Annotated in this window: 31 protein-coding genes (1 of these 31 only partly in view); all 31 read right to left on the reverse strand. The window is 36.5% G+C overall.

Annotation, left to right across the window (positions count from 1 at the left end):
* Positions 1-35: 35 nt before the first annotated feature.
* Positions 36-1,532 carry a right-handed parallel beta-helix repeat-containing protein gene (locus tag ACFFU9_RS11335; RefSeq protein ID WP_379861555.1) on the reverse strand — a complete coding sequence of 499 codons (1,497 nt, stop codon included), beginning with the start codon at positions 1,530-1,532 and terminating at the stop codon, positions 36-38.
* Positions 1,533-1,567: 35 nt separating this feature from the next.
* Positions 1,568-2,773, reverse strand: coding sequence for a glycoside hydrolase family 88 protein (locus ACFFU9_RS11340; protein ID WP_379861556.1), 1,206 nt, complete (start codon positions 2,771-2,773; stop codon positions 1,568-1,570).
* Between the two features lie 49 nt (positions 2,774-2,822).
* Positions 2,823-3,947 carry an IPT/TIG domain-containing protein gene (locus ACFFU9_RS11345; RefSeq protein WP_379861557.1) on the reverse strand — a complete coding sequence of 375 codons (1,125 nt, stop codon included), beginning with the start codon at positions 3,945-3,947 and terminating at the stop codon, positions 2,823-2,825.
* Positions 3,948-3,976: 29 nt separating this feature from the next.
* On the reverse strand, positions 3,977-5,746 hold the full coding sequence (locus ACFFU9_RS11350) for a RagB/SusD family nutrient uptake outer membrane protein (protein WP_379861558.1): 1,770 nt from the start codon (positions 5,744-5,746) through the stop codon (positions 3,977-3,979).
* Between the two features lie 39 nt (positions 5,747-5,785).
* Positions 5,786-8,992 (reverse strand): SusC/RagA family TonB-linked outer membrane protein, encoded by a 3,207-nt coding sequence (locus ACFFU9_RS11355; protein ID WP_379861559.1) that lies wholly within the window; start codon positions 8,990-8,992, stop codon positions 5,786-5,788.
* A 291-nt stretch (positions 8,993-9,283) separates the two neighbouring features.
* Positions 9,284-13,444 carry a hybrid sensor histidine kinase/response regulator transcription factor gene (locus ACFFU9_RS11360; protein WP_379861560.1) on the reverse strand — a complete coding sequence of 1,387 codons (4,161 nt, stop codon included), beginning with the start codon at positions 13,442-13,444 and terminating at the stop codon, positions 9,284-9,286.
* Between the two features lie 279 nt (positions 13,445-13,723).
* Positions 13,724-14,548 (reverse strand): 3-keto-disaccharide hydrolase, encoded by an 825-nt coding sequence (locus ACFFU9_RS11365; RefSeq protein ID WP_379861561.1) that lies wholly within the window; start codon positions 14,546-14,548, stop codon positions 13,724-13,726.
* A 7-nt stretch (positions 14,549-14,555) separates the two neighbouring features.
* Positions 14,556-16,508, reverse strand: coding sequence for a hypothetical protein (locus tag ACFFU9_RS11370; protein WP_379861562.1), 1,953 nt, complete (start codon positions 16,506-16,508; stop codon positions 14,556-14,558).
* 159 nt (positions 16,509-16,667) lie between these two features.
* Positions 16,668-19,400, reverse strand: a complete 2,733-nt coding sequence (locus ACFFU9_RS11375) for an endo-acting ulvan lysase-like protein (protein WP_379861563.1) — start codon at positions 19,398-19,400, stop codon at positions 16,668-16,670.
* A gap of 73 nt (positions 19,401-19,473) precedes the next feature.
* Entirely contained in the window at positions 19,474-21,348 is a 1,875-nt protein-coding gene (locus tag ACFFU9_RS11380) for a heparinase II/III domain-containing protein (RefSeq protein ID WP_379861564.1), read from the reverse strand.
* 528 nt (positions 21,349-21,876) lie between these two features.
* On the reverse strand, positions 21,877-23,709 hold the full coding sequence (locus ACFFU9_RS11385; RefSeq protein WP_379861565.1) for a sulfatase-like hydrolase/transferase: 1,833 nt from the start codon (positions 23,707-23,709) through the stop codon (positions 21,877-21,879).
* Positions 23,710-23,891: 182 nt separating this feature from the next.
* Positions 23,892-25,277 carry a hypothetical protein gene (locus ACFFU9_RS11390; RefSeq protein ID WP_379861566.1) on the reverse strand — a complete coding sequence of 462 codons (1,386 nt, stop codon included), beginning with the start codon at positions 25,275-25,277 and terminating at the stop codon, positions 23,892-23,894.
* A 17-nt stretch (positions 25,278-25,294) separates the two neighbouring features.
* Complete coding sequence (locus tag ACFFU9_RS11395) at positions 25,295-27,808, reverse strand: glycoside hydrolase family 95 protein (protein ID WP_379861567.1); 2,514 nt, start codon at positions 27,806-27,808, stop codon at positions 25,295-25,297.
* A 174-nt stretch (positions 27,809-27,982) separates the two neighbouring features.
* On the reverse strand, positions 27,983-28,933 hold the full coding sequence (locus ACFFU9_RS11400) for an SGNH/GDSL hydrolase family protein (RefSeq protein ID WP_379861568.1): 951 nt from the start codon (positions 28,931-28,933) through the stop codon (positions 27,983-27,985).
* Positions 28,934-29,109: 176 nt separating this feature from the next.
* A complete protein-coding gene (locus ACFFU9_RS11405) occupies positions 29,110-30,480 on the reverse strand; it encodes an alpha-L-fucosidase (protein WP_379861569.1) in 1,371 nt (456 codons plus the stop codon).
* Positions 30,481-30,486: 6 nt separating this feature from the next.
* Positions 30,487-32,847, reverse strand: coding sequence for a PDZ domain-containing protein (locus ACFFU9_RS11410; RefSeq protein ID WP_379861570.1), 2,361 nt, complete (start codon positions 32,845-32,847; stop codon positions 30,487-30,489).
* Between the two features lie 18 nt (positions 32,848-32,865).
* Positions 32,866-33,729, reverse strand: coding sequence for an alpha/beta hydrolase (locus ACFFU9_RS11415; RefSeq protein WP_379861571.1), 864 nt, complete (start codon positions 33,727-33,729; stop codon positions 32,866-32,868).
* Between the two features lie 11 nt (positions 33,730-33,740).
* Entirely contained in the window at positions 33,741-36,545 is a 2,805-nt protein-coding gene (locus ACFFU9_RS11420; RefSeq protein WP_379861572.1) for a heparinase II/III domain-containing protein, read from the reverse strand.
* Between the two features lies 1 nt (position 36,546).
* Positions 36,547-39,219, reverse strand: coding sequence for an endo-acting ulvan lysase-like protein (locus tag ACFFU9_RS11425; protein WP_379861573.1), 2,673 nt, complete (start codon positions 39,217-39,219; stop codon positions 36,547-36,549).
* Positions 39,220-39,260: 41 nt separating this feature from the next.
* On the reverse strand, positions 39,261-40,799 hold the full coding sequence (locus ACFFU9_RS11430) for a sulfatase family protein (RefSeq protein ID WP_379861574.1): 1,539 nt from the start codon (positions 40,797-40,799) through the stop codon (positions 39,261-39,263).
* Positions 40,796-42,211, reverse strand: coding sequence for a glycoside hydrolase family 30 protein (locus ACFFU9_RS11435; protein WP_379861575.1), 1,416 nt, complete (start codon positions 42,209-42,211; stop codon positions 40,796-40,798). The genes ACFFU9_RS11430 and ACFFU9_RS11435 overlap by 4 nt, the downstream gene beginning before the upstream one ends.
* A 2-nt stretch (positions 42,212-42,213) precedes the next feature.
* Positions 42,214-44,163, reverse strand: a complete 1,950-nt coding sequence (locus ACFFU9_RS11440; protein ID WP_379861576.1) for a glycoside hydrolase family 97 protein — start codon at positions 44,161-44,163, stop codon at positions 42,214-42,216.
* A gap of 77 nt (positions 44,164-44,240) precedes the next feature.
* Positions 44,241-45,722, reverse strand: coding sequence for a sulfatase-like hydrolase/transferase (locus ACFFU9_RS11445; protein WP_379861577.1), 1,482 nt, complete (start codon positions 45,720-45,722; stop codon positions 44,241-44,243).
* A gap of 6 nt (positions 45,723-45,728) precedes the next feature.
* Positions 45,729-46,550 (reverse strand): alpha/beta hydrolase, encoded by an 822-nt coding sequence (locus ACFFU9_RS11450; RefSeq protein WP_379861578.1) that lies wholly within the window; start codon positions 46,548-46,550, stop codon positions 45,729-45,731.
* 20 nt (positions 46,551-46,570) lie between these two features.
* The gene (locus ACFFU9_RS11455) at positions 46,571-47,896 is read right to left on the reverse strand and encodes a sugar porter family MFS transporter (RefSeq protein ID WP_379861579.1); all 1,326 of its coding nucleotides are present in this window, start codon (positions 47,894-47,896) and stop codon (positions 46,571-46,573) included.
* Positions 47,897-47,932: 36 nt separating this feature from the next.
* Positions 47,933-49,018, reverse strand: coding sequence for a glycoside hydrolase family protein (locus tag ACFFU9_RS11460; RefSeq protein WP_379861580.1), 1,086 nt, complete (start codon positions 49,016-49,018; stop codon positions 47,933-47,935).
* 17 nt (positions 49,019-49,035) lie between these two features.
* Positions 49,036-50,796 carry an alpha-L-fucosidase gene (locus tag ACFFU9_RS11465; RefSeq protein WP_379861581.1) on the reverse strand — a complete coding sequence of 587 codons (1,761 nt, stop codon included), beginning with the start codon at positions 50,794-50,796 and terminating at the stop codon, positions 49,036-49,038.
* A gap of 305 nt (positions 50,797-51,101) precedes the next feature.
* Positions 51,102-53,807 (reverse strand): glycoside hydrolase family 2 TIM barrel-domain containing protein, encoded by a 2,706-nt coding sequence (locus ACFFU9_RS11470; protein WP_379861582.1) that lies wholly within the window; start codon positions 53,805-53,807, stop codon positions 51,102-51,104.
* 21 nt (positions 53,808-53,828) lie between these two features.
* Complete coding sequence (locus ACFFU9_RS11475) at positions 53,829-55,466, reverse strand: right-handed parallel beta-helix repeat-containing protein (RefSeq protein ID WP_379861583.1); 1,638 nt, start codon at positions 55,464-55,466, stop codon at positions 53,829-53,831.
* Between the two features lie 6 nt (positions 55,467-55,472).
* Positions 55,473-56,156: a sialate O-acetylesterase gene (locus ACFFU9_RS11480; RefSeq protein WP_379861584.1), complete on the reverse strand. Its 684-nt coding sequence runs from the start codon at positions 56,154-56,156 to the stop codon at positions 55,473-55,475.
* Positions 56,157-56,303: 147 nt separating this feature from the next.
* Positions 56,304-57,671 carry the 3' portion of a hypothetical protein gene (locus ACFFU9_RS11485; RefSeq protein WP_379861585.1) on the reverse strand. 882 nt of this gene lie beyond the right edge of the window, so 1,368 of the gene's 2,250 nt are visible here — the last part of the coding sequence; its start codon lies beyond the right edge, outside the window — the gene reads right to left on this strand; it ends in the stop codon at positions 56,304-56,306.

Here is a 57,671-nt window from a genome sequence, read left to right on the forward strand (position 1 = left end):
GATAAAATAGTTGAAAATTTACAGTGCTTTCGTTTTTAATTAACGATGTTGCTTTGGCCGTTATCGGTTACCGTACCGTTAGTTGTTACAGAATTAGAATCTGCTAGATCAGTAAAAACAATAGGCATTTGGGTTTTATTATTTAGAAAATTAGTACTAGCACCAGCGTATTCACTATAAGAAAAACCTCTAAAAAACTTATCATCTGCATACGTCGATTCTCCAAAAACAATAGGCAACGGTGTTGCTCTTACCTTATTCTCATGATTTTTAATAGTAATGTTATGGCCATTTCCAATTATTTCGACCAAACGCTGAGGCGGGAAGTCGCTTTCAGTATTAATCAATTCCAAATCGACAACACAATTTCTACTATTCTTATAAGGGAAAGTTAATAGAGGACCATACTGGGCATCCCCTTTACTTTTAGAAATTTCAATACCCGTTCCTCCTGAAAAAGCACTTTCACAACCTATCGCTGTACTGTTTGAAATAGTCATTTCACCACTTCCATGGACTAAAACAAAACCACTACGCATATTTTTTACGGTGGTATTCACTACGGTTACCTTTTTAGTTCTAGAATATGAAAATGGCCCATCTAAATACGTTCTTACCCCATCTTCATTCATAGAAATCATATGGCCTTTTTCAAAATAACCAGGCGCATAATACGATTTAGGAACTTGTTTTCCATCTACAGTTACATATTGAGTGATATCAGAAAGATCCCCTTCTAAGATGTCGTCTGTACTTCGCATTTCACCTTCCACATAACAGTCTTCTATAAGCGTATTTACAGCACCCTGCAACACAATACCATGCCCAAAAGCTCTGGTGATAACATTACATCTTAATAGTTTTGTACCTGTTCCTGTAACTAACAAAGAAGAGTGTTTATGCAAACTCACTAATGCATCAGAACTTTTACCTAACAACTGCCCGTAACCATAAGGCCAAGAACCCGTTATATATAATGAAACATCTTCTAAAGTGTTATCAACTCCAGAAACAGTAAGCATAATGGCAGAGGTTCCATCTGTATAAGGTGCGGTATAACCATCGCCTAAATTATTAAAACTTAATCCTTTTATAATATTATTAGTACCATCGATAAACACTTCATTAATCTTTCCATTATTATCAATACTAGGATAAATAGCGGTATCAACATTAATCACTACACCCTCTAAATCGAAAATATTATTATTGCCCGAGAAATGAAATAGAGTTGAAATGGCATAAGTTCCATCTGGAATTTGATCATTAGTATCGTCATATCTATCAATGTTTAGCTCTTTAAAATAAGATGCATCGTTAATCAAATACGTTCCTGCAGCCATTTTAACATGCACATCATCTTTAGCAGCATATTCTCTTAACTCCTCTAAACTACTAATGCTGATGATATCGATTTCCTCAGGAACCTCTTCATCAGGTTTTTCAATACTTTCTTTTTTTGGAGCTCCAACTTCTGGAAGGCTACAATTAAAAAGAAATAAACTTAATAAAAGGATTACTATATATTTCATAATTGTTTTTTTAAATTAAATTATTGTTTCTAACATTAAGATGAAGCCATATTTTCTTCTATTTTTTTTAATTTTAATAAAGCTTCCATAAAATAATAATCGGCATAAATAATTGGCACATCAATTTCAGAATTTGTGGGGTGATGTCCAGTAGAATGCAATAGTAATGCTTGATTTGTGTCTTTACTTAAATACGGCTCAGAGGACAAGAGCTCAATGAAGCCTTTAGCAGCATTAAAATACTTAGCCTTAAGATTGGCGTCTTTAACTAAGCCAGACAATTCCAATAACCCACAAGCAGCGACTGCTGCTGCTGATGCATCTTTTGGTGCATTTGGTATTTTAGGGTCGTCAAAATCCCAATACGGCATGCCATCTTCTGGTAAGCGCTCTAAAAACTTATCGGAAAGTTTTATAGCCGTTTGCAAGAAATCTTCTCGACCTGTTTCTCTATACGAAAAGGCAAAACCGTAAATACCCCAGGTTTGTCCCCTAGCCCACATAGAATCATCGGCATACCCTTGATGGGCGACCCCCCTAATAAAGGCGCCCGTTTTATCATCAAAAGAGCCTAAGTGATATGTGGAGTAATCAGGCCGTACCAAGTATTTCATGGAGACTTCTGCGTGGCTTACAGCAATATCATACAACTTTTTAGAGCCTCCGTTTTTCGAAGCCCAAAACAGCAGTTCCAAATTAATCATATTATCTATAATGGTGTTGTGGGGATACTGAGGTTTAGATGGCCATGAATGTATAGTGCCCACTATAGGGTTATACAAGGTCGCTAAAGTATCGGCCGCCGCCAACATGATTTTTTTATACTCTGGATTACCTGTTAACCTATAGCCATTGCCATAACTACAATACACCTGAAAACCTATATCGTGATCCATAGCGGGCGAATACGCTATGGTTTCTAGAGGTGCGGTAAACTTTTCGGCAGCCTCTTTTAAAGCCTCATCTTCTGAGTATTCGTAAGCATACCAAAGCACTCCTGGCCAAAACCCACTACACCAATCTCTAACACCTACCAATTCCCATTTTGTATGGTCTTGAGAAATCGTGCGCGGGAAACTATCGGCGGTTTTTAAGCTGTTTAAAGCGTCTCTTACTTTTGCCGTACTTGAGTTTAAAACCTTATCGACTGTTGGTGCTTCTGTTTCTTTTTTTGTGCTGTTACAACCTAACAATACAACCGCCAAACTTAAGGATGCTAATCCTATTTTAAAAATTCCCATATTTATTATTTAAAAGCTTTATTTCTAAAGACACGTTTTACAAAATGTTTTATTCGATAAAGTTTTTTAAATCCTCTACCGATTTAAATGAAATAATCCAATCTACACTAAGGGAGGTGTTGCCTGCATCTCCTAATAGAAAAATAAGCCGCTTTGTATCGGTATATGTTGTGGCACCGTTTGCAAAAGGCTGTACTGCACTGGAACCAAATCCCGAACCGCTTGTGCTTAAATCGAAATAATAAACACCTTGATCGTTTATTTCTGGATTTGGCACATGCTCGAAACCGGTTTTGTTATTGGCATACCAACCTCCTGCAAAATAAAAACCAAATCTAGAAGCTGGCAGATGATCTAGTTTTATTGCCAATAAAGGGAACTCACTAGATACCGTTAATTCTTTTCCTGTAGGTGTTTGAAATCCAAAATACCCATCTAAACTATCAAATGTTCCCGTTAGAGAACCTCCTGAAACCGACATACCAGTAGATCCAGGGTTATTAAACGACTCAATAGTTTCAAAATCATTATCGGTATCAAACAAAAATTTAAGACGTCCTATAGGGTATGAAAACTCTGGCCCCACTAAAACTTGCACACCTTTTGTTAAGGTAATTGGCCCTGTTCGTCCTGCAAACGGAACAGACACGACTATTTCGGTGTTAGTTATTGAAATGATTTCAGCATGAGCACCTCCGTTAAAACTTATCGTTATGGCATTAGAATCTGTACCAAAATTATCCCCTACTATGGTTATATTTTCTCCCGCCGAGGCTATGCTAGGAAGATAATAATCCACTTTGGCACCTGGAATAAATGTAAAGGTATCTGTCGTTTCTTTTACGTCGCCCCATACATCTACTTGAATTTTACCTGTGGTAGCCTTTGCCGGTACTGCAACTGTAATTTGAGTATTGGAATAACTTACAATGTGCTCTGCAAAGATGCCATTAAAATAAATTTTAGCAGCTTCTTTGAAGTCTCCAAAATGATTACCCTCTATAGTTATATATTCTCCAGAAAGCGCTGCTTGAGGAGAAAAAGATGTGACTGTTATTTCTGGATACGTTACCAATTCTGTTTGAAAGTCTTTTTCTGTATCATAACATGAGCTTAAACTCAGTGTTACTAGCGTTATCATGGCTAAAAATATTCTGTTTTTTATGTTTTTCATGACTGTTTGTTTTTATTAATATCAGAATGTTAATACCCTGGGTTTTGCAACAAATTATTATTTAACCCTATTTGCCCAGTTGGCAGCGGAAATAAATAATGCTTTATCGAAAAATTACGATTTGAAGCGGGGTCTAACAACAAGGCTCTTAAATTACCTGCTCCAGTAGGTGTACTTACTTCACCATAAGGGTATAAACCAGGGTTATACAAGGACGCGTTGTTTTCAAAAGCAGTCCCTTCTATAACAGCTCCATATATATCTTGATTTAATTCTTGCTCGGCTATGCCCCAACGTTTTAAATCATTATATCTAGAATTTTCGCCATAAAGCTCGATGGTACGCTCTCTTCTAATCTCTTCTAATAAATCCATATTATTAGCTATTAAACTAGCATTAGAAACACCTGGAAGCCCTGCTCTAGACTTAACCAAATTAATTGACTCGTCTAACTCTGTATCGGTTAATGTGCCGTTAAGTTCGTATAAAGCTTCTGCATACATTAAATAGACTTCGGCCAGTCGGATGTATGGATAATCTGCAGATTCTTGATTATCCTCACGATAGCTACCATACTCATAAGCAGAAAATTTTTGATTAACGTAGCCTGTACTTGTTATGGCTTTTAGCTCCACAGAACCGTCTACAGGAGCTTCATAAGTGTTGTAATCGGCAAAATAGGCTTCCATGCGATAATCTCTATTCTGGTATTCATCCGATACGTTTACATAACCTTGAAACAATGGAGAATTTTGTATGGTTTTTCCATCTGTACATAGGAACATATCCATCATTTTTCGGCTTGGCTGCAAACGGCCTCTAACAGAGTGACTTAGTTTTGATTTTCCTTGACGCAGGGCAAAATCATACTTTCCATAAAGAATAAATTCATTATTGGTAGATTTATCTAAGCCTGCAGGGTTGGAACCGCTATCTTCTAAATTAAATAAATAAAAAGAACTTTTGTTATCCAAAACATTATTATAGTTCCACAATTCAAAACCGCCTTGATCTATTACTGTTCTTGTTAAAGTAATGGCTTCTTGTAGATACAATTCTATATTTGCAGGCTGATATCCTACACTGCCAGCCCCAGAGGCAACCCCGTCGCCATCGGTAGCGGTACCTACATATTTCATCCATGTAGCCTCATGCAAAAGCACTTTGGCCTTAAACGCCATAACCGCCCATTTACTTATTTTTCCTTTGTCTGCCGTTCCTATATTTTGCTCCAATGGTAAATCGGGCATAGCATCTTCTAAATCCTTTAATACTTGGGCCACCACTTCATACCGACTATTTCGAGGAGCATAAATTTCTGGATAATTTAAATCTAATGTTCTCGTAACAATGGGTACCCCACCAAAACGTTGTACTAAAAAGTAATGGTGCCAAGCTCTAAAAAATTTGGCTGTAGCTACGTATAAAGCAATGTCATCAGGGTTTCCTCCGTAATTAGTTGCTCTTTCCAATAATAGATTAGCTGTTCTAATTTTGGAGTACGTATCGTCCCAATACGCATCCTCTTCTGGAGCATTAATAGTACCTCTTGCATAATCTTGTTGCGGACCAGTTATGAATGATGTTAAATCTGTACCATAGTCCATGAAATCTGCTCCTGACGACCAGCCTAACAACCCTGGATACAGGCTATTTGCACTGGCCTCAAAATGTTCTGGTTTATTAAAATAATCAGACTCTGTTATAGAGGCAGGTGGGTTTAAATCTATAAACTCATCTGAACATGAAAACAAAGCAATCGCCATTAATGGCATTAGTATATATATTATTTTTCTCATTTGTCTATCTTTTAAATTTTATTGAATGGCGCTATTCTTCTAAATGGATAATTTTACACCTAAAGCCCATGTTCGCATAAAAGGATAAGAACTTGAATTTGAATTGGCACTAGCTTCTGGGTCGTAGCCATCATCTAAACTTGTAAACTCAAATAAATCATTTCCAGAAAAGTAAATTCTTAAATTATCTATTTCTGTATTTGCAATTTTTAATGCTTTGATGTTATACCCTAACACTAACGTTTTTAAGCGCAAGTATCTGTTATTTTGCAACATAAAATCTTTGTTAGCAAAGTTCCACGCCGTACGCGTGGCATTGGTACTGGTTCTAGGGTATTGAGAATTGGGTTGAGATTCAGACCAGGTTTTTCCCATAAACGCTGTAGATTGATTTTGATATACAGCACCAAAAGGATAAGCAAAATAACCTGTTCTTAGTATGTTTTGATCTAACACACCTTGAAAAAATGCTGATATGTCGAAATTTTTATATTGGGCATTTAAGTTTAGCCCGTAAACATAATGAGGAGATGCATCTCCCTTATACACAAGATCTTCAGAGTTTATAACCTTATCACCATTGGTATCAACAATACGGGAATCTCCAGGCCTTAAACTAACGGTTGAAGATAATTGAGAAGGCACCAAACCGTTTGAGCCTCCACCAGTGTACGTTGCGTAATAAGAATCTACAGCTGCTTGATTTTCAAAAAAACCATTGGTCTCATACATAAAGTACGAATTAATAGGGTAATGTTGTAGAATTTCACCATTACCGGCATCATTAAGTCCTGCAACAATGGTTTGTCCGCCTTCATACTTTGTGATTATATTTTTTGTATCACTCATGTTTGCAGAAATACTATAACTAAAATCTCCCACGGTATCTTTCCAACCAAGCACGGCCTCCCATCCAGCAGTTTCTAAATTACCAATATTTGTGTAAGGCGCAGAGGCTCCAACAACCGATGGATAAACGCCACGGATTAGCATTCCTATATTATCTTTTTTGTAAAAATCTACAGAACCAAACATTTTGTTATTAAACAACTTAAAATCTACACCAAACTCTGAGGTAACGATACGCTCCCACGTTGTTGTTGTACTAGTTAGCCCATCTGCTTTTGCTGTATTTTGCAGACCCGCGGTAGATCCAAAAACGGTGTCTCCAAAACTCACACCCGACAAATAGGAGAATGTGTTAATGCCAGAAGTACTTCCTAATTCACCATACCCCCCTCTTACTTTTAGAAACGATATAATATTACTATCTCTCAAGAATTTTTCGTTGGAAACAACCCAACCACCAGATATAGAACCATAATTAGACCATTTATAACCATCGGCAAATCGAGAAGCTCCATCGCGTCGTCCTTGTAATTCTAATAAATAGGTTCCTTTATAATCGTAATTTAAGCGCCCTATATACCCGAAAAAGCCCCATGTTCCAGCACCGCCGTTATTGGTTACTATCAAATCTGTACTTCCCAGATTTAAATCGTAAACACCATAATCCTCAAAACCATTCCGTCTTCCATCTAAATGCTTACTTGTTTTAAGTTCCCCTTCAGCTGCAAGTAGCCCAGAGACATTGTGGTCTCTTAAACTTTTACTATAATTAAAGGCCCCTTTAAAATTTTTGTAAGTGCCCATATTCATTTCTTCAAATATATAAGGCGTAGGGTTTATAGAACTGTTGGCTGGCGTTCCAAACCAACCGTAAGTTTTTACATTTAACACATACTTTTGATAATTTTGATAGTCTCTAGCATAGGCAAAACTTCCAGAAAAACTTAAATCGTCTGTAATTTTATAATCCGCAGACAATGCAATTTTAAGTTGTTCCCTTTCATCATTAACGCGACCACCTTCTGCAGAGTTTGCAATGGCATTTTTGCCGCCCCCTACTACACCAAAATTACCATACCACTGGCCGTAAGGGTTTTGTGCGGCAAACAAAGGTGCATCATAAGTAATCGAGTTGGCATTTAATCCGCCCGACGGGCCAGAAAAATCTTTAAAGAAATAAGATATGTTCGTGTTAAAACTTAATTTTTCACTAATATCATACCCATAATTTACTAGAAAATTATACTTTTCAGTGCCGTCATAAGCTGTTTTTAGTCCTCCAACATTTTGATCATAGCTTAACCCCACGCGATAATTACTTTTATCTGTTCCTCCAGAAACACTTAAGTTGTGTTGGTTTGAATAAGCATCTCCATACATTTGATCGAAAATATTAGCATTGCTTAAATGGATGTTTCCTAAACGCCCTCCTAACTCATAAATCCCCTCATATCCAGAAGCCATTTTCTCGAGTGCAGATTTATTCCAGAAAAAATAATCCGGATTGGAATCTTGAGAGGAGGCTTCTAAAAATATATTAGCATACTGCTGCATGGTTGGTGTTGGTGGCCTAATACCTACTGTACCCAATCTAAACACGGTACTTGCTACAACTTTTGTTTTTCCTTTTCCTTTTTTTGTAGTTACCAAAATAACCCCACCAGCAGCTCGAGAACCATAAATAGATGCCGAACCTCCTTTAAGGATGCTTATAGCTTCAATATCATCTGGATTCATATCGTAAAAGGAATTATTACTCAAAACAGGCACACCATCAATAACAATTAAAGGCGCAATTCCATTTACAGAACTTGTTCCTCTAATTTGCATACCCAATCCTTCGCTTCCTGGTCTTGAGGAGTTTCGTGTTACTACCAAACCAGGCGACGCTCCTTGAAGCGATAGTGCAGGATTGGTTACAGCCAAATCTTCGAATTTATCTGATTTTATTTGCTCTATCGAGCCTGTTAAAGTCTCTTTTTTTGCTGTACCATACCCAATTACAACAACCTCGTCTAACTGACTAACATCGGCCTTTAAGGCTACGTTAATTGTGGATTGTCCTCCTACAACAACTTGTGTTTTTACAAATCCTAAAGAACTAAAAATCAATACCGATTTACCAGAAGGCACCTTAATGCTATAATGACCATCAAAATCTGTAATGGCGCCGGTATTGGAGTCTTTTAATATCACATTAACTCCCACTATTGGCATCCCGTCCTCTTCTGAAGTTACAACTCCTGTAACAACAAGTTCTTGAACTTCCTCTTCAACATTATTATTAGCGTATCCGTTTACTGAAATTAAGCATAATAATAAAGGCGTTAAAAAAATTGGTTTTAATTGTTTTACTCTATCTAAAAAACAGAGACTCCAACATTTCTTTTTTCTCATAAAAGTTAAGTTTTAGTTAGTTCGCTTTAATGTTATTTGCAGACTAAAAATTGACCATCTGTTTTTAACATTATTTAACAGTAGCAATATTAAAAAGAGTCTTGTTTATAAAATCAAACTTATAGCTCCTTTAATAGACCTTATAGCCCATTTAAGAACAATCACAGTAAATACAAGGCCTAGAGCATGGTTAGCTCTTTAGCAATTACAAGAATAAAAACTATTTTTATGTGTAAAATATAATGCAGATGGGCAAGTGCCAGGTTAACAAAACACAGAAACTAATTTGTATTAATCTGGTTGCTGCACTTTCAAGTGTTCGGCAATAAACGCCTTAGGGGTCTGGTTAAATTGCTTTTTAAACGATTTACTAAAATATGTGGGCGAGTTAAATCCAGACATATAAGCAATTTCTTTTATGGCATATTCGTTTTTTAACAATAACTGAGAAGCATATTTTAAACGAATAGTTCTAATAAAACTAGTAGGGTTATCTCCTGTAAGGGATTGTATTTTTCTAAAAAATTGTGAGCGCCCTATACCCATTTTCTCATACATGTCTTCTAGCGAAAAATCTAAATCTTCGATATTTTCCAATACAATTTTTGTAGCTTTCTCCAAAAACACCTCATCTAAAGTATTTGTGGTAAGGGCATCCGAAGGCATTAAAGCCGTAAGTTTAGAAAACTTTTCTTGTAATGTTTTTTTAGCTTGCAGTAAGTTTTTAATTCGTACCGTTAGTATGTTTAAACTAAATGGTTTTGACAAATATTCATCGGCACCAATTTGAAATCCTTCAATTTTGTCTTCATCTAAAGTTCGAGCCGTTAAGAGGATTATAGGAATGTGCGAGGTATCTAAATCGGATTTTAAAAGTCTACATAATTCAAAACCATCCATTTTAGGCATCATAATATCACTAACAACGATATCTGGAAAGTGCTTTTTCACCATTTTTAAGCCCTCTTTTCCATTAGCAGCTTCTTTTACTTTATACAGCGGACTTAAATGAGTCTTTAAATGGGTTCGCAGCTCTTTATTGTCTTCAACCAACAATACGGTTTTCAATCCTGTTTTTTCCGTAGGGCTACTTTCTGTTGTTGCATCACTTGTTGTAAGCATATCATACTCTAAAGATTTTATCGTATTAATTAAAAACTCATCTTTAACATGTGACACCTCTGTAAGTTCTCCTTTTTGTATTAAAGGTAGTTTTACAACAAATTCGCTTCCCTTTTTATACACACTTTCAGCATAAATTTCTCCCCCATGCATTTCCACTAGGGCTTTTGTAAAATCTAGACCAATTCCTGTTCCTGTTTTATTGACATCTACATTATAAAAGCGCGTAAATATTTTTTTTATTTGCTGCTTCTTCATTCCTATGCCCGTATCTTTTACAATTATTTGCACATAGTCTATAGACTCCTCTTTTTTATTGAAGAAAAAACGAGATTGCCTTTTATATTCTGACACTTTATTTACAGACACTTTAATCTTACCTCCAGGTTCTGTAAATTTTAGGGCATTGCTAATTAGATTTGTTACTATTTTTTCAATTTTATCATAATCAAAAAAACCTATCAATTGTTCGGAATTGGTTTTGAAGGTATAGGTTATATTCTTTTGTGTACTCAATTCGCTAAATAATAAAAAGATGTCTTTCGTATACGTTATAATGTCATGTTTTTTAAGTTGTAAAGGCGACATGCCTACATCCATTTTTCTATAATCCAGTAATTGGTTTATTAAATACAATAAGCGTCTAGAACTGCGTTGAATGGATAAAGCCGACGACTTAACCGCATCGGTATCTGCTAAGTTGGACAATATTTTATCCACAGGATTTAATATAAGTGTTAATGGTGTTCTAAACTCATGCGATACATTTATAAAAAATTGTAGTTTCAGTTGGTCTAACTCATGCTCTTGATCTTCCTTTACCTGTTTGGTGTATACATATACTATTACCCAAAGCAACAGTATCCCTATAAGCACATAAGCTGTGTAAGCCCACCATGTTTTCCAGAAGGGCGGATTTATCTTTATGTTTATTTTAGCAATTTGCGAACCGTCCCAATTGGCTTGCGTGGTAGATTTAACCATGAAGGTGTAATGGCCTGGCGATAAGTTTGAATAATTTACATTTCTATCATTTTCTGCTATTATAAAATCCTCTTCAAGACCATCTAGTTTATAAGCGTATTTTGTTTGTTCTGGATTTTGATAGTTTAATGCTACAAATTCAAAAGTTAAAAACCCTTCGTTATGCTTTAATTCTAGTGTTTTTACCTCTGAAATATTTGTTTCAAATAAAACCCTATTATTAATGGTATCACCAGCCTTAACCGTTTTATTAAATATTTTTAAAGTGGTAATTTCTGGCTGAGCCACATGTTGGGCTGCAAAAATATGTTTTGGATTAAAAAGATTAAACCCATTAATCCCGCCCATAATAAGCCTGCCATCCTGTGTTTTTTCAATAGCTTTACTTTGAAACTCCTCTCCCTGTAAACCATCGTTAGTGTTGTAATTTATAAAACTGTTATGAACGGGGTTTAACACAGACACTCCACTTTTTGTAGTAATCCAAAGCCTTCCATTATCGCCTTCGGCAATTCCAATTACAATATTGTTGGGCAATCCGTTTTCAGTAGAATATATTTTAAGCAATTTAAAGTTTGCATTTAATTGATACAGCCCCAAATCGGTACCTACCCAGAAATCACCTTGAGAATCTTCCGTTATATAGTTGATGCGAATATTGGCAATACTCGTTTCTAATATTTTATTAAACTGAAGATTATGCGGCACCTCGTCTTTTAAATCGGATAAATTCACATACGCAAGCCCTAAAGCAGTTCCTACCAACAACCTGTTTTTAGAATCTATAAAAAGGGAGAAAATGAAGTTACTGGGAATGGAGTTAATAAAACCTGTCCTGTTTTTAAAGTTAGAAAACCTATCCGAATGAGGTTGATATACGTTCAAACCTGCTGTTGTGCCAATCCAAAGTCTTTTTTCAGAATCTTCGACAGTGGCCCAAACCGTATTCTGACTTAGAGAAAAAGAGTCGTCCTCGTCATGTAAGTATCTTTTAAACGTTTCGGTTTCAGGGTTAAATTTGTTTAATCCACCATCCCAAGTGCCCACCCAAATACTTCCATCATAACTTTCAGATAGGCTCAATATCTTATCCGAACTAAGCGTGTTTATGCGGTTAGGGCTTGAACGATAATGAGTAAACTTGTTTTCTTGCTCATTAAAAAGGTTTAAACCTCCTGTACCAGTACCTATCCAAATTCGTTTTTTACGATCTTCAAGTACGGCTTGGGCAATTTTAGCACTAAGGCCATCTGTTTTTCCAGGTTGATAAAAATAATGTCCAAACGCCGATTTCGATAAAACCAATTTACTAACACCTTTATTATACGACCCAACCCAAAACAAACCTTTGTTGTCTTCAAGTATTTTTGAAGGCTGATTGTTTGGTAATGAAAACGGATTTAAGGGGTTATGCTCAATATGAGTTGCTTTTTTAGTGTCTTTATTAATAAGATAAAGCCCCGACCCATCGGTTGCTATCCAGATGATACCGTTACTGTCCTGATAAATATCAAAAATAGTAATATCTTTTTTTACTGGTGAAATAGACTCGAAAGTATTGGTTTTTCTATCCCAAAAAATTAAATAAGACAAGTTGTTCCCCATCCAAAAATCGCCATCTTTATCTATGATGACTGATTTTGAGATATGATCGAATTTCTTGGGAGAAGGAATATTAATCAGTACCCGTTCAAACTGATTAGTTTTACTATCATACCTATTTAAATGATCATCATTGGTTACAAACCAAATCTGGTGTTTAGCATCCTGAATGATTTTAGTAATATTATTATTAGAAATTGAATTCTCATTACCATAGATATTAAGGTAGTGTTGCATCTCTAAATTTGAATACGTTTCTACCGCTTTAGTATCCTCCAGAAATATCTTAACCAGACCGTTATTTGTGGCCACCCACAAACTGTTCGTGTGATCATCAAACAATAGCGCATTGATAACATCCTTACTGTTTTCCTTTTTAAATATAGGCACTCGAAAAAACACTTCCCTACTGCTATCAAAAACATTCAACCCATCATCTGTACCAATCCACAAATTATGTTGCCTATCTTCTTGGATCGTATTGATCCGGCTGTTACTAATAGAATTTGGATTATTTAAAAACGGACGGTAAATTTTAAATTGATACCCATCATATCTATTTAAGCCATCATTGGTGCCAAACCATAAAAACCCTTTGCTGTCCTGAAATATTTCGACACAGGAATTATTGGACAAGCCTTCTGAGGCATCTAAATGTTCGAACTTTAAATTTGAATATTGGCTATTAACGATATTAATGAATAGCCCGAAAAAAAATAAAAAAAGCGTTTTTCGTATTTTCATGAAAATATGAACCTGGAATTTAAAATAACACTTTTGAACTTTTCAAATGTTACTTTCTCAAATATGGGATTTCAAAAATAAGCTTTTTTTTCAAAAAAACAGAAGCGCTCATGCCAGAGTAAGTTTATATTTTTAAAGGCTCCACAAACTCATTTACCATAAATCTGCTAAAAACAGTTGTGTGTTTTTTGGATTGTTTATCTAAATGTTAGGTTGGCTTAAGGCGCTTCACTAAAAACGACTTTTAACTCCAACCCACTTGAACATTTATTTCTTATATTATTTAATAAATTTTTCTATTGGAATGACTTTGTCAAATTCCTTGATTTCTATATTTTTATAATAAATCTCTGCCGTTTCAGATTGAAACCCAATGATACCTTCTGCAACAGAAAGGTCTGTTCCCACATTCACGACAACACCATTAAGTTTATGAATGGTGTATGCATCTCCCATTACAATAATTTCGCAATGGTTCCATTTATCGTTTAGAGCGTTGTATTCGGGTTTGGCATAAGCGTAAAGTTCATTCTTTTTTTGCCCCATTTCTTTACCACCGTCTTTTGGTAATAAAAATGTTTTACCATCTGGTGTGGCCGTCCAATTAAAATGGGTCCCTGCTGCCCAAAAATCGCCCGTATGGTTTCTATCGGTTATATGGTTATAACGAATTTGATATTCAATGCCTTTAGGCCATATTGCATCATCATACACATGGTAATAGCAACCTGCATCGTATTGCCATTTATCAAAATTATTGGCAATTTTACCACCCCATTTATAATCAAACCTAAGTATGTATTTACTGTAGCTTTTATTGGTATAAAAGAGTCCGTGCGTAAAGTTTTTTCCCGCATTTAAATCTAAATTATCGGGCATATTTTTAAACACATGCACCATGCCATCTTCTATGGCATACACTTTTTTAGCCATCTCGGCGTTGCCATTTCTTAATTTAAGATGCCAACCTTCCCAGTTTTCACCATTAAATAACTTAACAAAACCCTTATCTGAATTTGGATTTTTTTGAGCACAAACCATCAAAGGCAATAAAATTAAAAACAACACGGTTGTTGTACCTATTTTTATATTTTTTAAACACATTGGATATTTAAGGTTTATTTAATGGTGTGTAAATTATGGTAATCTGTCCTTCTTGTAATGGTTTTTTAAAATCTACACCAATGCGCACCGCATCTTTTCCTTCTCGTAAATGCTCTACAGGAACAGGCTCTGGACGAATAGCCACATCTCCTCCTGTACTTTTCACCTCTACTTTTACTTGTTTGGTTTTACCTTTTAAAATAATAGTACTTGAGTTTACGATTTCATATTTAGAAAACGTCATGATTGCAATACCGAAAGAAACAGGCTCTGAAGCAACAAAATGATCATCGATCTGAATAAGGCCTTCTCCAGACTTGTTGTTCACCATAGTTCTTGTTAAAGACTTTAATTCTGGCACCTCGTAAGCCGGCTTAATATCCATCACTACCTTATCTAACGTGTCTTCAAATAATGTTTCTGTTATAACTCCTTCAAACGCTCTGCCATTAGATTGAAGCTTGTTGTTTATTCTTGGCACGGGATGCCCCCAAGAGCTTCGTGCTTTATTATTTGGAGAGAATGATCCCGCCCTATAGGATGGAGCGCCAATATCGCCCGATATCAAATCTTCATCTAACACTATAATATAAGTGCCCACATCGCTATGATTATGGTTTTCTTGGTTATGTCCTGCTTTTATAGCTATAGAGAACGGCACCTGTTGTTTCCCTCTCGAAATCACCATTCCAAAATCATCAAAATAAGTCTGATTCTCCAATTCTGGGTTCGAATTCGAAGCCTCCCCACTAAAAAGTTCAGGGTGGTCCCAGGCCATGATTTGTTCTACAGCTTCTTCCATTCTAATTTCTGAAGGCTTTTGTGCATTATAGTATTTAGAAGACAATACCGCCGCAAAATTACTTCCAGAACTTTTGGTATGCGACACCCCATCGGCAAAAGGCGCACAAGTACCCTTTTGGATTTCAAAATGCTCTGGAAAATTACCTATTTTTCTTAATTTTTCAGGATCATTAAAATCAAACAAATTGATTTTTGCATTGGTATAGTCCGATAACATTTGTGCGATATACAAATAATGGTTAAAGCCATATCCCCAATATCCTAATCCTTCAGAACAATAGCCATCAGCTCCAAAACCACTTATATAATATTTCATGCTATTTATTGCCGATCCTACTGCTGCCAAACGTTCGTCTGCATTGTTAGAATTGGTTAATGTTACCAACAGCGCACCGCTTGTACATACCGAGTTCCAGTTACTAGTGCCATCAATCCACGTATTGTTTTCATCACGGACTTTACAGCTTTTTAGATAAGAATCGGTGATACGCCATTGCAATTGTTTTTTCACCTCAGCTCGCATAGTATCAGAAAGCGATGCTCCTAAAAGAGACTCTGCCAGTGCTAAAACACCACCAAACTTTCGAGCTCCCAAGTCTATAGAAACCCTTCTTCCTTCTAAAACCCCATTATTTTTATCGTCGTGATTAGGATGCAACCACGATTTCATATCCATAATGGCCTGTATGTACGTGTTAATCTGTGGAACAAATCGCCCGTTATTCTCTAGGCACTCTGCTAAAATAAAATGCTCCAAACGATCCATTGTTCGGTAATATCTGGGCTTATAAATCCCTCTATTCCCTTCTTTATTCGCCAAACGGTATATACTATCTGAAATAGGAACTTCTGGTTCCTTATCAAACAAAGACAAGGCTTTATCTAAATAACTCTGACCAGATGCTGTAACGGCAATAGCGTCCCAATACGTTCTGTTATTAATTTCGGGGGCTGCCCGATAAGTTTCTTTTGGCATCACGCCTTTAAGCATCTCTATTTGTTTGGCCGAGGGGTAAATGCTTTCTCCATCGGCATGCTTTAAATATTCCACAACATCTAAAGATTTCTCCTTGGCTGTACTACAGCTAAATACTAATGTAAAACACAATAAACCTCCTAAAGAAATTACTCTATTAACCCTTCTTTTAATATCCATATCTACGATTGTTTAATCTATACATTTATCTTTTCAAGCATGATGGCCTAATAGCCCTATGTGTATTTATAATTTTTAAATCCCCAAAAAGCAAGTCTATATTAAACCTGATTTTTTTTTGTTGGGTAACAAACCAAACTCTTATTGAAAACCTATTTTTTACTTAAAATCTATTAAGCGAAGCGCTCCTACTTCAAATTGTTTTTCCTTTTGATTGTAGGTAATTTTAACCGGCACCTCATTATTTAAAAATAATTTCCCTGCTTTTATTTCGAGTACCACATTCCCTTTTTCACCAGAAGATATAACAAAATCTTTTGTTTTTAGTTGTGTTCCATTTCCCATAAACAAAATAAGATCTCCGTTTTTCTCATTACCTACTAATGCATAAGTAGCATCTGTAGAAGTCTCATTATGTTTTGCCATTTGAGAGTTAACCGTTGAAAAAACCAAGTCTTCTCTACCGGACTTATGTTTGATATGTAGCCCTACAAAATCTTTACTTTCGTTTTCGTCTTCAAAGCTTGATATACTGGCAATACTTTTACCTTCACTAGAAGTAAAGGGCTCATAAACCGAAGCAAAGGGGTGGTTCCATGCCTCGCCATGCTGTCTTGCAACCAAGGTTAAATAAGGAGCTTCAGAAACATTATACGGAAGACCACCTCCATCACGGAAAGCCTTATTTGGCGGTGACTTTACAGTAAACACTTCACGTCCTTCCGTTCCTTTCATCCATAGATTCATAAAAACATCATCTTCTCCCTCGGGCATATCTATTTTCCACTCTGCTTGATAGTCGTTATTCGTGCGCACGGATTTTTTATCCCACATATAATCAAAGGCATACAAATGACCTCCAGCAAACCCCATTTCTTCACTCGGACTAAGCTTTAGCGGTGTTCCTTTTGCATCGCTCACAGACATGCTCTGACCTAAGTTATGATAGAAATAATCGTGAAACTTATCGCCTTTACGTTGCTTTTTAGAACGGAAAATATCCACATAATAACCTGTCGTTTCTCCGGTTTTAACAATACTAGCCAATCGACTTTGATCACTACGGGTTTCTGGCTCCAAAAAGAAAACATCGGAATAGGTGATATTAGGATAAAACCCTTCTTTTTGCTCAGATTTTGGATATTGCCCCATTAAATCAAAGGCATGATTACTTAACATTTCGGTGTATGACGATTTCCCGTCAACCATAACCGTATTATGGGCTGGAAATTGTGAATAATATTCTAAGTAAATAGGCTGCAAATATCCAGCGCCTTTCCCAGGATCGGCTCCTTGTACAAATCCTTTTCCATAGAGTTCCATATTAATACCATTAGCATGCATGTGGTTACCTAGAGATCCGTTTAAAGATAACATCATCCCGTCTTTCCCAATGCCCATACGTTGCACATGCCAACTAACACTTGGTGCGTAAAACGTTTGGGTGATAAAATCTTCCCGATTGGCTTTGTTGTAATTAGAATTAAGGTTGAGAGGCTTACTTTCAAAAAAAGAAGATATCTCCGCTCTAGGTTTAGCGCTACCTGTTGAGCGCTCTGCCTCATCAGTAAATAAGCGGTACATACCAGTAAACTCTCTTTCTTGTGCTTTATCTCCATTTTTCTGAGCAATTCGTATCATATCGGCTATAGCACGAGTGCTAATACCACTGTAATTGGAGTCTCCAAAGGCCACCGTTTGATCATTAGGAAACAAATACTGAGGCATCATTTTTACGGCCTTAGTCATTACAGGTGTAAAGGGTAAAATATTATGATCAAATGTATTATCAAAATCTCTAATAAAGCTGGTAAGACTACTGGTTACCCCTAAAGAATAACTTGGGCATTCGTTCCATACGCCATTGGTTTTATCATAACCATAGTCTAAAAACTTGTTAAGCGACCACTGTCTTGCAGAAGTAACGTTTAAAATATAATCGATATAATATTCTCTGCCCTTTTTATCTTCATAGTTTTTATTATCCTGTAAAACCATGGCGGCTTTCAAAATAATATTGGCTTGGTGTAAATTCCAGTTGTTTTGCGGTACACCATTTTTAATGATTTGATCGATCCATCTTTTAATAGTGGCATCATACATCTTGATGTTTTCAGGATGCGCTGCTTCAATATATTGATGTAAAAAATCGTAAAGCTCTGCGATATCCGTAAGAACATTTTCATGAATAACTTGAAAATTAGTGAAGCCTACTAAGGTTTGAATATGGCCATTAAGCAAATCTACAGGCTCACTTCGATACGACATTCCCTCCATATACGTATGGAATATATCATATGAAAATTCAGCAAAACGCTTATCATTCTCTAACCAATATAGAAATGAGGCGTCTCTTGCCAAGCCTATAATCCGTTCATTAATAGAATAAATTATACGACCTGTTTTTGATATCTCGGCCCACTCAAAAGGGTGGCCTTCTTTACTCCGATTAGGTAAATACAAACCACGTGGATCATCCATATAAGGTAAAACATCTTCCAGTTTTGGTGTGCCATAAGGTGTGGTATAGTCGCGAGAACCAACAAAGCGAACCGTAGGAACTGGAGCTTCTCCATCGGCATGAGAGTAATGTATGCCATTAACATAAACATTGGCAGACTTTGTTTTCCAATACATTTGCAATCGCGAGACCATCCATTCTTTATCATCTACATGGCGTTCTACATAGTTATCTACTTTGTTATGGATTCCTTTAAGCACCTCTTGCGCCCAAGTTTCTTTTTTTATTGTTTTTTGAAGATTCTTTTTACCTTTTTGGGTAATATACATTCGAGGATATCCTTGCTCTAAATGATTAGGAAGCGGAATTTGGGCATACATAGATCCTCCTAATAAAATCAATACAATTAATGTGGTTACGGTTGCTTTCATTTTTATTTTATAAATACTGAGTTTTAATTCTATTTTATCTCTGTTTGTTAAACACCTTATCGTTTTAATATATTCAACCCGAAATGCTTACTTTTATGAATAGTTCATCATCCGTAATAAGATGTGACGGGAATCTTATTTCCAATCTTTTTAAGCCTTCCTTTTTTTTATCTAAGTAAAATATTGGAGGGTCTAATGACATTACGGAAGGCGTAAACTCTGGGTGTGAGAGTATCTCTAAGGTTACACGTTTCCCGCCTTGTCTTAATATAGCGCCGCCTTTAACCAAGGTTACATCGGCTTGTGTTATTAACTGCCAAGTGATCAATTCGGTATCTTCCAACAACTCTACCGTATCTTCAATAACAAGTGATTGCGGACTATCCTTTATAAATCTACGCGTAGCATTTTTTAATTGCCCTTTAAAAGTAGGTGACATATCGAGGGTTGTTTCTGGTCTTTCACCAGGTTTAAAATCGATAATCGTTGATTTACCATCTACAACATGCAGTTGATTATTTACAGATAAAGTACTGTGTCCGAAATTATTATTGTTAAGCAATTTCCAACGATCACAATCCTGACAAAACTCCCATAACTTGAAGCCTGTTCGTTCTATATCTCCATAATGATGGATCTTACCAATCTCCACACTCCAACGTTCTCCAAACAATTCAAAAACAAACGACCCAGCATCTAAATTTCCATGCCCCACCTTTCCTTTGCCACCTTTAGCGCCGAAATAATATTTGTTTGAATCCTCTGGGCCACCTGTAAAAAACACGACAGGATTAGGGCCATCTCCTTTCCATTCGGTTGGTAGTGCCAACGCCCCTTTTTCTTCATATTGTGCCATCCACACTAACGAAACACCCGCTAAGTTAGATAAGCTGTTCATATCTTCTGGTGTTTGCATAAATTTCTCCGTCTCAAAAAACGATTTGTTTCCAGTTTTTGAGGCAAACCAAGCTAAAGTTACGTCACCATTTTCATCTGTACGATCTCCACAATCGCCATAATTATACAACAATCCAGAAGGTGCATTACATAATTTTCTAAACACAGCACTCTCTTTAAACCCTGGATAATTAAACATTCCAAAATCGGTCTCAAAAGCACTTTCAAACATTGCTGCTGTAGTTACAGAAAACGAGGTTCCATAACGCCAATACGTGGCCCCTTCAGGATAAACCCCATCAGGCCCATACGAATCTAGCGCAAGCACCATACTGTTTAAAGCTCTTTTTATTGTTTTAGCAGCCAATTCGGGTTCCACTTCCGCTATAACAATAGCCGCCGCTACCATCCCGGTATGACAGACTTGGTTCCAATTACTATGACTAGAAACCCAGTGCGGTTGCTCACCATTCTCTGGCCAACTTGGTTTTAATCCTTTTTCTACAAGTGCTTTTTTAGCTAAAACTATAGTAGATTCTGGCAGATCTCCGGCTGTCCAATCTAAAGCTATCGAAACCGCTAAGGCCATTTCACTTACATCTAAGAAGTGCTTAGGGTTCCAGCTCGGAAAATTACAGGCAGCAATAACCTCCTCATTAATTCGGTTTAAGATGCTACGGTCTTTTTCTACCCTATAAACCATGGCCAGCATATTAATTCTATTGAGCATATCTCTAGAAATGTCTAATTGATTATCCTGAGACCGGTCTTCCATAGGGATATCAAGATTAATTATAGGTTTCTCAAAAACACGTTCTGCATTCAATTTAATAGCTGCATACACGTTTTGAATAAGCGGGTTTGTATTTATTTTTTGCTTTAAGTTCTTCTCAATTTTATCATTAAGTACCAGTCGTGGGGATTGCTTTTTTAAATAACTTTTAAGATACTGAACGGACATGGGGTTTTCTAGTTCCTGAGCCTTTACTGAAGCGCCAAGAAACACCAGCATTAAACATGCACTTAATACCCATGTATGTGTTTTATTCATAAACTCAGTTGTTTTTTCTAAACAAATAAAATTAAGAGACGTGAATAAACTAAAGCCACATGCCGTAGGTTCGTATTACAAGCACCACGTTTAAAAATTAAATGTACAGCACCTAGTGATCTTGTTTGGTTTAACACAGAATAACTCTTTTTATATTTTATAATTTAGTAGTTGTATAAAACTATAGCTTATCGCAACCACACCTTATAAATTATGATTTAAATACTATAAGTTATCGTTCATTATCTAATAAAATTGCAAATGGCTTTTATACAAGCGCGACTTGGCTTGAAACCTCGAGTATTAAAACCCGCACTTCATGCTTGCTCTTAAAGTCTTCTTCATTGTTATATTAATAGACGCTGTTAAAGATTTGTTCGGGAATTATTATTAAATAACCAACCCAGCTCCCTACTTGATCTAAAAATCAAGATGCATAACACAGCTCATTTAGAAGACAAACTCTAAAAAAAACGCCCGTTTTGCTTTATATTTTCTTTCCTAATTTACAAAAGCTCTTTTTTAGTATTATTTCGAAAAGGTATCGGCTTGCACATAGTTATAATAAACTGCTCCCTCCATCTCTCCTGAGGCATTATAAAACCATGTTTGTATAAACGCCGGACCTTTTGGCAAATCTTTTAATGTAAACCTTACCCCATCTGCATTTGGTTCTGCATCCTTTTTTGCGTCCACATACACCTTTTCGCCATTCCATATTTTTATACGCGCGCTGGCTATATCGAGAGCAGCAGAAGTATGGGTTTCATCATAAACCACTGTAGAAACCCCCGACGTTAATGTGGTTTCTTTTTCAATCTCTTTTGGCCATCGACGCAAATCAAAATGATAGGTTCCTGCTTTTTCAAATGCTACAGCAATAAAACCACTACCTTTATCACCCTTCATTACATTTGCTTGATTCCAAATTACGGTACCATGAAAATCGTGGGCATGAAGCGTAACTTCGGGCTCCTTTGGACTACCGATAATAATTCGGGGGTATTCATGGGCACGTTCTTCTACAAGCTGCCACCAATTTTCGTATTCCTGTTTCAGTTCTGCTACAATCTTTTTATGCGCATTATGTTCTATTAAATTCTCTTGTTGTTTAATGTCTTTTAACACATCATATAACTCCCAGTCGCTACGACTACTTTCACGAACCAATCGCCATTTGCGAACTATGTGATTTCCATCCCAAACATCTTTTTTTACAGAAAGTTTTTTGTATTTCTCAGGAAGTTCTGTCCACATATCGTTAATAGTAACCGCCCTGTTTTTATATTCAACAGGATCGTTTATAGGGTCTTTATCAAGAAACCCCTTAAAACTCTTTCCTCGAATTTTTAAATTTTCCGGCCTATGCGCGACATCCTTCAAACCTATAAGATCCATAAAAGTTGGCAACCAATCTATATGGGCCGTTAGAGGCAAAACATCTCTCCCTTTACCTGTTCCGCCAATATTTCCTGCATTCCATCTAATAAAACAAGGGACACGAGTACCCCCATCATAATACGAGCCCTTACCGCCTCTTAAAAAGGTACTTGCGCCGTTATCTGTAGTAAAAACAAGTATGGTATTATCAGCAATACCCCTATCTTCAAGATATTTTATTAAGCGCCCCATATTCTTATCTAGATTCTCAACAGTACCTTTAAAAGCACTCACGCCCTCGCGAGCATCTGGAGGCAAAACATGTGGGGCGTGAGCTGTAGCCGTGGGTATATATGCGAAAAAAGGCTTGTTCTTCTCTAGGTTTTCATCCATGAATTCCATTGCCCGATTGAAAAAGAAGTTTGTTGTAAATGCCCCTTCAATACCATCATCTTCATCGGTCATTTTCACCAAACTATCATTTAACCACATACGCGCCTCATTATTGGTATTCCCCCAATAATCTGGCTGTTGTCCTGTACCGCCACCTTTAATCCATGCGACATGTTCAAAACCACGATCTTTTGGTCGAAACGGATAATTATCGCCTAAATGCCATTTAAAAAATAAGCCGGTGGCATAACCATTAGCCTTAAAAATATCTGCCATGGTAATTTCATCTGCCCGTAACATATTCCGACCATTAATAGTGTGCCAAACGCCTACTACATCACTAGGTCGCCCTGTTAAAAGTGCCGCCCTAGTAGGAGAGCAGCTTGGAGAAACATGAAAATCTGTTAACCGCACACTATCTTCGGCAAGTTTATCAATATTTGGGGTTCTTGGGCCATTTGTTTTGTAGTAAGAAAAAGCATTGTGACTTATATCATCAGGCATTACAAAAATCACATTCGGCCTATCCTGAGAAAACGCAGGCATTATTGTCACGAACATTAGTGTAAATGTTAAAAATGTTTTCATAAAATTCTTATTTAAATTATTTGTTAATACTTTTCATTAGTGTCTTTTTAGCATTTTTTAGGTTTCTTATGATTTAAACTATTACAACTGTTAATGGTTTTATACAATTCTTATAGGTTTTATTTTTCACCATTAAAAACGCAAAAAAACCATAACACATTACAAACAAACACCTTGCACCATTATCGATTTGCTTCAACAAAATTATTAATTAAACAATTAACAGATAAGTCATTTAATTTTACCGGCATGCCTGTGTAATTAAATAGTTTAATGTTTTCTGCTCCAGCATAAGTTCCGTGTGGGGCCTCTGGGTTTCTATAACGATGCACGTCATCCCAGAAAGACTCACCAAACACTATTGGTGCTTCCACACTGCGCTTCTTTCCTTGATAATTACGAAGCGTTATATGATGTCCAGCCCCATTAATCTCGGCCATACGAGAAACTTTATAGTTACTTACAGCTCCTATTAACTCTAAATCTACTGTACAGTTCGTTATATTTTTTCCAACAAAAGTGATTAGTGGCCCATATAACGCATCGCCTTTAGAGTTTTCAATAACACCATCTGTACCAATTGAAAATCCTTTTTCCTGACAGCCCAGAGCGGTTGATCCTACCACCTTTGTTGGTGGCAGATTCGCACTTAAATCGAAACCTGAACGCATATTTTTAACCGTACAATTAATAACTGTTACGCCTTGTGTTCTTCGGCCATTTAATCCCCCCGTTGGATAGGTTCGAATACCATCTTCAGAAAGTGATTTAATTTCGTTGGGCATAATCTTACCTGGAGGATAATCACTTTTAAAACCTGTATCGAACGCTAAGCCCGAAGTTTCGGCAAGCATAGCGTTGGTTGTTCTCATTTTACCTTCAACATAACAATCTTTTAAGAGCGTGTTTACGGCGCCTTGCATAAATATACCATGGCCATACGCATGTGTAACCACCTTACATCCTAAAAGTTTTGTATTGGTACCCTCCACTAATAATACGGAATGTTTGTGTAGAGGCACCAATGCGTTTTTCCCTTTCCCCAGCAAATGTCCGTAGCCATAAGGTGTAGACCCCTGAACAAACAAGTCTGCATTTTCAATCGTATTATTATCGCCCATTATACGGAGCATTTGCACTCTATTAGCTGGCACATGCGCACCTACATCTTTAGCCTTTAGCCCTTTAATGTAATTATTAGAACCACTTACCAGCACCTCACTAAACTCACTTTCTCCAAAGTTTTCATGGAGTTTTGAATCGATATTAATACTAACGCCCGATAAAAAATAACGACTATTATGCCCTGAAAAATGAATTAATGAGCCAATATGAAAATCGCCCGATATCTTGCTGTTTTTATCTCTTTTAAATACGCTATGTTGACCAATTTTAATAGAATTAAAGGTATATTCTCCAGGTTTCATTTTTACCAAAACATTACTTTTACCAGCATAATCGGCTAATTTTTCTAATGATTTTATAAAAATGGTGTCACGAGCATTGGTTTTTGCTTGTGCTGCAAGTATGGTAACCAATAATACCCCTGTACTTATTATTTTTTTCATCTGTATCTATTTAATGTTTAGTTTGTTTGAGAGGAATCCCTAAAAAAAGCCCAATCAAGACCATGTTCTTCTCCTGGTTGTAATGTTATTTTTTTTGTAACCCCAGCATACTTTACCACTACGGTTTGCGCTTTTGATGCCTTTAATACCCCCTTTACGAGCTTGCCTTTTTTCCAGTTTATAGCAACACGAACATCTCCTCTAGCCTTTAACCCTTTAATAGTGCCTGTAGGCCATGCATCGGGTAGCGCAGGTAAAAGATGGATTTCACCAGTATGACTTTGCAACAACATCTCTGCTACACCTGCCGTATAACCAAAGTTTCCATCTATTTGAAAAGGGGGGTGTGCATCAAATAAATTTGCGTAAAGCCCGCCATGTGTAGGGGCGCTTTTTTCGTTTACAAAAGAAAACAAATTGTTAATAATACTATAAGCATGATTCCCGTCGTGCATGCGAGACCAAAAGTTAATTTTCCAACCCATACTCCAACCTGTGGCCTCATCGCCACGTAGCTCTAGCGTTTTGTTTGCAGCCTTAAAGAGCGCTGGTGTTTTTTCTTTTGAAATTTGATCTCCAGGGTGCAGCCCATATAAATGCGATAAATGCCTGTGATTAACGTCCGTTTCTTTAAAATCGAATTGCCATTCTTGCAACTGGCCTCTTTCCCCTATTTGGTAGGGCAACAGTTTTTGGGTTAATGCTTCTATATGCGTTCTAAAAGTTTCATCCACATCCAATCGTTTAGATGCCTTAACAACATTCTCGAAATTTTCTCTAACAATGGCTATATCCATTGTAGCGCCCGCACTTATTGAGGCAGATTGACCGTTGTCGTAAGAGAACCTATTCTCAGGCGATGTTCCCACGGGCGTTACTAAATACCCCGCTTCGTTTTCTACCAACCAACTCGCAAAAAACGCTGCACTTCCTTTTAATAATGGGTATGCTTCTTCTTTTAAAAAAGTTTCGTTGTTTGTAAATTGATAATGTTCCCATAAATGATTGGTAAGCCAACCCGCACCCATTGGCCAATAGGAGTACACAACAGCATTATCTGCTGGATAAGAAGGACGCCAAATATCGGTATTATGATGCGTAACCCAACCCGGATTTCCATACATGTTTTTAGCCGTTTCTTTTCCTGTTATGGCCAATTCTTTTACCAATCTAAAAAAAGGCTCGTGACATTCTGATAGGTTAGTCACTTCTGCCGGCCAATAATTCATTTGAGCATTAATGTTCATGGTATAAGCCGAATTCCATGACGGAATAACTTTATCATTCCATATCCCTTGTAAATTTAATGGCTGTCCACCAGCTCTAGAACCAGAAATTAAAAGATAGCGGCCGTATTGAAATAACAAGGTGTTTAATCCCAAATCAGGTTTAGCCGCATAGTTGATAAGACGCTTATTGGTGTATTCATTCGAATGGTCTTCTTTTGTATCCAACGTAAACTCTACGCGGTTAAACAATGCCGCATAATCTCTTTCATGATCCGTTTGTATCTGATCGAATGTTTTATCTGTTAAGGTTGATAAAATCTGTTCATTTAATTTACCCGGATCTTTTCCTTCTAAACTTGGACTCTTATCAAAACCGTTAAAACTGGTGGCCATAGACAATAGCACGACCACCTCGTCTGCTCCAGAAACAGAAAGTCCATGCTCGGTTTCGGTAACTACGCCGCCTTGGTTCTTAATGTCTAGTCTCGCTTCAAAAAACATCCCTTTACCAGAAACCTCCTCGCCATAGAGTACTTGTTTTGCAAATGGTTTTCTAGAGCCATCTTTATTAAAAATTTCGGGGTATTTATGTTGATCGGCATTACTCTCTACATTTTCTAAACTTCTCCTTAATACAAAGCCTGGCGCCTGACCTTTTAAAATAATGGTATTGCCCTTTACCACGATTTCTGTTGGGTGTACCGATTTTAAAAAAGTTTTAAAAGAAATGGATTTTTTTTTATCTGCTGAAATCCTCATGGCTATAACACTATCGGGATAGCTCGCCAAAATTTCCCGCTTATAATGCACGCCTTGAGTATTATAACGTACCGCAGAAATGGATTTCCCTATATCTAAGCTGCGTTCGTAATGAGACACCGAATCGCCTTCAAAATGAAAATACAGATTACCAAAAGGCTGATAACTTTGGTGAAGCCTACCCAGCCAATTATTCGCCATAATTTTCTCGGCTTCAGCATATTTTTCAGATGCTATAAGCGCCATAACGCTTTTATAGGTTGGTCGAACATCTGTACCCTTATAGGTAGAAGAAGGCTCTCCAGAATATAGTGTATTTTCATTTAATTGGATTTGCTCTGTAAGAGCGCCTCCATAAACCATAGCGCCCTGCCTTCCATTTCCAATAGGCAAAGCTTCCGTCCACGTTTCGGCTGGCGTAGCATACTTTAGTATTAACGCCGTATCCACACGTTCTGCGTCAGGTGTAAACTCATTACATCCTACAAACAAGGAGATTATTAAAATTAGATAAAATTTAAATACCCTATTTCTTTTATTCATTATTATCCTGTTTCGTTTAATCGTTATCGCGTATGGGTTAGAGCATGCTTGAGTTGCTATTAAAAAAAAGTCAAAACCTATTGAGTGTCTCCAACAGCTTTTGACTTATATGAATATACTTGAATATGGAGACAATACGGTCTACGCAAGCTTCTTTTTACTTAAAAACAACATTTATTTCTTTTTCAAGGCCTTCTTAATGGCTTCTGTAACTAAAGGCTCCATAACGTGATAGCCGTCTAGATTTGGATGTACGGTATCTCTACCATATTCTTTTTTCAAGCCTTTATCTGCATTTACCATTGGTGTATAATAATCTAAATAAACCAAGCCATTCGCTTTGGTATACGCTTCAATTAAAGTATTTAACTTACTAATTTTCTCTACAGGCACTATAGCAGGACTCCAAGAATAACTACTGGCAGGAAGCACAGAAGCCAGTACGACTTTTATATTATTTGCTTTCGCCAATTCTGCCATAGAAAAAATATTATCTGCAATAGATGTTACAGAAATTGGCCCTGTATTACCTGCTATATCATTAGTTCCTGCATGTATAATTACGACTTTCGGATTTAAATGGATAACATCTTGTTTAAATCTTAATAGCATTTGAGAAGAGGTTTGTCCACTAATGCCTCTACCAATAAAGTTATTGTTAGTAAAAAAATCAGGGTTAAAATCTACCCAGCGCTCTGTAATGGAATTTCCCATAAACACCACTCTGTTTTCTTTTTTAGAAGGGGGCTGTAATGCTTCATTTGCTTTTCTATATCTGTTTAAATTTGCCCAATCTTCATTAGATACCAGTTGTATTTTAAGAATTGAAGCTACCGAATCTGCTGGTTTTTCTGGTAATAAGATTGTCAATTCATCTTCAATTAATTTTATTTTAAATTTTTTAGATGGCTCTGAAACTAATGTTGCTTGTCTCGGCTTAATGGCCCTATCGATTACCAGTTTTCCATCTTCAGGCCAATTTAAAACATGGGCATATAAAAAACCGTCTTCTGTTGTATAATTTCCCCATTCTGGTTTAGCATACGTGTTTGTTTGAGAAACCCCAACACCAACATTTAAAAGAGTAGCGACTGTAATAATGATTATTTTCTTGCAAATATCCATCTTGTTTTGTATTTATATTTTTTTAGTATAACTCTAGCTTGATTTCATATAAATACAGACATTACTAAATTCGATCATCTATAAAAAATTCTATAAAATCTAATCTTGTTTTGGTTTAAGCAGACCCACCTTTAAGACCAGGTTGGGTCTGCCCATTCCTTTTTTGTATCTACTTATTATTTTTTCAACTCAATTTTAACTACCGTTACCGTAGCATCTGGAGCCAACATAGGTACATCCACCAAAACTTCCCTTGATGTTGCCAAAGTTGTTAACTCTGCTTTCGGGGCTGTTAAAATAGTTGCTTTTTTAACCTTAATGTCTTTATTCAATTTTAATAATCCGTCTTTTGGCCAATCAAAAACATGTGCATATAATACACCATCCTTAGTTGTATAACGTCCCCATTTTGGTTTTTCATAAGGACTTGCAGAAGCACCATAAACCGCTTCACCATTTTTTTTAGTCCATTCTCCCATAGCGTTTAAACGTCTAATACTTTCAGAAGGAAATCGTCCAAAACCATCAGGTCCAATATTTAATAAAAAGTTTCCACCTTTAGAAACTATATCCACTAATTTCTGAATTAAATCTTCGCTACTTTTCCAGTTGTTATCAGACGGCTTGTACCCCCAAGAACCGTTCATGGTCATACATGCTTCCCAGTCTGAATCAATTCCTGTATCTGGAATCTCTTGTTCTGGCGTACCAAAATCGCCCGCAAACACACCGGGTTGGTTGTTCATACCATCCATTCCAGTTCTTCCTTTATCAACTCTATTGTTTACAATCGTATTGGGTTGGATGTCGCGAATGTACTTATAAAGGTCTTTACCCATTTCTGTTGTATAGTCTGAGATCCAATCTCCATCAAACCAAACGACCCCGATATCACCATAATTCCTCAATAATTCACCTATTTGAGGCTTCATATAATTTTCATAATATTTTGGGAATTCTGGATTTACAACAGATGGATCGTCATGTTGTGAAATGTTGTAATTTGGAAATAAGTTACCTTGTGCTTGTGGGTGATGCCAATCTACAATAGAGTAATATAAACAAAATTTAATATCTTGTTTTTTACAGGCTTCTGCTAGTTCTTTAACAATATCCCGTTTAAATGGAGAAGTATCCATAACATCATAGTCTGATACTTTTGAATCCCACAACCCAAAACCTTCATGATGTTTAGACGTAAGCACAATATACTTCATCCCAGCATTTTTAGCCATAGTTACCCAAGCATCTGCATCGAACATTACTGGATTAAACATTTCAGGAAATTTCTCATATTCCTCAACAGTATAATCTAATTTATCCATAGCCCACTCAGCACCACCACCAGCAATTTTGGTGCCTCGTTCTCCACCAATAATAGAATATGCTCCCCAGTGAATAAACATTCCGAATTTAGAATCTCTCCACCATTCCATACGTTCATCATCAGACAGTTTTTTTCCCTTAGAACTGCTCTGTGCAAATCCTAAATTGGCGTTGAGAGCAACAACCATAGCAAATAACAATAATTTTTTTAAAGTTTTCATTTTCATTTATTTAATATTAATAGTAATTTTCTTTTCTGATTGATTTCTCATGATAACCAAATCCAATGTATCGGATTGGTTTTCTAAATTAATTTTGAAGAAATCTTGAACATTTATAACTTTTTTACCTCCGGCTTGTAAAATAACATCTCCATTTCTAATGCCATTATTTTTCACGGCCGGACTATGATTCCATACGCGTAAGACAACAACGCCTTCTGCGGAACTTAGCCCATAAGCAGATTGCTCTTGAGCAGACTCTACACTTTTTATATTATTACGTAACCACGCTACAACAGGGCTACTTTTCTTTTCTGAAGAATCTTTAATTTTAGGAATTTCTGGAGTTTTAGCCCGTTTTTTAAACGCTTCTTTTTGAACGCCAAACTGATCCATTGGAAAATTTTTAAACCCAATTTTTAATGCAGGAGACGCTTCTGCAACACTAAAATCTAAATGTGCTGGATCTTTAAATAACGGATCACCATACGCACTATTCATATCTCTATTATAAATTTGCGCTTTCATTAACGAGACTTCATTTGAAAACAAATTAGAGTCTAATGCTTTTCCCCAACCCAAAAGTCCAACATCCTGATAAGCATCTGCCACAATATTATGCTTAAAAACATCTTCACTATTCGCAAACCAAACATGTGGATGTAGTGAATTATTAACCATGATATTATTCTCTGCAACACGATTAAATCCTTCTCTCAACTTAAGGCCATTATTTAGCATTAAGTTATTATATATATGGTAGTTTGAAGACCCATCGTCTAAATCGATATCCCATCCATGATCACAGCGAAAACGATTGTTTCTGATAACCGTTGTTTTAACAGCGTCCCATTTATACATGTCGGGATTAGCCGTAGTTAAGCTATCCATCACACGGCGTTTGGGATGCCAAAAACGATCGCGCCCCCAGGAGTTGAACGAACCATGATCATGCGTTTCTAACACGGTATTAAACACATCATTATATTCTAAAATATGACCGCCCCAAGTACCATCGCCAATATTGATACCAGCTCTAGGCACATCGTAGATACTATTATGGCGCACCGTAATATCCATAGCCATTGAAATCTGTACACCAGCAGTTTGCTTTTCCACACGCCCGATCCTATAAATTAAATTATCTTCTACAAGGCATTCTCTTGGGTACAATTCATTTTTTGGCCCAGCAACGGTATCCATGTCTTTTACATTCACATATTGGCCATAATTAAAAGATGGTGAGCGAACAGCAGAAGCATCTCCAACAAAAGACACAGCACTTGCACCATTTTCATAAATATGATTTCCTTTTACCTGTAATCCTTTATTATATTTACTTACCATAATAACGTTTCCGCCCAGCTTCGTAAATTCATTATTTATTACCGTACAGTTCTCGGTCCCTTCAAAAAACAACACACCACCTCTATAAATAGACCAATCGCTTCTTAATAATGGCTCATATTCGTCCATAAATGTTCGTTTGGTATTTTCGAACTTAATACCACTTATGGTCACATCTTTTACGGGGTTTTCTAAAGTGCCTATCACCTGAATCAAATCTTTAAGCACGGATACTTCTATTTCAGAATTTTCTAAAACAATGTCTTTTGTTGGCCAGTAATATAATTTATGGGTTTCTTTATCTAAAAACCATTCACCCGGACTGTCCAATTCTTCAAAAACATTTTCTACCATGCGGTATTCCTCATGTGGTTTAGACCCCCTATTGTTTTGTTGCCCACCCTCTAAAATAGCAGTTCCATCTTCATTTACTCCGGTGATTTTAAAATGAAACCCGCCCCATTTGCCACCATGCAACGCATGGAAATATGCCCCATTGGGGTTTTTCCATGTCGCTATACGCTCCTTAGAAAGGGCATCGGCAGCAGAACCATTCCAATACTGCGCGTCTTCTGAATAATTGGGGTAACGTGCTAAAACTTGTGGCGTTCCATTTATTAGTAATTGGTCAAAATCTAAGTCTTTTGCAACAGAAGTCACCATAATGTTGTCATCATGTTTTTCCCATTGCGCACTTAATGATCGTGAACCTTTTATGCTTACTTCAGCAGGACTTGAACCTTTTATCGTTAGCCCACTCAAGGAAGCGGAAATCTCTATAGACTTCTCCAAATGATATACCCCTTTAAGAAGGTTTATAACAATGTGACTATCTGGGTTATCCAATTTCAACTGATTTGCCTTTTGAACAGCCTCTGCAATTGTTGCAAAAGGCTTTTCTAAAGAACCATCGTTAGTTGCCAGTCCTGCTTTAGAAACGTAAAGTTCCTTAATGTTTGTTTTATCATGACATGAAAAACTAACCATTATGAGGATTAAAAAAATGCTTATTCTTCTCATTAAAATATCTTTTTAAATTTATAGTGTTGCTTTGCCTTTTAAATACCCTAGAGATTGCAAAAAAACATCGGCCTCACGAGTTGTTTCTATATAATATTTATCTCCTTCTTGTTTTCCTTTATTAAAAAACCCATGAGCTTGATTTTTGTATATAAATATATCGCATCTGCTTCCTACAGCTTCCATTTTTTCTTTAAACGAATACGCCGTGGCAACAGGAATCCATTTATCTCTATCTCCTAAAAAGAAAATAGTAGGTGGAGCCCCTTTTGTAATATTATGTATAGGCGAAAACTCTAAATACCTGTCGCCTATTCTTTCATAGCCATATCCCCCTTTACCATTATCGATTACAGGGTTGTATAATATTAAAGCATTTGCCTTTGGGCTTACAGACACATTATCTGTAGTTTCGTTAATACCAGGGAGCATACTTGTGGCTGCTGCCAGATGCCCACCCGCAGAACCTCCTGCCGCTATTATTTTTTCAGGATGTATCCCGAAATCTTTAGCATGGCTTCTTAAAAATCGCATAGCTGTTTTAGCATCTTTTACCGCATCAAAAGGAGTGCTTTGGTTTCGATTTTTTACACGATAATCTACCACTACCGAAACCATGCCCCTTGAAGCAAAATATTTCGATTGGCCCTCAAACTGATCAATACTGCCCCCGTTCCATCCTCCTCCAAAGAAGAACACTATAGTAGCATGTTTTGTCTTCTTTTTGAAGTTATCAGGATAATAGAGACGCAGGCTTAAAGTATCTGCCTTTATTATTTTATAAATAACATCCTCTGTAATGGGCTCAAATTTTTGCTGACCAAAAACGGTTGTAACTACAGATAATGTGAGGACAAAAAGTATGGTGTTTTTCAATTTCATTCTGGCCTTATTTATGGTTCGTCAAAAAAAATCACAGCCTTCTCATAAGCCTGTTCGAGTTTAAAAACCAATTTATTTTCATTGTTTCTGTTCTTGGTACCTTTTCTAGTTGCCACTACGACACCATTTTTATACAACCTTAATTCTGCTGGTTCTTTCCCTTTAGGAAACGGCATGTTAATGGTAATAGGTTTATCATTTTGTAGCAAATAACCGTCTTTGGTTTTTTCTAGAGAAACTGTAAATGGCTTTCCAGAAGATACGATATCCCAGCCTTCATTCTCATAAGCATACATACCAGAAAGGAACAAGAAATCTAATGTATTAGTAGTCTTAGATTTTCTGGTAATAGAAAGCAAGCCTTTTTGATAAAAGTCCTTTTCTTTTGCAATATCATGTTCCGTAGCGTTTACCACAAGTTTATCTGTTGCCTGATCTTCTAATAACACCTCTATAATTTGTGTGTTCGGGTAGTTTTTTAATGCCGCATACGATACGTTTTTAATCGGGTTTTCTTGACCATCGATATAAGGATTGAATACAACTGCAAATGGATTTGCCCAAGATGCGGCTTCTCTTTTTAATATTAAACTAGGAAGTGGCTCATTTACAACTTCTTTTGGAACCGTGCCTTTACTAACGGCATTAGATTTGGGTGATTTAAAACTGTACACGGTTTGGCGCTCACTACCTTTTATCCAAAGTTTCATGATATGATCTGGATGGCCCTCGGTTTTCAATGTAAACAAGGCCTTTATGTCTTGAGAGGTTTGTGTTTTAAATTTATCTGTAAAGTAATCATAGCCTTTTAAGTCTCCTTTTTTAGAGCTTAAATCGTCTGTAGAAATCATTTCTAACTGTTTTCCCTTGTTATCAAAAAACACTAAAGACTGCCCGAGATTATGATATAAATATTCGTGCTTTTGTTTTCCTTCTTGTTGCTTCTTTGATCTAAAAACATCTACAATATAGCTTTTAGAGGCATTCGATTTAATTATAGCAGTAAAGCGTTGCTGATCTGAAACTGTTTCTGGCTCTAAAAACGATACTTTCGAAAAGGTGAGCTTATTAAAATTCGGGTACTCTTCAGATTTAGGATAAGCATTGTCCAATTTAAAAGGATTATAAGACCGCATGGCGCTATAATCTGATTTCCCATCTACAATCACTGTATTATGTGCTGGAAACCTAGAATAAAACTCCCGATGATCGGTGTGCCAATAACTAGACCCCTTCCCCATGTCTGGTCCTAAGGCGTACTGGTTTGCAAATAACTCTATGGATATGCCATTGGCATGGGCATGGTTGCCAAAAGACCCAATAGTGGATATCATAACGGCATCATCTCCAGTTCCTATTCTTTGATTAAACAGACTTACATTAGGTGCATAAAATGTAGGAGAAATTAGGTTTTTTGTACTTATTTTTTCGGCATTATTATTCGTCTTCAATGCATCTACATAAAAGAACAGCTGAAAAAAGTCATTGGCCTCTCTCGTATACAAATCGTCTGAAATCATTTTAGAGAGCAACCCAGAAATTAAAGTTTCTTTATCGGTTTCGTTATATTTTTTATAATTAGCGATTAAGAGCTCGAAGTTTTCGGGTGGTAATATTTTATGGTTAGAATCGCCAAAACCTATAGTATACCCGTTAGGAAATAAATATTGAAAAGAAGCCAATGCTGCTTTCTCCACTATTGGGTAGTTTAAAAATTCATTAGCGTTTGTTGCATGGTCTAAAAGTGTAAATATTCGTAACAACGTGGAAATAACATGTACAGAATAAGAAGCCGACTCTGGCCACATTCCTGTTTCAAAATCATACACTAAAAGCGACTCTTTAATAGCTAATTGTCTATCTGTAGAAGTAACAAACGTATGATCTAAAAAGTACTCCTTACCTTTTCCATTTTTATAAGTAGCATTGTCTTCTAAAACCAAACCTATATAAGTTAAAAAACGTGCCTGAAATAAGTTCCAATTATTATCTGGAATTCCTTTTTCTATAATTTGGTCGCCCCATTTTTGAAAAACCGAAACCGAATGGTCTAAATTGATGTTATTAGCTTTAAAATAGTCATATAAAAAATCATATGCCGTTACTAAAGACACTACAATACCTTCATGAATGACCTCAAAAGTTGCAAGGCCAGAGATGTTTTGTTGCGCCGAATTTTCCAGATCTATAGGGGCATCTCTATAATGCATGCCATCCATATAGGTTAAAAATATAGGAGCAGCAAAGTCGGCATATTTTTGATCTTTGGTAAGCCAATATAAAAAAGCAGCATCTTCTGCGAGGCCCATAATTTGTTCATTTATTTTCTCAATGGCAAAGCCTGCTTTAGAAGGATGTACCCATTCCTTTTTTTGAGTTTCTTTATGTTCTAAATACAAGCCTCTAGAATCATCAAGATATGGGATTACGTCTTCCAGCCGTGGCCGTTTATAATCTGTAGCCCAATCTCTTGTTCCAGAATATCGTACTGTTGCCACTGGTGCACTACCTTCCGAGTGTGAGAAATCACCCTTTTTTAAATACACCTTGTCGTGCTTTGTTTTCCAGTTCATTTGCAATCTAGAAACCAACCAATTTGGGTCTTTATCACAATATTCTAAATACTTTTCTAAGTTTTCTTTTTTCTTTTCTACCAAGCTCTTTTTCCAATCTACTTGCTCAATGGATTTTAGAAAATCGGCTTTAGCCTCGTTGGTAACATAAATTCTAGGATGTCCAGATACCTGACCCATAAGTGTATGGGTTCCCACTAGCAGGCATAGCATTAAAAATATTCTCATGTCTATCTTTTTCATCTTATTTAATTTCAATGTTATAGCCAGCTGGATATACTTTTGCTTTCTTTTTATTTAATTGAATGGAAACAGGCTTATCAGACGAGTAATAGTACTTACCATTTTCCCTTCTTAATTCGGCTGAAACAGCATCATCTATCGCTTCTATTTTATAATGGCCTTTTTGCAGTAACGTCCCTTTTCCTAGATATAAATATTCTAACGCGTTGTTTTTTTCAGAAGTAATTCCGAAAACCCCTTGAAACTTTAATGACTTAATAGGTTTGTAAACTTTATTATCAATAGCGTTTAATATCACTTGCTCGCCTTGGTTGGACCTCACTGAGAGACTCATGAAATTATCAGAACTTCTTATTTTTGAAATGCTTTCAATAGACTTCTCACCATCATCATAAGCTTCAAAAACCGCGACAAAAGGCTTATCCTTTCCATTATTATTTTCTTGTCTTACAATTAAAGTAGGGGTTGTTTCCGGACTTTTATTTACTTGTCCTGGTGTAACATCATGTCTAAGTGTAGTTGGTGGCGCATCTACCAAGTACAATTGGCGATTTTCCTGTCCCAGCATCCACATATTTACATGGAAGGCAGGCGACACGGCTGTTGTTGTCCATATGGCATTAAAATCATGGGCATGCTTTACTTTTCTTTGATTTTTAAAAAACGCATAATTTTTATCGTATGCTACACCCAAATCGTTAACAGCATCTAATTTTAATGTTTTATTCCCACCGTTTTTTAAGTTTACAGTATGTCCTAAGTTATGATGAATATAGTCGTTATTTGCTTGGTCCGACCGGAAGATATCTACGTAATACCCTGTAGTTTCCGAAGTTCGCACCATCGCTACCAAACGTCGTTTTTCATCTGCAGACACATCGGCAAAAGAAACGTGTTCTGATGTTTCGTTAGTATTATAAAGCCCCGTAGAGGTGCTCACCCAAGGATCCATGGCATTAATGGTTATTTCTCCCACTTTATAGCCTGGAACAATGGTGTTGGACCCCGTTATCCCCCTATGGTATCCTGCATCGGGCGACCAATAGGATTCGTAAGCTGAGGCATCGGGTGCCATAGCCCAACCTTTTCCATAAAACTGCATCGCCAAACCATTTGCAGCTAAATGCGACTTTTCTCTTCCTCCATAAAGCGTAAACATTAATCCATTAGTTTCATCATTTCCATTTTTCATAATCATATGTCTATGGAATGGAGAATATGCGGCTTTATGAAATGGCAAATCACTTCCCGATTTAGGCAGGGGTTGATTAAAAATAATACTTTGCCAGTCTGATGTGCTTCTATCATACTGTCCTGATTCTATGTTTTTTCGGATTACCGTTGCCATTTTCTTTGCGGTTTCGGCATCATTTTCCCAAGTTGCATAGGTTAACAAAGATTCAAAAGATGACATATTAGCTGGCCCGCCACGCATATCTCCAAATACCACTAAATTTCCACGAGCATCCAACCACCCTAGATTAGCCATTGCTGCTTTGCTAATAATGGGATTTCCTGCAAGCGTATTAACACCAGATTTATAAAGCTTTAGTCCCATTTCTAAAACAAAAGGAATCATTCCCGATGCATATCCTGGCGATTCTGGCCATAAGCCTGTGGTTTCATTATAATTACTCATAATTTCAGGTAAACCTGCATAATACTCCCCAGATTTCTCGGTGTAAAAAGGAATGTAATAGTCGCGCCCTTTTCCATCTTGATAAAAATCGTTAGACTCCAATACAAGCATACTTCCTAGTATATTTTTATAGCGGTTTACATTCCAATTTCCTTTTTTACCACCTCTTATCAGTCCTATTTCAATAAATCGTTTAAACACTGTTCCCGCCACTTCGGTTGTTGTTTTGTTGAGGGATTTTAAGTGCTCATGCGGATTTGCATTTAAATAATCATAAATAAAGTCGTAAGTAACGGCCATTGGAATCTGTCTATCATCATGAATCACTTCATAATCATAGTACCCTAAAATACCACCTGGCTCGTAGCCACCAGGTCCTCCTGAGGATTGTTGAGGGTCCAATGGTGGCTCCATATAATAAGTCCCTAACATCCAAGTCCAAAAGATATCGGCTGAAAACTTGGCATATTTCTCATCTTGTGTTACAAAATAAGCAAACGCAGATTTTTCTGCCAGACTTAATATTTCCATATTATTAGCACGAATCATATGCCCCGTTTCTTTATAGGGAATTAAAACAGGCGTTAAGTCGCCACTAGAACGGCTAATCCCTAACATATCTCCAGATTCGTTATATGGCGTTCTATCTTTTAAAGGCACATTAACATAATCGTTCCATTTGCGCATACCTGGCAATCTTACTGTTGGCAGTGGTGCATTTCCTTCCCCATAATCCCAGTCCTGTTTTTTAATATAGCATTGGGTAAAATGCTCGCCTTCTTTCCAATACATGGCTAGCCTAGACACAATCCATTCCGGATCGGTCGTGTGCCGGTTGACATATAAATCTATGTCCTCTTGTAATTTTTGCCATGACGCTTTAGCCCAATCTTCCGTTTCTATTTTTTCCAATAGCGCTTGCCTGTCTTTACTTTCTGCAAATAACCTAGGGTGGCTACCAGCTTGTTGTGCATGTGCATAACCTACTGTTAAAAACAGAAGAGGTATTAAAACTATTGACTTTATGATTTTCATGTTGCTATAATTCTTTTAAAAAATACAATTCCATTCTTAATTTAATATTGATTTGGATGCTCGAAGTCCCCAATGCGATGAAACACATTACGTTTTAAAGGGATTTGCATACCATCTGTATCTTCTAACCAATCGTACAAACTATTAGCAAAATCTTTAATCATGGGTTGTAATTCTGGCTTATCAATTAAATTCACCATCTCATTGGGGTCGTTTTCAATATCATACAACTCGTTAGTATCCCAAATGCCATTATATCTTATGTATTTATATTTATCTGTGCGCACCCCAAAAACTGTTGGCGTCATAGGAAAATCGTATTCAAAATAGTATTCATAGAATATTTTATCTCTCCAATTACGTTCGTCATTTTTCAATAATTGTATAAAAGATTTTCCAGGCATATACTCTGGTTTTTCTAAACCAGCACACTCTAAAATTGTTGGAGCAATATCTACATTTTGAACCATGCGTTCGACTGTCTTTCCACCTTCAAAAATTTCTGGACAGTGTACCAGCATAGGCACTTTAACAGACTCTTCATAAAAATGACGTTTATCTATAAGGCCATGTTCTCCCCAACTAAAACCATTATCGCCCATATAAATAACCATGGTAGACTCGTCCAGTCCATTTGCTTTTAACCAATCCATCACGGTGCCCACACTATCATCTACACCCATTAAGGTTTCGCAATACCGTTGCACCAAATCATCAAAAGTACCATCGGCAGTTCCATGATACATGTGATCGACACCATGCCAGCTATCGCGTTGCCTTTTAACCCAGTCTGGCCAGTTCAGTTTTTTATATTCCGATCCAATGGTTTGAGTATAACTATCTGGTTTGTCAATTTTTTTACCAGCATAGATCCCTTCGTGACGTTTGGCCGGTAAAAACATGGCATGTACAGCTTTATGTGATAAATACATAAAGAAAGGCTTATCTTTCTCCCTGTTGTCCAACCAATTTACCGCATGTTCTGTTAATAAGTCGGTAACATAGGTACTCTCGTCATACTGTATGTTCTTTCCATTAATATTAAGGTTAGGTGCGTAATAATCGCCTTGACCTGCAAAACTTTCCCAATGGTCGAATCCAGGACGCGGACTATCGTTATGGTCGCCCATATGCCATTTCCCGAAAAAGGAAGTTTGATACCCTGCTTTTTGCAAATACTCTGGGAAAAATGTTAAGTTCCCAGGATTGGGCGCTACATTATCTACAATAGTGTGCACATGAGAATATTGTCCGGTTAAAATACTGGCACGACTAGGTGAACACAATGATGTGGTTACGAAAGCATTTTTCATGTGCGCCCCTTCACTTGCCATTTTATCTAAATTAGGCGTTTTAAGCCATGGTACTTTTCCAGTAAAGCCCATGAAATCGTGACGATGATCATCTGTTAAAATAAAAATAACGTTTCGTTTTTTAGCCGCTTTTACTTGCTCTAACTTTAAGGATTTCTTTTTTGAAGAAGGTTTTTTTTGCGCTTCTATCGATCCTGAAAAAATGAATACCGCTAAAAAAAAGGCTTGTATCAATATTCGGTTTGGATGGGTTGTAATCAATTTCATTTCTTATTGTTTTTTATAATTAAAACAGCCAAAGATTGGCCTGGAACTTCTACGGATTGTGGTTTATTACTTTCTATTTGGCATTCATATACCTGAGTGTCTTGGTTATCATTCTGCACTAATACATAAATTTGGTTATTATACTTTACCGAAATCAAACTGTTTTTAGAAAAATTAGCGATTCGTTTTGCACCAGGAACCAAATATTTACTCAGAAAAGCCATAACTGCAAAATCTGGATTATAGCTTACTTCTTTGGTTTGACGATTTATGTTTATTAAAGAGTTTTGTTTCCAATTCCATCCACTTTCTGTGGTTTCATTTAAAATCATATTCCAATAACAAAAATTTGGACTCCCATTGTTTAGATAAGAGGCCACTTCGTTTAATCGGCTTGACGCCTGCTCCCAAGTATTATTACCATTATAACATTTACTTTCTGTATGCATGATTTTTACAGCAGGAAACAACTCTCTTACTTGTTCTATATACTGCGGATGTGTATATTGAATTCCTATACCATCAAACAGCACTCGATCTTCTGTATTGGCGGCCAATTCTATCATATCTAATTGTCCTGCCGCTGTTCTAAAGGTTCCTGCCCAAATTTCTGTATTAATCTTATTTAATTTAAACTGCGGCCGTAAATATGTTTTTACAAACTTGCTCATTTGCGATATAGGCATCTCATTAGATGGATACGGTGTGTTTGCATCCGTTTCATTTTGAATCACTAATCGGTCCACCGTAATCCCTTTTTTAGCATAAGCTGTTATATATTTCACGAAATACAAGGCATAAGCCTCATATATATTAGGCTCATCTTTTAAACGATTTTTTTCTTTAAATTCATCCCCTCGATCCATATACCCAGAGTACTTCATCCATGCTGGTGGACTCCATGGTGAAGCAAACAATTTTAATTTTGGATTTTGAACAAAGGCTTTTTGAATGTATGGAATAACCGATGTTTCCTCCCTCTTTATAGAAAAGTGCTTCATATTATAATCCTCTGCTATTTCAGAATAGCTATACGCCTCTAATCCAAAATCACTCGACCCCACTGCGGTTCTAGAAAATGAAAACCCTGCACCGTGCTGTGGGTTAAACAAATTGCCCATCACTTGATCTTGCAAAACCTTTGGCAAAGACATTAGGGCTTCGCCACCAATTTCATTAAAAGCGCCGCCTATGCCTTCTATGGTTTGGAATTCTATGTTCGGGTATAGCTTAATTTTACTAGGTCGTTTTTTAGAGATAGGATTAGAGCTATTAGCTATTTTCTGTACAGAAATTTTACCGTTCGGAATATCTCCTGACAATTTAAGCACCTTTACTTCTATCTGATCTTGAGAAAACAAGATTAGATTACAAAGTAAAAAAAACACAAATATAACGGCGTTTCTCATCATTTTTATTTATTTACCTTAATATGAAAAGCAAAACCATTATTGCTCTTTACATTTAATTCCATTTTTGAATCTTTAGTCAACTTAGCTGTTTCAATTTTAACACGTGTTCTTGTTTTGATAGTTTCATCATCGGTATACACTTTTGCCTTATAGGTTTGATTTGGGTCTAAGAAAGAAAAATCTAACACGGCTTTTCGTGCTTCGTCTCCATTAATTCCACCTATAAACCACTCCTTTCCTTTTCTACGTGCAATGACACCAAGAGCTCCCATTTCAGCCTCTAACACTCTGGTTTCATCCCAAGTGGTTGGAACATTATCAAAAAACTCCAATTCTGGTTCATTTCCAATATGGCGCGTATCACCCCATAAACCATCTTTTTTTTCTGGAGAAGCTGCTGGTTTATCATACCAATATAAAAATTGTAATGGACTGAAGATACAAACGGCTTTAGCCAATTGAGACGCCCGAGACCCCATAGCATCAACTCTGGTGCTATAATAACAAATCGTATTATCGGAAGCACCGGCAAGAGTACGCGTAAACATGCTAATTAAGGTATGGGCATTTGGCACGGTTTCTTCATCACCACGAATGCCTTCTTGTGTTAATAAATTTGGATAGGTTCTTGAAAAACCTGTAGGCCTATACTCATCATGTACATTCACAATCATGCCATAATCAGCAGCTTTTTTTATGGCCTCATGCATCCATGCTGTAGCTTCTTGATCACCAACCCGTACAAAACCGAATTTAATTCCCGCAATACCCCAGGTTTTAAACAAAGGCAATATCTCATCCAATTGCTTTTCTAAGGCACGACGGTTTACATATAGAATAAGACCAATACCTCGCTCCTTTCCATAAGCCGTAACCGCTTCCATATCCAAAGGACCTTTAGAACGTTTAGGATCTAAAGCAACCGTAGTAGCATCAGATTCATTTTTCATTTCATCGCCATACCACCCGGCATCAAACATGATATACTGCATATTATGTTCTACCACAAAATCTATAGCAGCAAAGGCGCCTTGAGTGGTAAGCGTTGTTTCCCGCAACACTTTCCCTGGCTTGATCCAAGATTCGTCTGCAATTTCCGAAGGGTCGTTTAGGTTTTGAAGAATGTAATTGTTCTCTAACAATTCACCATGCGATTTCCCTATCATAACAACACGCCATGGGGATTGAAAAGGGAGCTTTTTATGAACTTTTACACCCTCACTATCTCGGTTTGAAATGATAGCGCCCGATATGGTATCCTGCTTCTGTTCGCCCATTTTTCCATCAAGCTCGGAAAGAATACTGTATTTTGAAGAGGTTCCCTTATTAAAACTTAGCCGCGCATAATCTACTAATTTTGCTTCTGCCAAGGCCACAACCAAACTATCGTTCACCTCGATAACTAGTGGACGTTCGGCCCCTGCCTCGAGTTGGCTGAGAGGAATTTTTTTGTATTCGCCTTGCGCCGTTAATTTTCCGGGCTCTCGTTTTGGTGTAGACCAAACTGGGTAATCCTTATCAAAATTATAATGGATTATTTCATCTAACCCTATCTCAGAAATATTATTTTGCTCGGGTATTTCATAAGCAAAAGCAATCCCTTCGTTATATGCTCTACCAATAAGATTGATTTGTGCCTCGCCCAATTTCAAATATATTTTTGTTTGATTGTAATGATCTGGAATGTTACTTAATTCGCTAAAATTAGAGTGCCATACATTATTCACTGTGGAGTTTTCAACTTTTAATATGGACAAATTACCAGAAAACTCTATTTCTTTAGAAAAAAGCTCTAATGTTGAAGGCAAAACCACATCTTGATTATCGTATTGTATCGAGAAGCTTAAGTTATTGCTATTTTCATCATAAAAGAAAGAAATCGTTTTAGTTCCATCTGGAGACACTAGTTCTGTTTTGTCTGATGCTTTACAAGCAAAAAGTACTAATGACATAATAATCATTAGAACAGGGTATCTCCCTTTTAATATTAAATTACACATAATATATATATATTATTCTTATTAATATTCTATTCGTCTCGTACCCAAATATGACTTCCATCCAATAAATTTTTGTATTGGATTTCGAACTCAGCTTTTATCTTTTCAAAAACAGCGGGTTGTGTTTTAGATATATCTTCCGATTCACTGATATCTTTTGTAAGATTGAACAATACAAAATCGGTCAGTTTAGCACTTTTAATATAATCGATGTTTCCATCATATAAATTATGAAAGTTAGGTACGGGCTTATTATCGACTTCTAAGCGTGCCATGATTTTATAATCACCATGTCTCATCGCCACCATTCTATCATTCAGGGCATCATAAAAAGCCCAGATTAATGGCTTACTTCTGTTGAAATTTCCATCTTTAAAAATGGTTACAAATGATTCGCCATCTAGAACTCTATTAGGTAATTTAGCCCCAGAAAGCTCTGCAAATGTTGGTAATAAATCCAATGCAGAAACGACTTTATCGGATGTGCCTGTGAATGTTTTTTCACCCAACCAATTAATGATACCTGGTACTCTAAAACCCGCTTCATTCGTCCAAAGTTTCATCCCTTTTAATTCGCCAGGCGAACCGTAAGAACGCTTGGCCCTCTCATAACGCATGAATGTTTCTGGACCATTATCCGATGAAAATACAATTAAGGTATTGTCTAAATTACTTGCTTTTAAATAAGCAACTAAACGGCCCACAGCTAAATCTACATTTTCAACATTGGCAAAATATTCTGCTTCTTCTCTATTTTTAGCCAGCGGTAAATATTTCTGCACCAAATCTTCAGGTGATGCTACAGGTTCATGAGGTTCGTGAAATGCCACCTCTAGGAAAAATGGTTTATTCGTTTGTTTGTTTTCCAACCATTGTATGGCTTCACTAATAATTATTTGGCTGCTATACCCTTCAATTTCGCCAACTTCTTTCCCATTTCTAATAAAATTATTTGGGTTTTGATGACTAGGCGCGGCATTGTTATGCGTTGCAAACCAATAATCGAAACCAAAATCGTTTGGTTGGGGCTGTACACCTGAATTGAACCTTGAAGAACAATGCCATTTACCTACTAAACATGTTTCATAACCTACAGATTTTAATATCGCAGGAATGGTTTCCTCATGTGCTTGAAGATGCACCAAATCCCTATTATCCGGACTTTTTTTGATGCCTGGTATAAAATCATAAATACCTGCACGATTCGGACTCCTACCTGTAAGCAATCCAGCTCTTGATGGCGAACAAACAGGAGCCGAGGAATAAAAATTAGTTAATTTGATACCCGATGCTGCTAAGGCATCTAAATTTGAGGTTTTGATAATGGGATGACCAAATGATGCCAAATCGCCATAGCCAAGATCATCGCATAAAAAAACCACAATATTGGGTTGCTCTGCATATGTTTTTTGCTGAGATACCTCTGCCGTTTTAGTAGTTTTATTCGTTTTACAAGATGTACTCACTAAACCAACAAAAATCAAAAAATATTTAATTATTTTAAAATCCATTTCGATTTAGCTTTTTGATAGGTTAAAAAAATCATTGAAATAAAGCATTTGATATTTTATGGAATTACTCCAATATGCATTGGTATGCCCTCCGGGCCTTTCTATATAATCATGTGGAATATTTCGTTCTAAGAGTTTTTTATGGAGCCTAAGGTTCGCATCATAAAAGAAATCGTCTACCCCACAATCAAACATAAATTTTAAATTTTTCCCATCTAGCAAATGCACTAAATTGATTACCGTATGCCCCTCCCAATTTAATGGGTGTTCTGCATATGCTCCCAATCGTTTCGCAATATCCCATCGCAAAGGAAAAGGCCTAATATCTACACCACCACTCATACTAGCCGCTACTGCCCAAATATCGGGATGTTTAAATGCTAGAAACAAAGCACCATGACCGCCCATACTGAAGCCTGAAATCGCTCTATGTGCCTTAGAGGCCTTGGTGTTATATGACTGATCTATTTTTGAAACCAATTCTTTCGAAATATAGGTTTCATATTGCATAGTGCGGTCTATGGGACTATCGAAATACCAGCTTGTTTTACCGCCATCAGGACACACAATGATAACATTATACATGTCGGCATACTGCTTTATTTCAGGAGCTTTTGCCAACCATGCTTTATGATCGCCGCCTGCACCGTGAAGCAAATAAACTACAGAATACGCTGGTCCTTTTTTTGAATAAGAATCGGGCGTTATAACAACATTTTTTATAGCCTTATCCATCACTTTACTAGATACTACAAGCGTATCGATGTTTGAAGCAAACAGTGTTGCTGCAAAACAGAATGATAATATAAAACCTATAGCTTTTTTCATCTTATTTAATGTCCTTTTTATTATTTTTTCAGAATGATATCTTCTAATTCCTCTAATGTTTTTCCTTTGGTCTCGGGCATCATAAAGGCTACAAATAACAATTGCAGCACCATCATTCCAGCAAACACCAAGAATACCACCCCTGGCCCAATCATTGGATGACTAAATAAAAATGGAATTAATGAAGGAATAATAGCTGCTAAAATCCAATGTGTAGAACTACCAAATGCTTGACCCGATGCTCTTAAATGGTTCGGGAATATTTCAGATACAAATACCCAAATTACGGCCCCTTGTCCAATAGCATGTGCTGCAATAAACAAGAACAAGAAAATGGGTATGGACATACCTGTCCAACCTAGAAAAAAGGCAGCCGACACTAAACCCAATGAAATAATATAGCCTACAGACCCCATATACATCAAGGTTTTTCTCCCTAATTTATCTATTAAAAAGACTCCTAAAAGCGTAAAAACAAGGTTAGTAAACCCAATACCTATACTGCTTAACAAAGCGGTACTTTCCCCCAGACCAGCTTCTTCAAAAATACGCGGCGCGTAATATAAAAAAGCATTAATTCCTGAAAACTGGTTAAAAAACGCGATTAAAAACGCTAACATTAAAGGAAATCTGTATTTTTTAATGAAGATGTTTTCAGACTTATCACTTTTATCAGAATGCGTGTTAAATTCTCTTATTTGTTCTTCAACATCTATATCTGGATTTATTAATTTCAAGACCTTTCTTGCTTCATCCACTCTTGATTGCGACAATAGCCATCTTGGACTTCTTGGTACTTTTAGTGCAAATAAAATATATAAAACGGCAGGAATCGCTTCAACACCAAGCATCCAGCGCCATGCATTTTCACCTATATCACTTAAAAGGTAATTAGACAAATAAGCTATTAAAATACCAAAAACAATATTAAATTGATACATGGCCACTAAGCGTCCCCTACTTTTAGCCGGAGCAATTTCGGAAATATAGGCAGGAGCAGCAATGGTTGATGCACCTACACCAAGACCACCTATAAAACGGGCAAAAGCAAACACATAAGGATCATTGGCCAAAGCTGAACCTATGGCCGATATGGCAAATAAAATACCAATAACAATAAGTGTGTTTTTACGGCCGAACGTATTAGTAGGAATACCCCCAAAAATAGCTCCAAAAACAGTTCCCCAGAGAGCCATGCCCATAACGACTACTCCATGAAAAGCATCGGAAGACTCCCACAGCGTTTGTAATTTTTTATCGGCTCCAGAAATGACCACAACATCAAATCCAAATAAGAAACCAGCTAGAGCGGCAGTAATAGACCATAATATTATTTTTTTATTCATGCTATATGTATTAATTAGTTTTAGTTTTATTATAGTTTATTTTAATGGAAGCACCATGTTCCATGTTTTTGTACCATTACCAAATCCTCCAGGGCCATCCATGGTTGCAAAGAAAATATGTGTAGGCTTGCCATTTTCCACAAATACAAATGGGCGCTCTAATTGTCCTTGTTTTATCGTTTTGCCATTATCCCATTTTACTGTTTTGGTATAGGCTTTAGGATCCTCGTCCAAAACCCAATGAAGACCATCTTTAGAGTGTGCTAAAAGACCATCGCCCTGTCCTCCAGTAATTAGCCCTCTTTGATCTTTGGCTATCATATGAAACCCGTCGTTATCACTCCATAAATGTGGATCTTCTACCTCACCAAACCGTGCCATTGAAAACAAAGGCTCATCCCCCATTACCGTATAGGTTCCATCAAATGACGGAGCCGTTGCTACACCAATACTCATATCGCTTTGCTGAATCCCATCTTCTTTATAGCTTCTGCCTTTAAAAAGCAGAATCACCGACCCATCTGCTTTAATTAAAGGTGACGGATTAGATGTTAAAAAACTGTAATACGTATTAGGTTTAACATCTAAAATAGGAGCTTCCAAACGCTTCCACGGCCCATAAGGACTTTTAGATGTCGCAATGCCCACACGCTTTCCCCATCTACTTGCAATACACCATTTACTGGATAAATCGAATTCCTTTACATTTTCTGTAGTAACCTCTTCAAATGGGTGAGTAGATCCCATATAATATAAAATATAAGTATCCTTATGTTTTACAACCTTAGGGTTATGGCAGGATTTTCCATCCCAATACTGAGCTCCTCTATTTCCTAATGCAACATCCTTGAATGTATAAGGCCCTTGTGGTGTACTGGACACCGCATGCACAATTTCTGAAGCGACCATCCAACCGGGGTGAAATGGCAACATCTTTGGCCATCTAGACGCGTACATATGATAGACCCCGTCATCCCCTTTTATAACAGAACTTCCCCAAACCCAATAACCTTCCATTTGAAAACCGCCATTTACTGGTGCTTCTTTTAAATTGTCGAAAATTGGATTTTGTGCGCTACAAGAGAGTACAAACCCAAATAAAAATAGAATACGATATATCATTATATTAAGAAAATTCTTTAGTTTTTTATGGGTTGAATTTTTATTTCCTTTAAGTTTATAGGGTTCCACTGTTCTGCTACTGGCATTAAAGAAAATTCATATTTGCCCGCTTTCTCAATGTTAAAATGGCCAAGATCTAGAGTTTTAAATCGCTTAGGATTGTCTCCGCTAGCAGGTATTTTTACAATTTTTGATTTGCCATTAAATAGAACAGTGATTTCTGTTTCCTTATCTCCAGAATATCCAATCTCTATAGCATAACGCCCTGGTTGATCCATCTCAAGGGTCCAATATACCCTCGCTGTTTCACTGTCCCAGCTTCCTACACAATCCAAATGATCATTATATAACGCCCCAGGGCCTTGTAAATTTTCATATTGCGCCCTAAATGCGGGTAGCACCACAAGCCCCGATTCATCCTGTACTAATGGCTTTTGAGGCAAAGCATTGGGCATATCTTTTAATTTCAAAACAATTACTGAAGCCACATTATCTGGTGCTGCCCCTGTTAACTTAAGCCGAATGCCATCTTCTAAGGTTTCGGTTTTAAAGGTTCTATTTTTATCGGTGAGCAAATAAGAAGACTCTACCTCATTATTTAGCCCAATAGAGAGCGTTGCGCCATCCTTCCAGTCGTACACATGTAAATAAAGCAAGCCTTTATTGTCGACTTCTTTCATGGTAATTCTTCCCCATGCAGGCTCATTATTTGTAGGACTTGCCTGTGTACCGTATATGGCTTCGCTATTCGCATCCATCCAAGTGCCTATTGCTTTTAAACGCTCTACGGCCTCTGGCCTTAAAGTACCTTCCCGGGTAGGGCTCACATTAAGCAAATAATTACCGCCTTTACTACTTTGATCTATTAAATTACGGATTAAAGTAGGAATGGATTTAAAGTTATCATCATCACTACGGTAGCCCCAACTTCCGCTAATAGGTTGACATAGCTCCCAATATTTTATTTCCGGTTGATACCTTGGTCCGTTTCTTTCAAAAGTTTTATGGTCTCCTGGATAAGCATCACCTAAACGATCGTTAGTAATGATACCTGGCTGAAGTGCCCTGGTGATATGATGCAAACTATCCACTACAGATTTTGTCATTTCCCGTGGTGTATCCCACCAAAATATAGCAATGGGGCCGTATTCTGTTAACAATTGTTTGACTTCGGGAAGTGCTTTTTCATACACATACTCATCACTACTAACACGCTTTATATTTTTATCCCAACTATTGCCTAAGCCTCCAGGGTGATGCCAATCTTGTGCTTGAGAGTAATAAAACCCAAATTTTATTCCTTGTTCCTGGCAAGCTTTAGCCAATTCTTTCAATACATCCCGTTTAAAAGGGGTGGCATCAAAAATGTTATAATTGGTAGCTTTAGAGTTAAACATAGAAAAACCATCATGATGTTTGGCTGTTATCACCATATATTTCATTCCCGCTTGCTTAGCCAAGCCCACAAATTCTGCTGCATTAAATTTTGTAGGGTTAAATTCTGCTGCAAATTTCTCATATTCACTAATAGGGATTTTCCCCTTATTCATAATCCATTCCGCACTATTGGTTTGTGCTTCTCCCTTATAAAAACCGGCAGGAACGGTATAAATTCCCCAATGGATAAACATACCAAATCGAGCCTCTTCCCACCATGCCATACGCTCTTCTTCTGAAAGATTTTTTACCTCAGAAACCTTTATTGCATTAGCATTTTGCTTACATGCCGAATTAAACATAAAGGACACCAACCCCACCAATACTAATACTTTTTTCATAGACGCTACGTTTACAATCGTGTAATGATTAATCATAGAAAACATAATACAATAATAAAAATTATAGTTTTTATTGAGTATAAATCATGACTCATACCGTATTAACTATTGCTCATTTAAATGATAATGCATGTGAGATACTTTAAGGCAGGCATTTAAAAATTAAAAACCATACCGATTTTATCTATTGGCATATTTCCCATTAAGCCCCCACTAAACGTATCCACATCTATAATAAAGAAAAACCACCCAATAGCGGGTGGCTTTTTACACTACTTTATAATCTGTTACCCATCATAAAAGCTTTACTGTATCTTTCTAACTTGAAAGGTGTTTAACACAGGTTTACCTCTCACGGCTATAAAATCTAAAACAAGGCCTTCTCCATTCAAAACAACAATTTCATATTTTTTTGAAATCGCTTTTTCTGAGCCATAGGCTTCTGCAAGGTTTAAATTTTTCTCAATAAAATTACCATTGAGAACCACATTAAAAACTCGATCGGAAACAGTTTCTGAAACTTTATCATTTCCTAAGTTGTAAACCAATTTCTCATGCTCCTTATCAGATTCCAATTCGGCCCAACCTAATGAAACAACATATTTCCCATCAGGTACATCTAACTTAAATTTACGAATGCCTACGCGTTGGGTTTGATAAATGGGGTCGTCTTCAGAATCTATAATATCTAAGTCTGAACTTGGCAAACTCCCAAATCGGGTTTTAGGCCTAAAAGCTTGACCACCTACATACCCCCAGCTTCCTTTTACATATTCTTGTTCTGGAATCCACACTTGATCCTTAACTTTATCTTCATAAATTCGTTTTGTACCGAGGAGCACATTTAATTCATAAAATTCATCTTCAAACTCAGAAAACATATTAGGTGCCAACCTGAAATCAACGTCTAATACATCTATATACTCTTTGGAATTTACAGTCATTTTAGCAACTATACGGTTTTTTCCATTTACAAAAGGAATAGAGAATCGCGCAATATTGTTAATTACTTTAGCATTGTAAACCTTATCGTTATGCCTTAATTCCACCAAATCGCCATTAGAATACACCGTTACAGGCTGCACACAAAAGTTTTTACCTGCTTCTGCAACACCCCCTCTTATCTTCCATTGATTTTGACCCAGTTTAATAACAGGCGTTTTAGAAAGCACTGTTTTGTACAACCACCATGTATCTTTTTTTTCTCTCTCTAAAGTAGTAATTCCTTTTAAATTTGTACGAGGCTGGGCATACCCTCTTGCTTCAGAGTAAAAATCATTTAAATTCCAAATGTTAGCACCAACAATAAAAGGCCTACTTTGTATGGCTTCTAGGTAATGTTCGTGATAAATATTCCCGTATTCAACAGTATAATCAAATCTCTCCGGTTCTAAGGAGTGTAAACGCGGGTGCACATCTGCACCATATTCGGTAACTATTAGAGACTGTTTTGGAAAAAGTTTATGAAGCTCATCTAGGTTTTTATCGAAACTGGAAAGATTTCCAGAATACCAGCCTTGGTATAAATTCCAGCCCAATATCATAGGGACACTTGTTACTCCTGCATCTTTATATCGGCTAATAGCACCATGATTTACAATCATTGTATACCGATTTGAATCTAAATCTCTTATTTTCGTTTCAATTTCAGAAGCTAACGTTGTGATGTTTTTTGCATATACTTCATAACGTTTTTTTTCTGTTTTCTGGTCGAATGGCAACCTTAAAAGCACCTCATTCATATACGCCCAAATGATAAGCGATGGATGATTATAGTTTTGCTTCACCATTTCTTCTGCCATAAAAAGGGCATTTTCAGTAAAGGCCTCCGACTCTGTAATGGCATTTACTATTGGTATCTCTATAGACGTTAAAATACCCAACCTATCACACATTTCAAGCACTGTTGGGTCTTGAGGGTAGTGGGATATTCGCAAAAAGTTACCGCCCATATCTTTAAGCAAGCGCATGTCCCGAACATGCATCTCATCTAATAAAGCATTTCCTTTTTTTAAATAATCTTGATGCCTATTTGTTCCTATCAATTTAAGATACTCGCCATTAAGAAAGAAACCTTTTTCAGGATCGAACTTAAACCAACGTAGCCCTAAAGGCTCCATAGATTCATCTAAAACATCTCCTGTTTCAGCATCTTTAATCTGGCTAATAACGCTATATAAATAAGGATTATCAGGCGACCACAGCTTTGGGTTTTTAATTTCAAAAACATCTTTAATAGCTTTATTTTTCTGGTTTTTACCAAGCTTAACTTTTTTGTTCGTGGTTAAAACAGTTTCACCTTGCTTGTCTACTACTCTATTTACAATAGCGACCGTTTTATTCTGATTGGTATCATTGTTCAATACATACTCCATTTCAACTTTTGCTTCTTCTTTCGAAACTTCGGGAGTATTTATATAGATACCTGATGAACTGTAATCGTTCATTGAAAAATGAACTGCATTCAATTTAATTAGAAACACATCACGATAAATACCTCCGAAAAATGTAAAGTCTGCTGATAAGGGTGGGATATCTACATCATGACTATTATCTACTTTTACAGCTAGTACATTTTGTTGATCGTATTTTAAAAATGATGTAATATCAAAGTGAAATCGTGTATAACCGCCTTTGTGCTGTCCAGCCCATTGCCCGTTTACATACACATCGGCAACTTGATTAACACCTTCAAAATAGATTAAAGTTTTAGTTTTCGGATTTTGTTCTGCTTCCATAAAAACAGTTTTTTTATACCACCCCACTCCTCTATAATACCCTGGTGTATCGTCGGTAACATCTATATTGTTCCAGGTGTGTGGAATGTTAACAGATTCCCAGTTGGCATCATTTAGCTCTGGAAGCATTTCTGAATTTGCATTTTTAGAAGTTTCTAAATCGCCTTTATAAAACTTCCACCCATTGTTAATGGTAAAAGTTTGCCTAGATTGAGATGATACACTAAAAACAATTAATAGTGTAAAAAGTATAATATAAGTTTGCTTATTCATTTTTTAATAATAACATGTTAATCATTGGTTTTCAAATGCACCTCTATCTGGATTTCCTTTTATAGGATTTCCTAAAAAATCTTTCATAGGATGGCCTTCAATTTCGATGCCTTTATTTATTTCTGGGGATTCCTTTTTTAATAGAAATCGTAAATACGATTTCCAATTAGATTTAGAGGGCAGAGCACTTTTAAACAATGGATTTTTTTTGCTTTTCCCTAAATCTTCTGGTTCTTCTTTAATAGCGCCATAATACGTATTTGCATTAAAAACATTATTGGTACTTCCACCTAAATCGAACCCATTTCCCTTTCCTAAAGAATAGAAAATATTGTTTGTGTATGTTGTGGATTTTGGAAATCCATTCCAACTTTTATGGTAAATTAATTGCACATTATCATGTTCTTCTCCTGCAAAAAACACGTTATTATAAGTATGGGTATTGGTTGTAGGCCCCGAGTTTCTAACAATATGATGGTTATTACTTTCAAAAATGTTATACCTAATAATGGTGCCATCATTAAAACCTGTTTTACTCGCTCCATCATTACAAATTAGAATACCCCCATGGCCATTATTATGGCTGTAATTATATTGAATGATGGTGTTTTTACAATTCCAATCGCTATCAAAACCACCAGCATCTACATCTGGTTTATGATCCCAACTATCGGCTTCGGTATTATAATAAGTATAAGAAGCTTCGTTATATTGAAACAAAGCATCATCACAATTAAAAGGAAATGACGCGTTACCACTCCCTTTTATACCGTTATATGTAAAAACACAATGCTCTACCAAAGGCGCTTTAGCTACGCGAACTATCAATGCATTAGCCCCTGATTTTTCAAACTTGTTGTTTCTAAAAACAACATTTTTATTGGGATACCAATTATGGATTCTTCCATTTGCTAATTTGTCTCCCCAATGACTTGTTAATGATCTTCTGTCCCAAACAGACCTGTTAGACCAGCCTGTTCTGTCCACATTATGAATATAACAGCCTTCAACATATAAGCCATCAAAATTAGATTTCACCTGTTTTGAAGTGTCTTTATCTCTCGTTATGTCAACAAAAACACCTCCATTATCTTTGGCACTCATATCGCCATTAACTTCACAAACTTCTACGTTAATTAATTGAATATCGTGAAGTGTTCCGCAATCTCTTCCTTCAATATAAATTCCCATTTTAGGAGCATATACATAGGTAACATTGTTTTTTAACGGATATTCTCTTGGCACTTCTGAAAGTGCATAATTTTTAATTTTTAAATCGCGAATTTCAATATACTCTTGATTAAACAAACGAATGGTATATGACACTGTTTCATTGTTCGAAATTACGCCTTGAGCATCTAAAACAGGCGCTGGTCCAGAACCATAAGCACCAATAACGATGCGTTTATTTTTAGTACCACTTCCTTTTGGAACAAAATTTCCAATCCACGTGCCTCCTCTTCTAAAAAGAATAGAATCATTGGATTTTAAATTCAATTCATTAATCCTATTAATACTTTTAAAAGGTGTTGCTTTACTAGTACCATTATTAGCATCTGTTCCAATAACATCATCTACAAAATAGGTGGTTTGAGCATAACTATATTGAAAGCTCAACATTAACAAAACAGAACATGTTTTTATTGTTTTCAGTGTCATCTATTTTTAATTTTTTGAGATTAGCTTTAGCATTTCTATAGCATATCGTTTTCCTAAAAGGCGTTGACTTTCACTATCAAAATGAGTTTTATCAATAGTTGTTGTGTTTTCAGTAGTAACAACTCCCGTGTTTTTAACGTTATTTGGCAACTCTAAAATCATGTTATTAAAATTGTTTCGTTGTGGTTTATCTGGTGATAATTGCCCTGCAACAAACGGTAAATTAGGAGCGTTTAAATCTGCTCGTAGAGCTTCAATCAATATCTTTATTTTTGGCATGTATTTATCATATCTTCCTGCGTTTGCTTCACCTTGATGCCAAATAACCCCTTTTAAAACACCATATTCCATAGCCTTTTCCACTTGGCTTATGGCTTGATTATAAAGTGTATCTCCCGGTTTCCATTCTTCAATAGAGGTGCCTCCTTTAGCATTTACAATCAACCCGATTTGCTTTCCAGAAGAAGCATTAGCCATTTCTTTTGCAAAACCGTAGCTTGAACTTAATCTTTGCATATGGATACTTTTCCTTACCGTAGAGTATTTATTAAAAGGATTAGCTGCTTTTTCCCATGGCTTATCTTCATTTCCTGTAAATAAAAACACATGCTGAAGGCTGTCTTTATCTTGCTCCTCAATAACGGCTCTTCCTGCCATATTTGACTGCCCAATGCATAAATAAAGCTCCATTGGTTTGTCTTCATTTTTAACTATGCTATTTGTTGATTTACATTGATATAACAGGCCAACGCACAGTATTAAAAGTATTTTGTAATATTTCATTTTTTGATTTGATGTTATTTATTAATTCTTAATAATTATTTATTTCTTCACGAGTCACAAGAGTTCAATTGCATATGTTCCTTCTGGAATTTTAACACGGATAGCATTTGGAACTGAATTGTCTACTGACACATTTTCTCCATCTAATCTTATGGATGTGATATCAGGTGAATAAAAAGTTACATGAGTTTCAGAAGAAATAATCTTTCCACTCATCCCTTTGACATCATTTGCAATATTCATATATAATGCAACTGAGGCATCCGATTTAAAACCTATTTGAATGTCTTGTTCTGACTTAAATGATTCACCCTTTACAAAATATGAAACCAACTTTCCTGCAAGTTTTCTGTAAACGACATTTTCACCCTGAAAAGATTCCGTTTTATTAGTTTCAAGGCTTGTCCCTCCAGAAGTAAGCGCAACATCTACAATTTTTTCTTGGATAATTTCAGTACCTGTATAATCGCCAGCTATAATTCTTTTTAAATCGCCTGTTTTATGAGTCTTATCCCCTGGAAATAAAACGGTAAGAATATCTGCTTGTTGGTTGTTTGTATTATAATTAGCATACATATAATCTGAAACAAAAGCAAATCCTGACCGATCTTGATTGGCTGTCTTCTTTAATTCAACTGAAGCTGGAGTTGTTCCTAAAAAGGTAGTTAATGTTACATTGTTATCAGAATACAAACGAGGTCCTGTATTTCCTTTTTCTATTTTAATTTCAGAGAAATATTCTGTAGTATTCTGAATAGTGTTTAAAGTTGCTGCATTGGGATGCCACACCACATTAACATTATCTTCTACCGTATCTGTGGTTACATGATCCATAACCACATAGTAGCCGTTAACGCCATTTGAAGGCTGAACAAAAACAACATCTCTAAGATGCGTTCCTGAGATGGCCTCTGAACTAGAACCTCTAAAATACTCTATATTTTGACCTACAAAGCCTTCGACAATACCATTACCCACTTTGGATGTATGTCTTTTTCCTCCTATCATTAAAGTATTCGCAGATTCTGAATTTGAATGTATGAAATCAAAAGTAGCGGTTACTCCATCTATAGTAACATCATTGTTTGGTCCATCGTAGCCTGCATTACGCAATAAAATTTCACCATAACCTGCCAAAGCCAAAGCGTTAGTTTCATAATTGGTATGATACTCGGTATTTCCTTTTAAATTCTGCATACTCATATAAAGCGCATCTGTAGATTGCGTGTCTGTAATTAAAGCCGCATAATTTTCAAATAAACGGCTTGGAGCCATTACAGCATCATCAGTATTGAATTCTATAGGGTTATTATTTTCCGCAGTTCCTGCCATGATTAAGTAATTTGACAAATGCCCCTTTAAAACGCCCTCAGAAACACCTGCCCCTTCACGCAACACCCACATGGCATATTTGTATGCTTC

Source organism: Mariniflexile ostreae (assembly GCF_042427585.1).
Taxonomy (GTDB): Bacteria; Bacteroidota; Bacteroidia; order Flavobacteriales; family Flavobacteriaceae; genus Pseudalgibacter; species Pseudalgibacter ostreae.

Bases quoted from the DNA above. Each gene is read 5' to 3' on its own strand.
- ACFFU9_RS11335 (WP_379861555.1), bottom strand. From the start codon at position 1,532: ATGAAATATATAGTAATCCTTTTATTAAGTTTATTTCTTTTTAATTGT.
- ACFFU9_RS11340 (WP_379861556.1), bottom strand. From the start codon at position 2,773: ATGGGAATTTTTAAAATAGGATTAGCATCCTTAAGTTTGGCGGTTGTA.
- ACFFU9_RS11345 (WP_379861557.1), bottom strand. From the start codon at position 3,947: ATGAAAAACATAAAAAACAGAATATTTTTAGCCATGATAACGCTAGTA.
- ACFFU9_RS11350 (WP_379861558.1), bottom strand. From the start codon at position 5,746: ATGAGAAAAATAATATATATACTAATGCCATTAATGGCGATTGCTTTG.
- ACFFU9_RS11355 (WP_379861559.1), bottom strand. From the start codon at position 8,992: ATGAGAAAAAAGAAATGTTGGAGTCTCTGTTTTTTAGATAGAGTAAAA.
- ACFFU9_RS11360 (WP_379861560.1), bottom strand. From the start codon at position 13,444: ATGAAAATACGAAAAACGCTTTTTTTATTTTTTTTCGGGCTATTCATT.
- ACFFU9_RS11365 (WP_379861561.1), bottom strand. From the start codon at position 14,548: ATGTGTTTAAAAAATATAAAAATAGGTACAACAACCGTGTTGTTTTTA.
- ACFFU9_RS11370 (WP_379861562.1), bottom strand. From the start codon at position 16,508: ATGGATATTAAAAGAAGGGTTAATAGAGTAATTTCTTTAGGAGGTTTA.
- ACFFU9_RS11375 (WP_379861563.1), bottom strand. From the start codon at position 19,400: ATGAAAGCAACCGTAACCACATTAATTGTATTGATTTTATTAGGAGGA.
- ACFFU9_RS11380 (WP_379861564.1), bottom strand. From the start codon at position 21,348: ATGAATAAAACACATACATGGGTATTAAGTGCATGTTTAATGCTGGTG.
- ACFFU9_RS11385 (WP_379861565.1), bottom strand. From the start codon at position 23,709: ATGAAAACATTTTTAACATTTACACTAATGTTCGTGACAATAATGCCT.
- ACFFU9_RS11390 (WP_379861566.1), bottom strand. From the start codon at position 25,277: ATGAAAAAAATAATAAGTACAGGGGTATTATTGGTTACCATACTTGCA.
- ACFFU9_RS11395 (WP_379861567.1), bottom strand. From the start codon at position 27,808: ATGAATAAAAGAAATAGGGTATTTAAATTTTATCTAATTTTAATAATC.
- ACFFU9_RS11400 (WP_379861568.1), bottom strand. From the start codon at position 28,933: ATGGATATTTGCAAGAAAATAATCATTATTACAGTCGCTACTCTTTTA.
- ACFFU9_RS11405 (WP_379861569.1), bottom strand. From the start codon at position 30,480: ATGAAAACTTTAAAAAAATTATTGTTATTTGCTATGGTTGTTGCTCTC.
- ACFFU9_RS11410 (WP_379861570.1), bottom strand. From the start codon at position 32,847: ATGAGAAGAATAAGCATTTTTTTAATCCTCATAATGGTTAGTTTTTCA.
- ACFFU9_RS11415 (WP_379861571.1), bottom strand. From the start codon at position 33,729: ATGAAATTGAAAAACACCATACTTTTTGTCCTCACATTATCTGTAGTT.
- ACFFU9_RS11420 (WP_379861572.1), bottom strand. From the start codon at position 36,545: ATGAAAAAGATAGACATGAGAATATTTTTAATGCTATGCCTGCTAGTG.
- ACFFU9_RS11425 (WP_379861573.1), bottom strand. From the start codon at position 39,219: ATGAAAATCATAAAGTCAATAGTTTTAATACCTCTTCTGTTTTTAACA.
- ACFFU9_RS11430 (WP_379861574.1), bottom strand. From the start codon at position 40,799: ATGAAATTGATTACAACCCATCCAAACCGAATATTGATACAAGCCTTT.
- ACFFU9_RS11435 (WP_379861575.1), bottom strand. From the start codon at position 42,211: ATGATGAGAAACGCCGTTATATTTGTGTTTTTTTTACTTTGTAATCTA.
- ACFFU9_RS11440 (WP_379861576.1), bottom strand. From the start codon at position 44,163: ATGTCATTAGTACTTTTTGCTTGTAAAGCATCAGACAAAACAGAACTA.
- ACFFU9_RS11445 (WP_379861577.1), bottom strand. From the start codon at position 45,722: ATGGATTTTAAAATAATTAAATATTTTTTGATTTTTGTTGGTTTAGTG.
- ACFFU9_RS11450 (WP_379861578.1), bottom strand. From the start codon at position 46,550: ATGAAAAAAGCTATAGGTTTTATATTATCATTCTGTTTTGCAGCAACA.
- ACFFU9_RS11455 (WP_379861579.1), bottom strand. From the start codon at position 47,896: ATGAATAAAAAAATAATATTATGGTCTATTACTGCCGCTCTAGCTGGT.
- ACFFU9_RS11460 (WP_379861580.1), bottom strand. From the start codon at position 49,018: ATGATATATCGTATTCTATTTTTATTTGGGTTTGTACTCTCTTGTAGC.
- ACFFU9_RS11465 (WP_379861581.1), bottom strand. From the start codon at position 50,796: ATGAAAAAAGTATTAGTATTGGTGGGGTTGGTGTCCTTTATGTTTAAT.
- ACFFU9_RS11470 (WP_379861582.1), bottom strand. From the start codon at position 53,807: ATGAATAAGCAAACTTATATTATACTTTTTACACTATTAATTGTTTTT.
- ACFFU9_RS11475 (WP_379861583.1), bottom strand. From the start codon at position 55,466: ATGACACTGAAAACAATAAAAACATGTTCTGTTTTGTTAATGTTGAGC.
- ACFFU9_RS11480 (WP_379861584.1), bottom strand. From the start codon at position 56,156: ATGGAGCTTTATTTATGCATTGGGCAGTCAAATATGGCAGGAAGAGCC.